General features: G+C 44.1%; 49 protein-coding genes, 1 tRNA gene and 1 pseudogene (2 of these 51 running past the window's edge). 20 read left to right on the top strand and 31 right to left on the bottom strand.

Going from position 1 to position 57,671, the window contains the following annotated elements:
* A protein-coding gene (locus VOA_RS06995) for a LysR substrate-binding domain-containing protein (RefSeq protein ID WP_000950826.1) crosses the window boundary here: on the top strand, positions 1 to 124 show its 3' end. It extends 764 nt beyond the left edge of the window; 124 of the gene's 888 nt are visible here — the last part of the coding sequence; its start codon lies off the left edge, out of view; the stop codon is at positions 122 to 124.
* A 51-nt stretch (positions 125 to 175) separates the two neighbouring features.
* Here the strand turns inward: VOA_RS06995 and VOA_RS07000 are convergent, their stop codons facing one another.
* On the bottom strand, positions 176 to 2,857 hold the full coding sequence (locus VOA_RS07000; RefSeq protein ID WP_001016196.1) for a bifunctional acetate--CoA ligase family protein/GNAT family N-acetyltransferase: 2,682 nt from the start codon (positions 2,855 to 2,857) through the stop codon (positions 176 to 178).
* Between the two features lie 214 nt (positions 2,858 to 3,071).
* On the opposite strand from VOA_RS07000, the gene VOA_RS07005 reads away from it, so the two are divergent.
* The 4 genes from VOA_RS07005 to yciH all read left to right on the top strand — a co-directional run bounded on the left by VOA_RS07005 (position 3,072) and on the right by yciH (position 5,701).
* The gene (locus VOA_RS07005; protein ID WP_000724565.1) at positions 3,072 to 3,650 is read left to right on the top strand and encodes an SPOR domain-containing protein; all 579 of its coding nucleotides are present in this window, start codon (positions 3,072 to 3,074) and stop codon (positions 3,648 to 3,650) included.
* A 149-nt stretch (positions 3,651 to 3,799) separates the two neighbouring features.
* On the top strand, positions 3,800 to 4,804 hold the full coding sequence (locus VOA_RS07010; protein ID WP_000169441.1) for a D-alanine--D-alanine ligase: 1,005 nt from the start codon (positions 3,800 to 3,802) through the stop codon (positions 4,802 to 4,804).
* Positions 4,805 to 4,996: 192 nt separating this feature from the next.
* Positions 4,997 to 5,380 carry a DUF3319 domain-containing protein gene (locus tag VOA_RS07015; RefSeq protein ID WP_000257352.1) on the top strand — a complete coding sequence of 128 codons (384 nt, stop codon included), beginning with the start codon at positions 4,997 to 4,999 and terminating at the stop codon, positions 5,378 to 5,380.
* 9 nt (positions 5,381 to 5,389) lie between these two features.
* Complete coding sequence (gene yciH, locus VOA_RS07020) at positions 5,390 to 5,701, top strand: stress response translation initiation inhibitor YciH (protein WP_000177183.1); 312 nt, start codon at positions 5,390 to 5,392, stop codon at positions 5,699 to 5,701.
* Between the two features lie 243 nt (positions 5,702 to 5,944).
* Here the strand turns inward: yciH and VOA_RS07025 are convergent, their stop codons facing one another.
* The 12 genes from VOA_RS07025 to VOA_RS07075 all read right to left on the bottom strand — a co-directional run bounded on the left by VOA_RS07025 (position 5,945) and on the right by VOA_RS07075 (position 18,249).
* Positions 5,945 to 7,372, bottom strand: coding sequence for a zonular occludens toxin domain-containing protein (locus tag VOA_RS07025; RefSeq protein WP_000190971.1), 1,428 nt, complete (start codon positions 7,370 to 7,372; stop codon positions 5,945 to 5,947).
* A complete protein-coding gene (locus VOA_RS07030) occupies positions 7,373 to 7,777 on the bottom strand; it encodes a DUF2523 family protein (RefSeq protein WP_001269657.1) in 405 nt (134 codons plus the stop codon). It abuts the gene before it with no gap.
* A 5-nt stretch (positions 7,778 to 7,782) separates the two neighbouring features.
* The gene (locus VOA_RS07035) at positions 7,783 to 8,934 is read right to left on the bottom strand and encodes a hypothetical protein (protein WP_000505719.1); all 1,152 of its coding nucleotides are present in this window, start codon (positions 8,932 to 8,934) and stop codon (positions 7,783 to 7,785) included.
* Between the two features lie 888 nt (positions 8,935 to 9,822).
* Entirely contained in the window at positions 9,823 to 9,984 is a 162-nt protein-coding gene (locus tag VOA_RS07040) for a YoaH family protein (RefSeq protein ID WP_000459077.1), read from the bottom strand.
* Between the two features lie 42 nt (positions 9,985 to 10,026).
* Positions 10,027 to 11,190 carry a conjugal transfer protein TraF gene (locus VOA_RS07045; protein WP_001033314.1) on the bottom strand — a complete coding sequence of 388 codons (1,164 nt, stop codon included), beginning with the start codon at positions 11,188 to 11,190 and terminating at the stop codon, positions 10,027 to 10,029.
* Between the two features lie 60 nt (positions 11,191 to 11,250).
* Complete coding sequence (locus VOA_RS07050) at positions 11,251 to 12,135, bottom strand: DUF2861 family protein (protein WP_001118302.1); 885 nt, start codon at positions 12,133 to 12,135, stop codon at positions 11,251 to 11,253.
* A 2-nt stretch (positions 12,136 to 12,137) separates the two neighbouring features.
* Positions 12,138 to 12,794 carry a response regulator transcription factor VxrB gene (gene vxrB / locus VOA_RS07055; protein WP_000815045.1) on the bottom strand — a complete coding sequence of 219 codons (657 nt, stop codon included), beginning with the start codon at positions 12,792 to 12,794 and terminating at the stop codon, positions 12,138 to 12,140.
* Positions 12,769 to 14,250, bottom strand: a complete 1,482-nt coding sequence (vxrA, locus tag VOA_RS07060; RefSeq protein WP_032468315.1) for a sensor histidine kinase VxrA — start codon at positions 14,248 to 14,250, stop codon at positions 12,769 to 12,771. Before vxrA ends, vxrB begins: the two co-directional genes overlap by 26 nt.
* Before the next feature lie 119 nt (positions 14,251 to 14,369).
* On the bottom strand, positions 14,370 to 15,746 hold the full coding sequence (pntB, locus tag VOA_RS07065; protein WP_001272514.1) for a Re/Si-specific NAD(P)(+) transhydrogenase subunit beta: 1,377 nt from the start codon (positions 15,744 to 15,746) through the stop codon (positions 14,370 to 14,372).
* A 9-nt stretch (positions 15,747 to 15,755) separates the two neighbouring features.
* On the bottom strand, positions 15,756 to 17,294 hold the full coding sequence (pntA, locus tag VOA_RS07070; RefSeq protein ID WP_001165538.1) for a Re/Si-specific NAD(P)(+) transhydrogenase subunit alpha: 1,539 nt from the start codon (positions 17,292 to 17,294) through the stop codon (positions 15,756 to 15,758).
* A 345-nt stretch (positions 17,295 to 17,639) separates the two neighbouring features.
* Positions 17,640 to 17,861 carry an HlyU family transcriptional regulator gene (locus VOA_RS0118370; RefSeq protein ID WP_000522487.1) on the bottom strand — a complete coding sequence of 74 codons (222 nt, stop codon included), beginning with the start codon at positions 17,859 to 17,861 and terminating at the stop codon, positions 17,640 to 17,642.
* A gap of 16 nt (positions 17,862 to 17,877) precedes the next feature.
* Complete coding sequence (locus tag VOA_RS07075; protein WP_001177158.1) at positions 17,878 to 18,249, bottom strand: late competence development ComFB family protein; 372 nt, start codon at positions 18,247 to 18,249, stop codon at positions 17,878 to 17,880.
* 277 nt (positions 18,250 to 18,526) lie between these two features.
* Between VOA_RS07075 and VOA_RS07080 the strand changes: the two genes are divergently transcribed.
* On the top strand, positions 18,527 to 19,765 hold the full coding sequence (locus VOA_RS07080; protein WP_000098962.1) for a GGDEF domain-containing protein: 1,239 nt from the start codon (positions 18,527 to 18,529) through the stop codon (positions 19,763 to 19,765).
* On the opposite strand, the gene VOA_RS07085 is transcribed toward VOA_RS07080, so the two are convergent.
* The 4 genes from VOA_RS07085 to VOA_RS07100 all read right to left on the bottom strand — a co-directional run bounded on the left by VOA_RS07085 (position 19,762) and on the right by VOA_RS07100 (position 23,349).
* Positions 19,762 to 20,748, bottom strand: coding sequence for a Solitary outer membrane autotransporter beta-barrel domain (locus VOA_RS07085; protein WP_000777181.1), 987 nt, complete (start codon positions 20,746 to 20,748; stop codon positions 19,762 to 19,764). The two genes, VOA_RS07080 and VOA_RS07085, sit on opposite strands and share 4 nt — an antisense overlap.
* 75 nt (positions 20,749 to 20,823) lie before the next feature.
* Positions 20,824 to 22,392 (bottom strand): gamma-glutamyltransferase family protein, encoded by a 1,569-nt coding sequence (locus tag VOA_RS07090; RefSeq protein WP_000079498.1) that lies wholly within the window; start codon positions 22,390 to 22,392, stop codon positions 20,824 to 20,826.
* 96 nt (positions 22,393 to 22,488) lie between these two features.
* Positions 22,489 to 22,563: transfer RNA gene (locus VOA_RS07095), tRNA-Gly, on the bottom strand.
* Positions 22,564 to 22,806: 243 nt separating this feature from the next.
* Positions 22,807 to 23,349: a DUF3332 domain-containing protein gene (locus tag VOA_RS07100; protein WP_009356030.1), complete on the bottom strand. Its 543-nt coding sequence runs from the start codon at positions 23,347 to 23,349 to the stop codon at positions 22,807 to 22,809.
* Positions 23,350 to 23,820: 471 nt separating this feature from the next.
* On the opposite strand from VOA_RS07100, the gene VOA_RS07105 reads away from it, so the two are divergent.
* Together VOA_RS07105 and VOA_RS07110 are read left to right on the top strand one after the other, a co-directional pair.
* Positions 23,821 to 25,053 carry an L-lactate MFS transporter gene (locus tag VOA_RS07105; protein ID WP_000034186.1) on the top strand — a complete coding sequence of 411 codons (1,233 nt, stop codon included), beginning with the start codon at positions 23,821 to 23,823 and terminating at the stop codon, positions 25,051 to 25,053.
* A 235-nt stretch (positions 25,054 to 25,288) separates the two neighbouring features.
* Positions 25,289 to 27,646 (top strand): fatty acid cis/trans isomerase, encoded by a 2,358-nt coding sequence (locus tag VOA_RS07110; protein WP_032468314.1) that lies wholly within the window; start codon positions 25,289 to 25,291, stop codon positions 27,644 to 27,646.
* 56 nt (positions 27,647 to 27,702) lie between these two features.
* On the opposite strand, the gene VOA_RS07115 is transcribed toward VOA_RS07110, so the two are convergent.
* Positions 27,703 to 28,038 (bottom strand): hypothetical protein, encoded by a 336-nt coding sequence (locus VOA_RS07115; protein WP_000583167.1) that lies wholly within the window; start codon positions 28,036 to 28,038, stop codon positions 27,703 to 27,705.
* 246 nt (positions 28,039 to 28,284) lie between these two features.
* Here VOA_RS07115 and VOA_RS07120 point away from each other — a divergent pair, with 246 nt between their 5' ends.
* A complete protein-coding gene (locus VOA_RS07120; RefSeq protein ID WP_000857202.1) occupies positions 28,285 to 28,470 on the top strand; it encodes a hypothetical protein in 186 nt (61 codons plus the stop codon).
* 64 nt (positions 28,471 to 28,534) lie between these two features.
* On the opposite strand, the gene VOA_RS07125 is transcribed toward VOA_RS07120, so the two are convergent.
* Entirely contained in the window at positions 28,535 to 29,617 is a 1,083-nt protein-coding gene (locus VOA_RS07125; protein ID WP_009356029.1) for a site-2 protease family protein, read from the bottom strand.
* 192 nt (positions 29,618 to 29,809) lie between these two features.
* Between VOA_RS07125 and VOA_RS07130 the strand changes: the two genes are divergently transcribed.
* Positions 29,810 to 30,376, top strand: coding sequence for a PhnA domain-containing protein (locus VOA_RS07130; protein ID WP_000102403.1), 567 nt, complete (start codon positions 29,810 to 29,812; stop codon positions 30,374 to 30,376).
* Between the two features lie 156 nt (positions 30,377 to 30,532).
* Here VOA_RS07130 and VOA_RS07135 read toward each other — a convergent pair whose 3' ends face one another.
* The 3 genes from VOA_RS07135 to VOA_RS07145 all read right to left on the bottom strand — a co-directional run bounded on the left by VOA_RS07135 (position 30,533) and on the right by VOA_RS07145 (position 34,228).
* Positions 30,533 to 30,721 carry a hypothetical protein gene (locus VOA_RS07135; RefSeq protein ID WP_000929607.1) on the bottom strand — a complete coding sequence of 63 codons (189 nt, stop codon included), beginning with the start codon at positions 30,719 to 30,721 and terminating at the stop codon, positions 30,533 to 30,535.
* Positions 30,722 to 31,011: 290 nt separating this feature from the next.
* On the bottom strand, positions 31,012 to 31,968 hold the full coding sequence (locus VOA_RS07140; RefSeq protein ID WP_000074620.1) for a TerC/Alx family metal homeostasis membrane protein: 957 nt from the start codon (positions 31,966 to 31,968) through the stop codon (positions 31,012 to 31,014).
* 517 nt (positions 31,969 to 32,485) lie between these two features.
* Positions 32,486 to 34,228: a bifunctional metallophosphatase/5'-nucleotidase gene (locus tag VOA_RS07145; protein WP_001132202.1), complete on the bottom strand. Its 1,743-nt coding sequence runs from the start codon at positions 34,226 to 34,228 to the stop codon at positions 32,486 to 32,488.
* A 248-nt stretch (positions 34,229 to 34,476) separates the two neighbouring features.
* Between VOA_RS07145 and VOA_RS07150 the strand changes: the two genes are divergently transcribed.
* Positions 34,477 to 36,108 carry an ATP-dependent endonuclease gene (locus VOA_RS07150; RefSeq protein ID WP_000549952.1) on the top strand — a complete coding sequence of 544 codons (1,632 nt, stop codon included), beginning with the start codon at positions 34,477 to 34,479 and terminating at the stop codon, positions 36,106 to 36,108.
* 152 nt (positions 36,109 to 36,260) lie between these two features.
* Here the strand turns inward: VOA_RS07150 and VOA_RS0118360 are convergent.
* Together VOA_RS0118360 and VOA_RS07155 are read right to left on the bottom strand one after the other, a co-directional pair.
* Positions 36,261 to 36,755, bottom strand: a pseudogene (locus VOA_RS0118360) (DUF1097 domain-containing protein).
* 174 nt (positions 36,756 to 36,929) lie between these two features.
* Positions 36,930 to 37,835 (bottom strand): LysR substrate-binding domain-containing protein, encoded by a 906-nt coding sequence (locus tag VOA_RS07155; RefSeq protein ID WP_001270753.1) that lies wholly within the window; start codon positions 37,833 to 37,835, stop codon positions 36,930 to 36,932.
* Between the two features lie 216 nt (positions 37,836 to 38,051).
* On the opposite strand from VOA_RS07155, the gene focA reads away from it, so the two are divergent.
* Entirely contained in the window at positions 38,052 to 39,503 is a 1,452-nt protein-coding gene (focA, locus tag VOA_RS07160) for a formate transporter FocA (protein WP_001271441.1), read from the top strand.
* A gap of 125 nt (positions 39,504 to 39,628) precedes the next feature.
* On the opposite strand, the gene VOA_RS07165 is transcribed toward focA, so the two are convergent.
* On the bottom strand, positions 39,629 to 40,198 hold the full coding sequence (locus VOA_RS07165) for a YceI family protein (RefSeq protein ID WP_000753201.1): 570 nt from the start codon (positions 40,196 to 40,198) through the stop codon (positions 39,629 to 39,631).
* Entirely contained in the window at positions 40,195 to 40,740 is a 546-nt protein-coding gene (locus VOA_RS07170; RefSeq protein WP_001065867.1) for a cytochrome b, read from the bottom strand. The genes VOA_RS07165 and VOA_RS07170 overlap by 4 nt, the downstream gene beginning before the upstream one ends.
* A gap of 389 nt (positions 40,741 to 41,129) precedes the next feature.
* Here VOA_RS07170 and VOA_RS07175 point away from each other — a divergent pair, with 389 nt between their 5' ends.
* From VOA_RS07175 to VOA_RS07190, 4 genes are all read left to right on the top strand, one after another.
* A complete protein-coding gene (locus VOA_RS07175; protein ID WP_000923236.1) occupies positions 41,130 to 41,765 on the top strand; it encodes a hypothetical protein in 636 nt (211 codons plus the stop codon).
* 394 nt (positions 41,766 to 42,159) lie between these two features.
* On the top strand, positions 42,160 to 42,957 hold the full coding sequence (locus VOA_RS07180; RefSeq protein ID WP_000244535.1) for an EAL domain-containing protein: 798 nt from the start codon (positions 42,160 to 42,162) through the stop codon (positions 42,955 to 42,957).
* Between the two features lie 356 nt (positions 42,958 to 43,313).
* The gene (locus tag VOA_RS07185) at positions 43,314 to 43,859 is read left to right on the top strand and encodes a hypothetical protein (protein ID WP_198006592.1); all 546 of its coding nucleotides are present in this window, start codon (positions 43,314 to 43,316) and stop codon (positions 43,857 to 43,859) included.
* Between the two features lie 125 nt (positions 43,860 to 43,984).
* Positions 43,985 to 44,659, top strand: a complete 675-nt coding sequence (locus tag VOA_RS07190) for a DedA family protein (RefSeq protein ID WP_000377285.1) — start codon at positions 43,985 to 43,987, stop codon at positions 44,657 to 44,659.
* Between the two features lie 655 nt (positions 44,660 to 45,314).
* Here the strand turns inward: VOA_RS07190 and tatA are convergent.
* The 3 genes from tatA to VOA_RS07205 all read right to left on the bottom strand — a co-directional run bounded on the left by tatA (position 45,315) and on the right by VOA_RS07205 (position 47,925).
* Positions 45,315 to 45,551 carry a twin-arginine translocase TatA/TatE family subunit gene (gene tatA / locus VOA_RS07195; protein ID WP_000508977.1) on the bottom strand — a complete coding sequence of 79 codons (237 nt, stop codon included), beginning with the start codon at positions 45,549 to 45,551 and terminating at the stop codon, positions 45,315 to 45,317.
* Between the two features lie 198 nt (positions 45,552 to 45,749).
* The gene (locus tag VOA_RS07200; RefSeq protein ID WP_001083603.1) at positions 45,750 to 46,442 is read right to left on the bottom strand and encodes a response regulator; all 693 of its coding nucleotides are present in this window, start codon (positions 46,440 to 46,442) and stop codon (positions 45,750 to 45,752) included.
* On the bottom strand, positions 46,432 to 47,925 hold the full coding sequence (locus tag VOA_RS07205; protein ID WP_000258670.1) for an ATP-binding protein: 1,494 nt from the start codon (positions 47,923 to 47,925) through the stop codon (positions 46,432 to 46,434). The genes VOA_RS07200 and VOA_RS07205 overlap by 11 nt, the downstream gene beginning before the upstream one ends.
* Positions 47,926 to 48,027: 102 nt before the next feature.
* Between VOA_RS07205 and nifJ the strand changes: the two genes are divergently transcribed.
* Positions 48,028 to 51,267, top strand: coding sequence for a pyruvate:ferredoxin (flavodoxin) oxidoreductase (nifJ, locus tag VOA_RS07210; RefSeq protein ID WP_000219879.1), 3,240 nt, complete (start codon positions 48,028 to 48,030; stop codon positions 51,265 to 51,267).
* Between the two features lie 96 nt (positions 51,268 to 51,363).
* On the opposite strand, the gene VOA_RS07215 is transcribed toward nifJ, so the two are convergent.
* Complete coding sequence (locus tag VOA_RS07215; RefSeq protein WP_000801204.1) at positions 51,364 to 53,226, bottom strand: potassium transporter Kup; 1,863 nt, start codon at positions 53,224 to 53,226, stop codon at positions 51,364 to 51,366.
* A 324-nt stretch (positions 53,227 to 53,550) separates the two neighbouring features.
* Here VOA_RS07215 and ylqF point away from each other — a divergent pair, with 324 nt between their 5' ends.
* Positions 53,551 to 54,495, top strand: coding sequence for a ribosome biogenesis GTPase YlqF (gene ylqF / locus VOA_RS07220; RefSeq protein WP_000247909.1), 945 nt, complete (start codon positions 53,551 to 53,553; stop codon positions 54,493 to 54,495).
* A gap of 76 nt (positions 54,496 to 54,571) precedes the next feature.
* Here the strand turns inward: ylqF and VOA_RS07225 are convergent, their stop codons facing one another.
* Positions 54,572 to 55,561, bottom strand: coding sequence for a CobW family GTP-binding protein (locus VOA_RS07225; RefSeq protein WP_001065405.1), 990 nt, complete (start codon positions 55,559 to 55,561; stop codon positions 54,572 to 54,574).
* 469 nt (positions 55,562 to 56,030) lie between these two features.
* Here VOA_RS07225 and clcA point away from each other — a divergent pair, with 469 nt between their 5' ends.
* A complete protein-coding gene (clcA, locus tag VOA_RS07230) occupies positions 56,031 to 57,437 on the top strand; it encodes a H(+)/Cl(-) exchange transporter ClcA (RefSeq protein WP_009356026.1) in 1,407 nt (468 codons plus the stop codon).
* 100 nt (positions 57,438 to 57,537) lie between these two features.
* Positions 57,538 to 57,671: the beginning of a TDT family transporter gene (locus VOA_RS07235; protein WP_032468311.1), read on the top strand. 829 nt of this gene lie beyond the right edge of the window; the window shows 134 of its 963 coding nt (coding positions 1–134); its start codon is at positions 57,538 to 57,540; its stop codon lies beyond the right edge, outside the window.

Raw genomic sequence — 57,671 nt, 5'->3', positions numbered from 1 at the left:
GCAATACATTAACGGCTCAGAAGACGCGGAGATGGAAATCGTACTGGCTTGGCGACGCAATCAAATGGGGGAAGCGAAGTCTTGGTGTATTCAGTATCTGAAAAAGAACTGGCGTTGGGTGTAGATCTTTAAAAGTGACAGAGGATCTCGCGGATCTTCTGTCACTTTACTTAGGTTAAAGCAGCGGGAGTACCATATCAGCAGTACCATCTTCAAAATGAATCTCTACTTCAAACCCCATCTTTTGTGCGAGAGTGAGCATTCCGCGATTCGTGGGCATCGTCATACCTGACATCTGTAGTGTTCCTTTGGAACGACAATAATCAATGATTTTTCGCATCAATATCCTCCCTAAACCTTTACCTTTTAAATCGGACCGGATCAGTATGGCAAATTCTGCATCGGTGTTTTCATGGTTAATCAACGCTCTAGAGACCCCAATAATTTCAGAGTTTTCTCCATCACCACTGACAGCCACAAATGCCATTTCTCGGTCAAAATCAATTTGAGTCAAGTTCGCTAACGCTTCATGATTAAACTCTCCGACATCAGAGAAAAAGCGTTTGTACAAATCTTCTTTTGACACTTTTTTGATAAAGGAGGCATGTTTCGGTTCGTCCTCCGGCAATATGGGCCGAACAGTGAGCCACTCTCCGTCTCGAGCCTGACAACGTTCTTCCAACTCCGTAGGGTAAGGGCGAATGGCTAGTCGGTTCTGGGCGTCACCACTAAATTGGCGCAGTACTAAATTGGCATCAAGGATAGTGAACTGGCTACCATTAACCAATAAAGGATGGATATCTAACTCATGGACCTCAGGGCACTCAATTACCATTTGCGAGATGCGAACTAAAAACTCAGACAAACCTTCGATATCAATCGGGACGGGCAGTTTTTGCAGACGAATTTTACCATTACGAATAGCGCGCACAATCAAGTAGCGGGCGAGTGTGATATTGAGGGGTGGCAAAGCCGCTGCAGCATCGAGCGATTCATCCCATTCAGACCCGCCCTGACCCAACAAGATAACAGGACCAAAGGTAGCATCTGTTTTCACCTTAATCCTTAATTCTTCTCCTCCCGCCAGTTTAGCCATTCCTTGTACCAACAAGCCATGAATGTTTGCCGACGGGAAAGAGAGCTGCGTTCGATCAAGGATGGCCTGCGCTGCATTAGCTACTTCAACGCGGTTACGCAAATTAAGCATCACTCCCTGCACATCTGATTTATGGATAATATCGGGAGAGCGCAATTTGACAGCAACAGGGTAACCAATAGTTTCTGCAATATGTACTGCTTCGGTACTGTCGGAGGCGATCCATGTGGGCAACACGCTAAAATTAAAGCATTTAAGCAAGGTTCCAATATGGTGAGTATCTAAATTTACATCTTCATGCTCACCCAGTTGATCTTTTATCCATTGTTTGGCCGCTTGCATTTCTGAGGCATGCACGACCTCAGTCGTGGTTGGAGTTTCCATCAGATGCTTTTGATTTCTTCGGTACTCCACCAAATGCATAAAAGCGGTAACAGCACTTTCCGGTGTACGATAAGTGGGGATTCCTGCTCGGTTAAAAATAGTACGGGCTGGTTTGGCAGAAAGCTCACCAGACCAATTGGTTAAGATATTAAAACGCTTTGCACGAGAGTGTTTTTGAATCGCATCGACCAGAGCTTGCGCGGTCTGCTCTGAGTGGGCAATAGCTGACGGACTGTGCATGATCAAAATAGCATCAATATTCTCACTTTCTAGCAGAATATTGAGTGTTGCGACGTAGCGTTGATGATCTGCATCCCCAACAATATCGATGGGATTACTGTGAGACCAACTTTGAGGCAGGGTTTGATTCAATTTTTCATAAATCAAGTCCTCAAGTTGTGCAAGTTTGCCACCTCGTTCGAGTAGGGCATCCACCGCCATAATCGCAGGGCCACCGCCATTGGTAATGATGGCGAGTCGTTCACCTCTTAATGGAACAGAATGTGTTAAGGTTTCCACTGCAGCAAAGAGTTCATGGGTATTGTTTACCCTTAGCATTCCAGTGCGACGAATAGCCGAATCATAAATGATATCTAAGGTATCATCTCCTCCGGTGTGCATTTGCGCGGCTTTACGTCCGGCTTTAGTTCGGCCGCCTTTTAGCACTAAGATCCTTCTGTTACGTGATGCAGCCCTAGCGGCAGACATGAAGCGTCGAGCATCTCGAATCGTGTCTACATAAAGCAAGATAGCATCGGTGTACTTGTCGGTACTCAAGGTATCGAGCAAATCGGCAAAATCCACATCACTCGCATTGCCTAAAGAGATAAAGGCTGAAAAACCAATTCCCTTATCATTAGCCCAATCCAGAATTGTGGTACACACGGCAGCTGATTGAGAAATAAAGGCAATATTCCCTTTTAAGGCAGAAACGGGGGAAAACGAACCATTGAACTGGATCCAAGGTAAGATCAAACCAAGGCTATTGGGACCCAAAATTCTCATATTAGAGGCTTTCGCAATCATCATGCACTGACGCTGAATTTCCTCTCCCTGTGCATCTAAGGAATACATGTCAGAAGATAATACAATAACCTGCTTTACCCCTTTTTCTGCTAGTTGTTTAAAGAGACTTACATTTCGGGAGGCGTGAGTGCAAAGAATGGCAATATCTGGTGTGATGGGCAGATCAGAGATCGTTTTGTAGGCCAAAACACCGCAAACCGCAGGGTAATAGGGCGTAACAGGCATAGTTGCACCATCAAACCCGCCTTGAAGCAAGTTTTTCATCACAATATTACCTGCGCGAAAAGGGCGAATAGATGCGCCAATGACTGCTACAGATTTGGGTTTAAGCAGTTGATTCAAGTGATTCATATTCTGCCTGCCTTATTAAATATCTATAGGGTAACCAATTCTTGTGAACTCTGTTGGGCCGAAAAAGACCTCTGTGATCGAGTTTACAGTTCCCTTTGATTACTTTGTGTCACAAATCACAGGATAGGTGCATATATTGATGCGGTATGCTTGATTCTATCGGTTTCAATGTGCATGATTTAAAGCACTTTGTACCTAAGGCATGACTAAATCCATGAAAAAAATCACAGTTATTGGGCTATCCATTCTTCTCACCGCTTGCGCATCTGGTAGTTATACCACGGACGTGAAGACAGAAAGTCATCGCGAAGAGTTCGCTGTTGCAGCAGTTGAGCAACCTATCATCTCTGAAAACGGTGCAGCAGAAGGCATTTCTGAACAAAACGTTGAACAAAATGTTGTCAAGATGACACCTGCCGAAACCGAGAAAAAAGTCGTTAAAATGAGTCCGCAGGCAAAACCTGCAGTTTCCATCACTCCACCAACAGCGAAACAGGTAGCGATGAACCCTCGCTATGGATTTACGATTCAAGTTGTAGCCGTAGGTGCACAAAGCAAAGTTGATCAATTTGCCTCTAAACTACCTAAAAATGGGCAACCGATCTGGGAAAACTACAAGATGGTTAACGGTACCAAATGGTATACCGTTCTTTTCGGCGACTATGCCACTCGACAAGAAGCCACGGAAGCCATTTCCATGCTACCCAGCGACTTACGCTCTATGAAACCTTTCGTAAAAAGCATTGATTCAATTAAGAACTCCGAGTTTCCAACGCTCAATAAACTAAATTAACACTTCCTAAAGGGGCTAAGGCCCCTTTATTGTTTGTTCTATGAACAGTTAAATGAAGTTTTCGTGAGAAACGATAACATTGACTGTAAGTTCATTTTGAATGAACTATCATAGCCATCAATTACTACTTCGGTGTCACGGAAAGATTAATGACTAAGACAACTATTCTACTTTTGTGTGGTGGCGGCTCCTCTGAGCACGAAATTTCTCTTGTTTCAGCAAACTACATCCAACAACAACTCGCTCTTACACCTCAATTCAATGTTATTCGTGTTGAGATGAAAAAAGATGGATGGTTTTCTGAGCAAGGTGAGTTGGTTTATCTCGACACCAACAGCGCTACATTGAATGGTGACAAGATTAGCCAACCCATTGACTTTGTTGTTCCTTGTATTCATGGTTTTCCTGGTGAAACCGGTGATATCCAATCAATGCTAGAGTTAGCGGGTATTCCTTATTTAGGCTGTGGACCAGAGGCTAGTGCAAATAGCTTCAATAAAATCACATCAAAGCTATGGTATGACGCGTTAGATATTCCTAATACGCCATATCTCTTTCTAACTCAAAATACCACTGATTCAATAGAAAAAGCTCAGCAAGCCTTCCGCAATTGGGGCAGCATTTTTGTTAAGGCTGCTCGGCAAGGATCTTCGGTTGGATGTTACAAAGTCACTCGAGAAGAACAAATAGCTCCAGCGATAGAAGCTGCATTTGGATTTTCTGAGCAAGTATTAGTCGAAAAAGCGGTCAAACCAAGAGAGCTTGAAGTTGCTGCATACGAAATGAATGGGCAACTACATATCTCCAAACCGGGGGAAGTCATTGCCCCAGAAGATGCCTTTTATTCTTATGAAGAAAAATACAGTGCAAGCAGTCATTCTCGTACCGTTATTGAAGCTGAACACTTAACTGAGGCACAACATAACCTTATTCAGCAATGTGCAGCACGTGTTTTCATCCACATGAAATTACGTCATTTATCTCGTATTGATTTTTTCCTAACACAAGATGGGCAAATCTATTTGAATGAAGTTAATACATTCCCGGGAATGACACCCATTTCAATGTTCCCGAAAATGTTGGAGCACAACGGTCATCAATTCAGCGAATTTCTCGCTTTATGTGTTACCAATACCTTGGCAAAAACTAAGTAAGGTCTCTCGCCTAAGTTGCGTTGTCACTTTTCAATATCTACCACTTACCATTGAAAAGTGATAACAGACTGGGAAAAGTCCTAAAAGATATGAGATAACTCTCTGTAAGCTAACGAATTAGCGATATTAAACTTGATAACCTGAGATATAGAATTATTATTTAGGTAGTATCAACAAAAAAGCAGAGTGTATATGGCTGTTGCAATTTACCGAGGTTTTAATCTCCAATCGGCTGATAACCCAGCCGAAATATGGCAAGTCAGGATCAAAAATCATGTACTTAGTGGCAATTTAGCGGCAGTAAAAAAAAGTATTGATTGGTTTTGTGATACCGCTTCGATCATTGACCCCAAAGAGTTCGAGTCAATAGGTCAGAAACGGGAAGTTTCAGCGGGAGCTCAAGAGCAATTCAATGGATTTACCATAAAAAATGACACTGGTGAGTCTAATGCGTGGTATTGCTTTTTTAATGGCCGTTTGATTAAAGGTTCTAAAATCGCCATTCAAAAACATATCGAAGCTTATGTCTTAGCGAGACAGAAAGCGATACAACAACAGACACAACAAAAAAGATAGAAACAACCTATGACATTGGTGTACTCAACAGAAACTGGGCGCATTAAGCCTGAAGAAGTAAAAATTGAGCGTCCGAAAGGTGATGGTATTGTCCGGATATTTCGAGAAACTAAAGGGCGAAAAGGTAAAGGAGTTACCATTATTAAGGGATTAGATGTCGATGACACTGCTTTGAAATTGCTTGCGGCTGAGTTTAAGAAAAAATGTGGCTGCGGGGGTGCAGTTAAAGATGGTGAGATTGAAATTCAAGGTGATGTTAGAGATCTCTTGAAAACGCTAATCGAAGCCAGAGGTTATAAAGTGAAACTAGCGGGTGGTTAAAACCCGCTTTTTTACATCTACCGAAACTCAAATCTAATCGAAAATCCTTTGACCCATACCATTTTTGTTGTAAGTACAACCAATGATCATAGTTAACATTGCAAATGGTAATTATGATTATTAGGTATTTTATGGTAAATACAGTTATGTTCAATTCTTGGCAGAAGGAGGGGTAAGCTGAATATATCGGATGGTTCCGACATCACCATTTAACATAAGACCGATAATACGCACTAAGCGTTATTAGAAAATCTTAATGTCTTGCTCAAGGTCTTGCGGTGTTTTTCTAGCTACTTGAACGTCATCTTCATCACGAACCGGTTCGCGTTCGATGTGAGAGCGACAAGTAACATAATCCTTTGCGTCAGAGTATGAAATGACCACCAAACAAGGGTCAACGACTTGAAAGTTGAAACCCATCTTATAGAGCAGCTCGCTATCAAAATAGTGGGACTTGTTGTCTAGGCCGACTATCTCAAGATTAACGAAGTGCTTCTTGAATCCGGCGTTCCCGATGTGCTGAGTGACGACCGAGGAAACAAAAACCTCTTTGGCCTGAACTGGCAAAGGCATTACTAAAAGATCATTAGACTTAAACGAAACACCCACCGAATGCAGAACGCTATCAGCAGATACTTTAAGAGAATCAAAGACCCTTTCTTTAGGAACTGGAGAAGCTTGGCCAGAAGTCTGAGAAAGTGAGGTTTGAGGAACTTGGCCACCGTCAGAACTGGACGAAGAATTGGGTTGAGCCGTTTGCTGACTCGATACTGAATACTGAGTAGAAGTGTTATCACTGTTAAGCCCCATTAAGCCGTTAATCATTACTGAAAAGCCGATAATTAGTGCAAGAGCCGCGCTCATAAGTTTTGGCTCTTTGTACAACGGACGTCCCCTATTCTGTCGGGTCGTCTTTCCGGTCGCTGTAGACAGATAAAGCAAGTGAACAGCACGAGGTACTTTCTCTTTGTCTACACGATCATCCTTGGTTGGGTGGATACTGGTTGAACGTGGGTCATGAAAAAACATGCGCGTTTGGCGTTTCTTCCAAGGAAGTATTCCATCGAGTGAACTGTGATTGATGGCCGTCTCTGAAACAGATTTAATTTCAGAGCCAAGTTTAGAGATGTTCGGAGTACATAGAACAATGTCCCAGTTGTATTTGCGGTGACGTTGAAAAGCTTCTTCAAAGTTTTCAGGCATGATAATCAAGCCGTTTTCATCGACAATACGCTCGCCAATGTCATCCACATAATCTTCAGGCGGTTTATAAGACTTCTTAATGCGGTTGTAAAAATCGATGTAATCGGCAGGAAGATATTCAGAAAAGGAATCAATACCAAGAAAGGTATTTTTTGCCATATCAAAGCCAGTTGTTTTATTAAATATATCTTGGGCTTCATCGATGAGTATTAACGCGCCAAGATGGCACCAGTTATACCAGTTTTGCCAGAGTGCTTTGCCTTTCTTGTTCTGTGAAGAGATACGGTACAAGCGTGCAGAATTGGGGAATCTCTCCCCAATTAGCTTCTCGATTTCTTCTAAGGTTCGCATCCCTTCCACGTTAGTAATAACGATGCGACCTTGGCGAAGTGCCGGAAGAACTTCATACCAAACAGAGTAAGAGCTTTTATAAGAACCTGCGGGGCCATGTCGAATAATAGTAGCCATTTACCACCCCATAAAATTCATGACAAAGCGAACCATCCAAGCCTCGCAAAGCATAGTTATCGATTTTAAAAGTCCCATAGCTTGAAATGTTCCGCGATATTCAGCAGGTAAACGAGATACCGCATCAGATATAAGTGAGTCTAAGCCGATATTAATTATTAATGACTGAGCAACGCCGTAAGCAAAATCAAGCGTTTCAAGCATGAATAAGAACTTCAAGTAAACAGCGAATTCGATGAAATAAGCAAAAGAGCGCTCAATAAAACTAGGCGTACCCTCCACTACTTCATAAATATCATTAAAGAAAGTAACAAACCAATCAAAAGCCTCTTGATTTTGATTAGGAACGGTTTCAGCCAATGAACCAAAAGAAATCAAAACTAATAATATAGCCAAATAACGCATTGTTATTATCTCCTTGCTGCAACGATACCAAAGCAAATAACCGCAACAACCAAAGTTATGATATTAGCAATATCAGGACTAATACGAGATAGAGCATCATTTTTAACTTGGATGTTAGAGTTACCATGTTGAAGACTGAACTCAACGGCAGGAACAGAGCCGCCAGTTTCATATTTAGGGACTGAGATTAAGTTTTTAATTTCGTTAATCTTAGACTTTAAAGAGGTTTTAATATCAGTCGTCTTTGCCTGAACTTCCGCTATGTCGGAAGCATCAAGAATATTTTCAAAGGGATCCTTTACTTCAGGACGGCCAAAGTTAAGTCCAGACTCACATTGTTCTTTTTCAGGGTCACAACCAGAGCCGGAATCACCATCACCATTACCACCGCCACCGCCAGAACCGGAAGCACCAGACACAGATTTATCAATCGAGTTGATAGCACCAAGGATGCCAGAGTTATAACGCTCTTGAGTTGCTGCGTTTTCGTTCTGGTCTTTACGTGTTTGAGTGAGAATGGCCTCGATGTTCTGCAAAGACTTATTAGCGGAGTTAAGCTCATTAACAACACCTGCGTTACCCTCAGCACCAAGGTTAGAGTTGTCAGTATCGGGTGAGGTATCAGGGTTAGGTGGTGTGAAGTTATCTTCAATGCCTGCGTCAGGGTCATAACCACTATTACCGCCGCCAGAATCAGGAAGCGGTAAATCAGGTTGGTCAGGAACGGGTAAATCTGGTTTGGGGACTTCAGGCCATTCGTGACCAGGAGGATTCCAAGTCGTGTTATCAGGGTTATAGGTACATGCTTGGCCTGTATAGTAAGTTGTGTAAGCACATTGTTCGTCAGCAGTGCCGCCACCAGTACAAAGAGAAAGGCCGTCAGTGGTTCCGACTTGGATAATGCAGTTGTTAGCAGTACAAGCAGAAAAACCAAGGAGATTTGGAGGGCCATAACTAGACTTGTCTTTAGTTCCTGCTTCTGGACAAGTAGGAGCCGGAACACAAGTATTAGTTGATGGATTTAGGACTTCGTCAGAATTACAAGTGGGAGGTGGTGTATATTTTGTTTTGCTGTAAAGAACAACAAGGATATTAACAAAAGAATAATTAAAAGTAACAGTTAGGTTATATTTATGCTCACGATTATGGAAGCCCACATATTCAAGATATGAAACTTTATAAGAAAGGTCAGGTTTTGAAGGTGAATATAATTGTAGTTGGGAATTAATAATAGAATTTGACGCAGTAAAAGATCTAATAGATAAAAAAACAGGCTTAAAGCGCTAACGAAATGGTACTGGAGGGAATTAGAGTAAAACTCGCTAGCGCTCAAACACTGGCGCGCTACGCTTGCGAATACAAGGTGAATGCCGATAGTTCTGTGGAATTTACCCCCGTAATACTAGACGGGGGATTACCATCTTATCTCGCGTCCTCCTCCGCTCAGCGCCGCTGCGTCCGGCGCGAGAGAAGATGGCAAAATTAGCCTCACAGCGACCGCTGTCTAGATGGACATTGTAGAAATTCCGTCTCCTCGCATCAGCGAAGCTGATGACTGCGGCGGACGGCTGAAATTAGACAAAAATCGATTTATGTCATTTTTGACATACTGAGATGACATACCACTTAATGCGTATTATACGCCATTATGTTACGGGCTCACTCTTGCAGAACGATGCAGCAAGCTGCCCACCTTCTGCTGCAAGTGAGGCCGTCAGTGCTGGCGCAATGGTACTGACGACTACCCCTCAACATAACGCCGAACCACATAATGCGCATTAAGGTGTTTTGGTTTTTTTGGTGGGTGTTACAACGAAATCCGACTTGTAACGTGACGTTGTTACTTATTTAGTGATTTATCCTGTCAAATACTCCCTCAACCCAACCGTCTGTAATTAAATTACAAGACCTAGCTCTTGCATTGATTCGGCACATGTTCTTTGGAAGAAAAAACCAACACAAAACATTGTTATAAAAGAAAAATATTAAAATCACAAAGATATCTCGGTGGTTTTACATTCAGATTCTTGATAAGAAAAAAGCACTCAATGAGTGCCTTGGCTTTGTTCCATTTTTTCTTGTCGGATTTGTTGGGCTATGATTTTTATTGCTTCTGCAGTGCTAATACCTTCTGCCATCAGCTTCTGAATTTGTTCGACCGCCGCTTGCTGTTCAGCGTGAGTCAATGTAGGTAGATCATCAAACATAAAAAAGGCTCCTTTGAAAGGAGCCATACTATAGAGAGATGCTTAGTAACTCGCAAGGAAGTTGACATACGCCCCCATCGCATTGTCATTGGTATAGCTTGCACCGATATCCAATTGGAAAAGATTAAGTGGGGAAAGACCGATGCCACCGGTAATGGTTCCCTCTGTGTTATCGTAAGCAAGATTTTTATTGTACCCTGCCCTCAACTTTAGCTGACGCATTATGTCAATCTCACCACCGACACGAATCATCTGGGTGTTATCGTTGAAATCCTTGTAACGCTCTTCTTCATTTAAGTCATAATCCACACTAAAAGTGAAGTAATCTGCGACAATGCCTGCACCTATCGTGAACTGGGGTTTCATATCATAGGAGTATGAAACCGGACTTCCTGAGATCGAGCTGATGGTCTTAGTTTTTATTTCGCGTGAAATTAAATTGGTTGCTGCAAAACCAATGCGTATAGGGCCATAAAACCATAGAGCCCCTGCATCCATATTGAAAATGGTTTCTCCAGTACCGTTGTCACGCAAATCTTTAATATCGTAGCTATTTAAGTTTGCTTCATAAACATACGTATACACCCGCTGTAGCTTTGGAGTTATACCAAAAGCGATATGCTGACCTAAGAACGTTTGATATTTAGCCAGAGTAATTCCAAGTTCCGTTACCCCAACGGATACAGCATTAACTGAACTGGCTTTCGCTCGTTCAAGCTCACAGAGATCATCGGAACATACTCGGCTATCAATATTAGGTGAAACAAAAGATTCAGTATAGGCTTTCCCAAACACGTTGGCAGAAATAAACTGGTTCGGAATAGCAAAAGCGATCACTCCGCCTAACTCAGCATTGAGTACATCTCCCTGCATGGCGTTCAGGTTTTTATTAAGCTGATCTATATTGCTGAAATCGCCTTTTGAAGTCTGCTCTATGATTGACGAAACATTATCTAAATCAGAAATTAAATCATTAGGGTCATTATAAGATAAGCCTATGCTTGGTAAGATCATTCCCGCATCATCATTACGACGATAGATTGCGACGAGTGCAGGGTTATAAAATGGGCCTGTTAGAAAGTTTCCTGAGACAACTCCAACTCCCCCCATTGCATCGCCACGTGCTTCAATTGCATAGTTGGCACTTAGTGCGAGTGGGGATGTGAGAATTAATGAACAACCAACGGAAAGAAAGATTTTATTCATAGTGATGTTAAGCCTATTCGTCCTTTTTATTTATAGCGGCATATTGTCCAATATCTTCAGTTATTCCTCCACATTAACGTCATAGGTTTTGCTAATAACCTGAGATTGCTCAATTGCCAGTGGTCCCTGCCAACGCTGATGAATCATAGATACAGTGACAATGTAACGATCTGACGGTAGTGAAATATTCTCCAAGTTGGTTGGATAATCGGATTCATAGCTTTCATTCCAAATCTGTTTATAGTTGCCATCAATATGATCGAAAACAGAGATGGATAGCTTAGGTAGCGGGCAATGTGGATTTAGCAACTGAGTTTTCTGAATCTGCCACTCATCCTTGGAAGTCCATCGAACGACTTGCTTGGCAATAGTGTCTCCAAATACGACCCATGCGCTCCATGACTCTTGGTCAGTCGCCGTAATATCAATTCGATATAGACCAGCACTAAGAGGATTGGTTAAGTTATAGCGTTGCGCATAGCTATAAATCCCAGATGCGATAACGTCACCTCGATTTGTGAGTGCGCTATCCGTAGAGACAATTTTATCGATCCACTTCGTTAGTCGAATGTCCGCAATTGGAACCTTAGTTTTTGTGTCAATCGCAACCTGATAAGCATCACGACCAGGGCTTTGTACATCCACTCGTCTTATAGTGACTGCCTGTATCCATTCAGGAAAAGGTTTGTTATCTAGCCCTTTACCGCAATCCACTATTAACGACTGAATTAAAAGATCATTTAGATGTGTTTTCAGATTTTTATTTTTTTCTAGTTGCCACACTTCAACCAATGAACTGAACATATTTTCCAGATCATTATTTAGTAGATGTTGATGCGCTTGAGTTAGCGGTGTGTTTTTTTCAAACCACCCTGTAGCATCCGAAAATGCAGGTGTACTAAGTAGTACACCTGATAACAACATAAGTGCATTAGGCTTTGCCATAATCACGCTTTCATTTTATAACCAACACCGCGAAGTGTTTCTATTTCCAAGCCTGGTAGTTTTTGACGTAGCTGTAATACATGGGTATCGACGGTACGAGTTGTTGGAAAATGGTTATATCCCCAAACATGATCGAGAAGCTCATCTCGGGTAAAAACTCGGCCAAGATTGCTAGCCAAAAATAGTAGCAGATCAAACTCTGTACGAGTCAGTGTGATTGATTCACCATTAAAAAACACTTCGCGAGTTGCCTTATCAATGGTCAAGTTCGCGGTGACTACTTTACTATCATCTTGGCCATTATCCGGAGAACGAAGCTGAGCGCGGATTCGAGCAAATAATTCCGCCTCGGCAAAAGGTTTAGTTAGATAATCGTTGGCACCAGCATCCAACCCCGTGACTTTATCTTTTACGGTCACTAAAGCGGTTAGAAGGATAACAGGGATATCTTTGATGTTTTTCCAATCTACTAAATGCTGAACGGAATCACCGTCAGGTAGCTGGCGATCAAGAATGACGAGATCCGCCTTGTCCCAATGTTGTTTAACATCTGCAATGGTTTCTGCATGTAAACAGTCATAACCAGCTTGTTCTAAACTGACCAATAGGCCATCAGCGAGGTTTTTGTCATCTTCAACGAGAAGCAGTGTCTGTTTCACAAGGTATCTCCAAAATAAAGGTAGTCGGTGGTCCTTCGAGCGACATTTTGCCACCCATACGTGCCACCATAGATTCGACAATAGTCAAACCAAGGCCTAAACCGCTTTTACTCACAAATGGTTTGCGTAAATGGCGCCAATCACGATGAGTTAATAAACCTTGGTCTGTCACTTTAAAAGTGACTAGGTTAGTTTGAGTTATCACTTCAAGAGTGACAGGTGCTACGCCATATTTGACAGCATTGCGCAATAAATTATCCACGCAAGTTCCTAGCCAATACACATTTAGCTTGGCTGCGACATCTTGATTGAGTTTAAGAGTGATGGCTCCACTGAACTCTTCTTCAACTTTGTATTGTAACCACTCTTCCACAGAAGGAACCCAGTCTGAGGCTAGTGGTTTACTATCAGACTGTAAATAATCTTTGCTGGCCTCTGCGAGTTGACGTAAACGTCGTGAGTCTTCACATAGACGTCGAAACTCATCGTACAGAGATTCTGGCAAATGCTCAAACTCTCGGCGAAACCCTTCGACAGTTAAAGATAAACTCGCAATAGGAGTGCGTAGCTCATGCGTAAGGATTTGCAGAATTAACATTCGGCTACGCATTTCTTGCCGTTTGGAATTCCAACGATACGCAGACCATCCCAAAACAAGGAAAATATTGGCCATGACTAGAATGATCATGCTGGTGCGCAAAAGATCGGAATGATCCTCTACATCCCAGCAAATGTTGCCACGTTGAATAAAACAGGTGTTATCTGATGATAAAAGGCTATAGCTCAGCCCTGCCTTATTGGCATTGGTTAACCAGTTTTCTTCATTGAAAAGGTAATAAATATCCCCTTTTCTCAGCCATAATTCATTGCCAGAACCAAACATAGATGCCCCAGAGATCAAGGCTGTAATTGAATCCTCAGTCATATTTTGTAACCGATACAACAAGGTTCCATTAGCTGCATTGGGGCGCTCTTGTATATGCATATACGGGAGCAGTTTTTCAAATTGAGCTGGATATTTTTCCGCATAACGGAACGCATAGGTTCCCCCTCCTGGATGGATAAGACCACTACGAGCAAACCAGCGAGGCGATAGGCTGGAACCTTTGCACAAGGTCCGCGTGAAAACCAATGGCTCGGTAATTAATGGGCTAAGGGGAAGCTTTCCTGTACAAGTTTGTGAGAGTTTGTACAGCAATTGAATATCTTTCAGTGGATAAACGGATGTTTGTGGCAACATGCTGTCTGGAGTCAACAAACGTGTTGGGAAATCATTCTGTATAGTTCGGATATCGTAAGAGGTCTTCGCAGAATTGGAGTCAAAGAGCGAAACAAACAGATCGATACGCTCAGGAAGCGAATCTGCATAAACTGGGTTGGATATGATGACAAAGTACAAACTTGCCAACGTTAAATTGAGCGCTCTTCTCAAGGGATTATTTGGTTTAACTAGCATGCAAAAACTATAACGCATTATCCGGTAAAGAGATATTCCAGTGTTATATTGATGTCAATAATGACACTTCACAAAGTAAAGAAGCCAGCATTATGCTGGCTTCTTGTTAGACGATAATTTTAGAGCGCTTTAGCAATGGCATCGACACTCTCTTTTGCATCACCAAATAACATCATCGTATTGTCTTTGAAGAACAGCGGATTCTGAACGCCAGCATAACCCGTATTCATGGAACGTTTGAATACGATTACGTTTTTCGCATTCCATACTTCAAGAACTGGCATACCTGCAATCGGGCTGTTGGGATCTTCCAATGCAGCTGGATTTACGGTGTCGTTTGCTCCGATGACTAATACCGTATCGGTTTCATTGAAATCATCATTGATTTCATCCATTTCCAATACGATGTCGTAAGGCACTTTCGCTTCAGCTAACAATACGTTCATATGGCCAGGCAAACGTCCCGCTACTGGGTGAATACCAAATCGAACGGTTACACCTTGCGCACGCAGTTTCTCTGTAATTTCGTAAACAGGATACTGTGCCTGAGCGACGGCCATGCCATATCCCGGAGTGATGATAACTGACTTAGAGTTTTTCAGCATGTCAGCGACTTCTTCCGCCGTAGTTTCACGGTGTTCACCCTGCTCTTCATCACTGCTAATCACAACTTCTTGGCCAAAACCACCTGCGATTACACTGATAAACGAACGATTCATGGCTTTACACATGATGTAAGACAGAATCGCACCTGATGAACCAACAAGTGCACCAGTCACAATCAGTAGATCGTTAGCTAACATGAAACCTGCCGCTGCCGCTGCCCATCCAGAATAAGAGTTGAGCATTGAAACAACAACTGGCATATCAGCACCACCAATTGAAGCTACCAGGTGGTAACCAAAGGCAAAAGCGATCAAGGTCATCACGATCAGTGCAAATAAACTACCATCCACGTTGACAAAATGAATGAGCAGTAGACCTGAAACAACCAAAGCGGCCAAATTCAGTTTGTGCTTGTGAGGTAGATTTAGTGGTGTTGACTTGATGATGCCACGCAGCTTTCCAAACGCGACAATCGACCCAGTAAAGGTTACGGCACCGATAAAGATACCCAAGAATACTTCGACCAAGTGAATTACGTGTTCAGCATGGGTTGCAGCTTCTGGCGCATCGATGTAGCTGTTAAAGCCAACCAATACCGCTGCCATACCCACGAAGCTGTGTAACACCGCAACCAGTTCTGGCATTTCGGTCATTTCCACTTTCTTTGCGTAGTGGATACCAATACCACCACCGATCACCATAGCCAATAGCACCCATGCAATACCCTGTGCACTTGGGCTAAAAATGGTGGCCAGTAAGGCAATTGCCATACCAGCAATACCATAGTAGTTACCAAATCGAGCTGATTCTTGTTTAGACAAACCAGCCAAGCTCATGATGAAAAACACAGCAGCAACAATGTACGCTGCTTGTACCAATCCTGCAGACATTGTGTACTCCTAGTTTTTACGGAACATTTCAAGCATACGTTTGGTGACAGTAAAACCACCAAAAATGTTAATGCTTGCAATCAAAATAGCGATAAAGGACAAGAAGGTCACAATGCCACTGCCCTGACCAATTTGTAACAGTGCACCTACAACAATAATACCTGAGATTGCGTTAGTTACAGACATTAAAGGTGTATGTAGTGCATGTGTCACGTTCCAAACTACGTAGTAACCGACTACACAAGCGAGTACAAATACGGTGAAGTGACCAAGGAAAGCAGCAGGTGCAACAGAGGCAACCCACGCAAACAGACCTACACCAACCGCTAAACCCGCCAGTTTTTTGATTGGCGATGTGGGTTCGGCTTCTTTTTTCTGCGCTTTTACTGGCTGTGCTTTCGGTTTTTGTTGAGGTTGCGCTGAAACCTGAATAGGTGGCGCTGGCCAAGTGACTTCACCTTCTTTAATGACAGTAACACCACGAAGCACTACATCTTCAAAGTTAATGTCGATATTGCCATCTTTTTCTTTGCACAGAAGTTTGAGTAGGTTCACCAAGTTAGTGGCATAAAGTTGTGAAGATTGCGTTGGTAGACGCCCCACCATATCGGAATAGCCGATCACTTTTACGCCATTAGCCGTAGTAATCACCTGATCTTTTACTGTGTATTCACAGTTACCACCGTTCGCAGCGGCAAGATCGACAATCACACTGCCTGCTTTCATGCTGTCCACCATTTCTTTGGTGATCAGTTTTGGCGCAGGTTTGCCTGGGATCAGTGCGGTAGTAATTATGATGTCTACATCTTTCGCTTGGGCAGCATAAAGTTCAGCAGCTTTACGATTGAAATCATCAGACATCTCTTTGGCATAGCCATCACCTGAGCCAGCGGTTTCTTGGAAGTTAACTTCCAAAAACTCGGCCCCCATCGATTGCACTTGCTCTTTAACTTCTGGACGAACGTCAAAAGCACGAACAATCGCGCCTAAACTGCCTGCAGCACCGATTGCCGCTAAGCCAGCAACACCAGCCCCAGCAACAAACACTTTTGCTGGAGGTACTTTACCTGCTGCGGTGATTTGACCTGTGAAGAAGCGTCCAAATTCATGGGCAGCTTCAACCACGGCGCGATAACCGGCAATATTTGCCATCGATGACAGTGCATCAAGTGCTTGTGCACGAGAGATACGAGGAACCGCATCCATTGCTAAAACGTTGATGTTTTTGCTCGCCAGCTTTTCCATCAAGGCAGGGTTTTGCGCTGGCCAGATAAAGCTGACTAATGTTGTACCCTCTTTAAGTAGAGAGATTTCTTCATCGAGTGGGGCGTTAACTTTCAGGATAAGCGGACAAGCCCAAACGTCTTCACTTGAGCCCAAAGTTGCTCCAGCAACGACATAAGCTGCATCATCGAAACTCGCAAGCGCTCCGGCTTTTGTTTCGATACAGACCCCAAAACCTAATTTAATTAGCTGTTCTACCGAAGACGGTGAAGCAGCCACTCGCGTTTCACCTACGAGTTGTTCTCTTGGTACACCAATTTGCATAGCGGTTCCTTGACTATTGGCACAATGATTAACTGTTTTTATCGGACGATGACATCAACTGCAAGCTGTTTGTAATTCGATTACGAACTTAGGTTACTTTTAATATCAAGTTGAGGCTGATTGTGTGAAGTCTGTTAGATAATTACAACGATTTTCACACAAAGCAGAGGTCGAACCAGTGTTGGCGTTCTTCCTTGAAAACAGAGGCTTGCCTTGCGCCAGCATTGAAAAGTGACTTAGCATAGCCTCTGAGGAGTGGGGTATTCATGATTTCTATCAAAATCTAGGTCAGTTAAAAATTTGGCCTGACATTTGATCTATAAAAAGCTGAGCTTTTTTAAGCATTTATTCTTCTGCATCTGCTTTACTTGAAACTAAATCAGAGCGAATAAAACGATGCGTCTGAAGCTCTCCATCGATCTCTTTAGTGATTCGACCTGCTACACGAAACTGGCCGTTTTCGGCAATTGGCTCTTGGTAGATGAGAAAATCTTTGTACTCAACTGGCTCTACTTGAGGAATTACTTGTTGTTTGGGTTTTCCAAAAAGTCGCGAAAATAATCCCACGTTTATTTTTCCTTATTTAATGGTGCTCAATTTGATTCACTATTGGAGTTTCAAACCACTCTAATTCTGCATCATCATCAAAACGTGCATGAGTGAAGATCACTGGTACATCATTGTTTCGATTTTGACGTCGGTCATTAACTATCATGGATACGGCGGCTTGAACAGCTATCAGTGCATGATCTTTAAGAATAACGAGTTTATTTTCTGGTAAGGCCGCGAGGAAATCGATGTCATGACGTATGTAGATGGGTCTTAGCTGACATAAAGCTAAACAAGCTAAATCAGCCAATTGTTCTTGATCGTAAACCTCTGAATATTCAGGTTGCCCAAGCACCTGACCTACCAGTGTCTCCATGTAATTATGAACGTCTTCACTCAATTGCATCTTGCCTCTCCCATTAAGACAATCGAAAATTAGCGCTAATCATTGGTCGATTACTCTTTCAAAAATAATTCTAAGCACTGAAATTACTGTAGTCGAAAATGTAGCGGTTTATATTTAATCAATCATATGCTTATCACAATTCGCGTTCTTCATAAGTATTGATACCATCACTTAACTTGAGTAATAAAGCTTGGAAAATCACGAAATCAAAGTATGCTTATGCGCAGCTTTTTAATCGTAGAATTGTCATTAATTCGATACAAAACCTTAGGAATCCATGTCTTCTAGCTTTGTTACTTCACCTTGGTTCCGATTTAGTCTGCCTTTGTTGCTTTTAGCCGCACTGTGGTTGGGCATGGACAATGTGGTGTTAGTAATAAACGCTAACTTAGGTATGGCGGTTAGTCTCCCTTATATACTGCTTTTTGTTTCTTTAACTGTGGCTCACCTTTTTAAGCAAAGCCGTATCGCAATGGTAGCGATGGCGATGCTAATTTCCTATTGGTTCATTCAAACTCGCTTACAAACCCCGCTAACGGAAAGCTCAACGATGTTGGAGCTGATCATGCTCTGCCTACTGCTACCCGTTGCGTGTTTTTTGCCTTACGCCTATAAAAATGCAGGCCTATTGAGTAAATCATTTCTCAGCTACATCGCCTTTCTGCTGTTGTGTACGTTTTGGGCTTGGTTAACCCGCTTACACATCGGTGAAACAGAACATTCTGAGCTGACTCAAAACATCTTTTTTGTCGTACCACAGCTCTCTCGGCTACCTCTGATTATCGTTGCTTATTTGGTTGCTTTAGTTGGTATAGCTGGCATTTCCGTTTTGACTCGTAATCAGATCATCGATGTCGTGGTTTATAGTGCTACATTACTGGGCATGAATGCTTTCGTACTCTTCCACATTCCTTATGTTTCTACCACTATGTTTTCTCTTTCTGGATTGCTTATTTTGGTTTACCTAATCTCAGCAGGGTATGAAATGGCATTTAATGATCCACTGACTCAGATTCCGGGCCGCCAAGCCTTAGATCAGGACCTTAAACATATAGGCAGAAAATTTACTCTTGCCATGCTCGATGTTGATCACTTTAAGAAGTTCAACGATACCTATGGCCATGATACGGGTGATGACGTACTCAAGTTGGTTGCATCACGCTTACGTCAGATTGAAGGGAAGGCGCGGGTTTACCGCTATGGAGGAGAAGAGTTTTCAATCATCTATCGTGGAAAATTAGCAAATGACGTACTTCCTTTTATTGAAGATTTACGTCAAGACATTGCATCTTATGAGCTGGTTATCCGAAACTCAAATAAGCGACCCAAAAATGATCTTGAAGGAGCAAAGAAGAGAACGTGCAAGACCAATAGTGACATTGTCACTATAACTGTGAGCATAGGTGTATGTGATTCCGAATTACATCGTAAACCTAATGAAGCTTTAAAAGCAGCAGATGCAGCGCTATACAAAGCCAAGCAAGCTGGGAGAAATTGCGTCAAGCTAGCCAGTTAATCTTGATTAAAAAAGAGTACAATGCTGCCACCTTTAAAAGCGCTTCCGTAGTTGAATGTCAACCCGAGGCCAATGTTGTCCACGAGTTCAATTTCAAAAGGTGGAGTCATCAACCAACCAATACTTGCCTCGTAATAATTTGAGGTACCAAGCGGTTTCTGGGTAGTGCTCCCGACATCGACCCGTTTGATACTGCCATAAATAGACTGCACCGAACGACCAAATTGAGTAAAGTCATAAACGCCAGTCAAGGTATTGGCGACATACCATCCTTCCGGATTACCAATTTGTCCATCATTGGCTTTACCCCAGCCATATCCACCAAAATAATGCCACATTGAAGAAGCTCGCCAGTGTCCCCAGTTCTTCTCTTCATCGTATTGGATTTTTAGGTTGGTTTCAAACAAATTTGCCCACGCATAAGTGTTCACCAGAACCCCAGCGAAAGGTGACAAAATCTCTTTAAATAGCGGATTTGTTAACGTCACACTATTTCTGTAATAGAGCAGATGTGTACCAACCGCTGGAGTCAGAGTCCAGTGTTCAGTCAATTGATGTTGGTAACGATAAAAAACCGCACTCCCCAATACTGATTGTCGATAGCGCTCTGTTGCTGTTGAGTTGAAAAACTCAGGTAGGCTTAGTTCGTCATCAATCACCGTAGCAGATAAACGAAAAAAAAGTTGGTGTTGATGCACTGCCTCATCATCACTTAGCGAAAGCGTGATGGGCAACGTACTTGACTTGTATTTTTGGCGATTTTCAATTGATTCGGCGGTACCCAAATTTTCGTTATCGGTATGAAACCAATCATTTGGATCAAAATTATTAAACCCTGCGGTAAAAACATCGCTATCGGCAAGAATGACGCTGGAAGAAAACGCCTGTTCAAGGTGCTCTTCAATGAAGGCATAACTTTGTGCAAATGCAGGGCTTGATACCAGAAAAAAAGCACAGCAGCCCAAGCCGAAAGATAACTTCATAAACTCTGATACCTGTTTGATGTTGAGAGCGTAATAATAATCGACTTGATACAGTTAAGGTACTGTAAAGTAGAATTATTCTATATAAGTAGAGAGTGCCGCACCATCGCTTCGAGGATCACTTGCTACATCGACAACTCCTGAACTATCGAGAACAATTGCTCCCGCATGTCCCATCATTTCACTACGATCAGGAACCGAATAAACGCGATGCCCTCGAGCGACTAAAATAGGCTTGATTTGGTCAACTAATGAGTTCTCCATGCGCAGTTGTGCGGAGGTGTCTCCCCATGTCCTTCCTAAGAGCCAGCGAGGGTTGGCAATTGCTTGTTGAAGTGACTCTGATTGATAAAGATATCGGCTGATGAGACAAGCTTGCGTTTGAGGTTGCCCATCTCCGCCCATTGTTCCGTATACAATTCTTCGCCCATCGTTGAGCTCAGCATACGCAGGATTGAGTGTATGAAATGGTTTTTTGTTGGGCGCGAGGCAATTGATATGGTTAGGATCCAATGAAAAACTTTGACTACGAATACTCCAAAGCACTCCACTCGAGGGGAGCACTACTCCGCTGCCAAATTCCCAATAAATGCTCTGAATAAAACTGACCATAGTACCGTGTTGATCTACCGCCCCCATCCATATGGTATCCCCGAGCTGAGTTTCCTTAGGCCAAGTGGCAGCTTGGTGCAATTGAATATTTTTCGCCATGGCATCCACCCGCTCTGCAGTCAGATAATCTTGCAGAGCAATAGGAATGACGTTTTCATCTGCAATCGCTTGGTTACGGATGTCAAACGCCACTTTGGTTGCTTCGATAAGTATATGAATATGATCGGCAGCCGATTTGGCCTGATGTACCCATCGATCGTAAATACCCAAAATAAGCAATGATGCCAACCCTTGTGTGGGGGCTCCCAAATTATAAAACTGCCCTCGTGATAATTCATGATTTAACGGGCTATTCAAGCGTGCTTTATGCTGATTAAAATCGTTTAATCGTAGTGGGCTACCTGCCAGTTCTAGCTCTTTGCCCATTTGTTTAGCTAAATGACCACGATAAAAACAGTTAAGTCCGCAGTCAGCAAGGGTAGAGAGGGTTTCCGCTAAGGAGCCTTGTGTGACAATGTCACCAATATCTAACGGTTGTCGATTTTTCTTTAAGTAAACGTCAGCAAAATGATCGAGAGACGCCAGTCTTGACCATGTCTTATGACTTGCAGCCGCCAAACTTGCAGTGGTGAAAATCCCCTGCTCTGCCGCTCGAATGGCGGGGTCTAAAATCGAATGAAGACTCAAGCCAGATGAAAAAAGCTGCAACGCTGCTTCCCAACCAGAAATTGTACCAGCCATAGTCAGTGCTGCAGCACCACCTTGCTGTGCGATACCTTGTGCCAACTTATAACGACTGACTTGGAGTTCTAACGCAGAAGCACCACAAGCATCTATCGTTACTGGCGGCTTATCTTTAGCGGCAATTAGCCAAAAACCATCCCCACCAATACTGTTCATATGGGGGTACTGGACAGCAATCATCGCTGCAGCTGCAACCATAGCTTCACATGCAGTGCCACCTTGGCGAAGAATCGTTAAACCAACTTCACTCGCTTTATGGTGTGGGGCTGTAAACGCAACTTGTGCCATGAATCACCTCGTAAAATAAAATACGAGAACAACTTAAGGGTTTTACTCAGAACAAGCTATTGAACATTGGTAGAAATGTTGGGGAGTATGGAGATTTGGAGCGGGCAGCGGGAATCGAACCCGCATCATCAGCTTGGAAGGCTGAGGTAATAGCCATTATACGATGCCCGCGCATCGAAGAGACGTCGCTAATATGCCACACTATTGAGAAAAGAAAACCCCTTTTTAATCACTTGCATGCTGATTGCTTACGAGTTGAGCAGATGATTATGTTTTGCGTGTAAAAAACACTCAACCTTGCTTAATACTTGAAGTTGCCACAACAATACACCGCATTCTAAATGGTCGATATACCAATTGAGAAGGAATGATGATTGATTCACGGCAACTTCAAGTCGTTTAGAAATCAAATAATTAAATTTGGCTTGCTTCAATATAAGCATTCAGCTCTTGGTTGCTCACAACGGTCAGCAGTTCGCCATCGAGATAAAAAGAGACATCATTTTGCCCTTTTTCGCCACGCAAAGTTTTGTGAGAACCATCCACGTAGGTCACTTCCATTTGAAGAGTTTGTGAATCCAACTGCTGCATAGTCGCTTTTTCGATTGGCAGTAGATTGGTTTGCAAAGGGGCTTCTGTCAGCGCACGATCCAATTGTCCATTCACTTTAATGATCGAATTCGCTGGCATATCAACCACTGCTGGTGATTTCCCTGAAATCGGGTTTTTGCCTGTCCAAAATTCAATTGAGTTGAAAATAAACAGGTCAGCAGCACTAGTTAAGCCATAAACAGGAGAAAGTAACAGGAAGAGGCCTTCACGAGCATAACGGTTATCAACAACCTCTAGATTGAATTTGTTGACGAGTCCTGTTGTTGCCATTTGTCCCATACAACCAGTCAAGGATGTTGCACCTAACCCAACAATAAGTGCCATTTTTAATGCTTGCTTATTCATATTGATATCATCTCCACACAATTTAAAAGGTGGGCGATGGTAAAGTTTTTTCATTGTTAAGGAAGAGTTGAAAAAAGGAATTAACCATTTTCTGACTAAGCCATTTATGTTGCTCACCATTAATATGGAATGATGATGGTTCAAAACAAGGCAGTAACATTAATTTCAATGATAAAAACCATCAATTTCAGAGCATGGAATATGCGCTTTAACCTTTTTTCCACTGAAGCGGACTCCACGCTTTACCCCGAACCCAGATAAAAAAGACACCGAATTTACTTACATGTGCAACAAGATTGAAACAAGCAAAAATTATTTTTTATTAGCCTGAAAAAAGTGATTCCAATCACAAGGGTATTGGTTATAATCCGCGCGCCTTGCCAAAATAGTTGAATTTTGCAAAGTAATTTTGAACAAATACCCCAGTCTATGGGGTTGCCTATCCTAATTTTTAATTGAGTATCACAAACAATGAGCAAGATTGATAAAGCTATGCGCATTCTGCTGGCGGGTTTCTGTATCAACCTTTGTCTTGGCATCCTTTATGCCTGGAGCGTATTTAACAAAGCCCTCGTAACTGACTTTGGCTGGAGTGCTGCCGATGCATCTTCTCCTTATGCTATTGCAACCATCGCTTTTTCTGTCTGCCTTTTAGTTGCTGGCATTTTGCAAGACCGTATGGGTCCTCGTAACATCCTAATTCTGGGTACAACTCTAACAGGCCTTGGCATGATTGCCTCTGGTTTTGCATCTTCAGTCTTGATGCTCAATATCACTTTCGGTGTGATCACTGGTGCTGGTATCGGTTTTGGCTACGCATGCCTTTCACCATCAGCGATGAAATGGTTCCACCCAAGCAAAAAAGGTATGGTTAACGGCCTAATTGCTGCTGGTTTTGGCTTGGCTGCGATTTATCTTGCACCTCTAACCTCAACACTAATTACTCATCTTGGCATCCAAACCAGTTTCATGATTCTTGGGGCTGGTGTGTTGGCGATTGCTGTACCTTTGGCTTGCACCATCAACAACCCACCTACCGGCTATGTACCCGCAGAACCAAAACTGAAAGCAGGCCAAGAAGCAAAAGCGATTGTTAAAGCTGCAAACTTAAGCTGGAAAGCAATGCTAAAAACCCCACAGTTTTATGCTCTGTGGTTAATGTATGCCTTAGCCGCTTCTGTTGGTTTAATGATCATCGGAAACATCACTAACATCGCAAGTGTTCAGGCAAATCTGCCTAATGCGGTTTACCTTGCTTCAATCCTAGCTATCTTCAACTCTGGTGGCCGTATTGCAGCTGGCATCCTGTCCGATAAGATCGGTGGTGTGCGCACTCTGCTTCTTGCTTTCCTGCTGCAAGGCGCGAATATGGTGTTGTTTGCCTCATTTGATTCTGAGTTCACATTGATCATTGGTACTGCTATTGCGGCAGTTGGTTACGGCACTTTGCTGGCTGTATTCCCATCGATCACCGCTGAATTTTACGGCTTGAAAAACTACGGCACTAACTACGGCGTACTCTATACCTCATGGGGTATTGGTGGCGCAATTGGTGCCGCTGTAGTGGGTTATTCTATGACGCACGGTGGCGGTTATAATTTAGCCTACACAATCTCAGCGGCCATGATGGCCGTGTGTATTGTTCTGGCTCTTATTACGAAGCCAATTTCAGCAGAAAAAGTGGCGCAGCTGCAAACTGCATAATAAGCCAATATACGCATATAAAGAGCCTGGTAGTGTCAGGCTCTTTATTTTCCCCTTCTTTCGACCAGATACCGCCACGATGTTGGCAATCCCATTGGGATTATTACAGCATCTTTTAAATCTCAGCCTGTAGCTCTCATCATTGAGGGATACATTAACTAAATGTATCCCAAGTTGGACATCTCCCCTCATCCTTTGCTTTAATTCACCCATTCTCATTTTTCATTTTGTGATTATGAATTTTAAATTCTCAATTCTTCTACTGATGGTGACGATTTTCTCTGGTTGTGCCATGTATGCAGGTATCAATTATGATCAGCTATTTGGCGTGGAGCATGTCCGCGACAGGCAGATGCCATTGCAATCAAATCAAGCGCAGTATTTCTTAAATGAAGTAAAACCGATTTTGGATAATCGATGTGTCGTTTGCCACGCTTGTTACGATGCTCCTTGTCAGTTAAAAATGACGTCAAGCGAAGGGATTGATCGCGGAGCAAGCAAGGCTCTTGTCTATCAAGGAACTCGTCTTACTGCTGCCGCACCGACTCGCCTCTATGAAGATGCGCAGTTCACTCAAGAATGGCGAGAGGCTGGTTTTCATCCGATTTTGAATGAGCGCGATCAAACCGCGCAAGCCAATGTTGATGCCGGAGTAATGGCTCGTCTATTAATGCAGAAAGAGCATCATCCGCTTCCCCAACAAGATCAATTAGAAGGTTTTGATTTCTCCCTCGATCGGAAACAAACTTGCCCAACGATCAATGAGATGGATCATTTCGAGCAAGCTAACCCGAATTGGGGAATGCCTTTTGGCATGCCCAATTTATCTTCCAAAGAATATGCAACGCTGATGACTTGGCTAAAAGAGGGAGCTGTGATGAATCAGCACCTCCCTCTCACGCAGCAAGAGCAAGCCTTCATCGCGGAATACGAGACACTATTTAACTACGGCGCACGTAAAAACCAGCTTGCTGCTCGTTATATCTATGAGCATTTATTTCTCTCGCACCTGTTCTTTTCTGAAATTACAGTGGAGCGTCCACGTTTCTTTAAATTGGTTCGCTCTGCCACCCCACCCGGTGAACCAGTGAAGTTAATTGCCACTCGCCGTCCTTACGATGACCCTAAGGTTGAACGAGTGTACTACCGTCTGATCCCTGAACAAGAAACGATTGTTGATAAAACACATATGCCGTTTGCACTCAATCAACAGCGGATCACTAATTGGAAAACCTGGTTCATTGAAGCTGACTACAACGTGGCTGAATTGCCGAGTTATAACCCAGAAATTGCGGCTAACCCAATGTCAGCGTTTATCGATTTACCTGTGAAAGCACGGTTTAAATTTTTGCTCGATAACGCACAAAATACCGTTATGGCCTTTATTAAAGGCCCAGTTTGCCGCGGCCAATTAGCGTTGAATGTGATTAACGATAGATTCTGGATCTTCTTCCTCGATCCGGATAAAGCGGACTTACCTGAGGTGAATGAATTCTATCGCTCACAGGTCGAAAATTTAAAACTGCCTGCAGAACAAGAAAACACCGCCCTTCCTCTGAGCAACTGGGTGCGCTATTCACTACAACAAAGCCGATATTTAGAGGCAAAGTCTGAATTTATTAACCAATGGTTTAAAAATGGAACTCATCTAACCACAGATATCATTTGGGATGGAGCTGGCACTAACTCTAATGCCGCTTTAACCATTTTCCGCCATTTCGACAGTGCTTCCGTGGTGCAAGGGTTAATCGGTGAGCCACCAAAAACTGCGTGGGTACTCGATTACGCGCTGTTAGAGCGGATCCACTATTTATTAGTTGCAGGGTTTGATGTCTATGGTAATTTCGGGCACCAGCTCATTACTCGCATGTTTATGGATTTCCTACGAATGGAAGGCGAAAGTAACTTCGTGGCTTTGTTACCACGCGATATGCGACATCAAGAGCTCTCTAGTTGGTACCAAGACCAAAGCGTGCAATTCTCTGCTTTCTTGCAACGTAACGTAAAACCGTTTGACCAACCAACGAGCGTAAAATACACCACAGACGATCCTAAGCAGGAGCTGTTTGCTAAATTACGAGCTCAAGTGAAACCCGTGCTAAATAACCGATATGCGATTACTCAAACAGGCTTAAAAGTAGAAAACGAATTTGCTTTACGACAAATAGACCACTTGCGTGGCGAAGGTTTGCTTCCAATCCCACAACTTATGATGTTAATGGTGGAAAGTGACCGTGGAATATCGCAATTATTTACGTTAATCCACAATAACGCACACACCAATATCTCTAGCTTGTTTGATGAGCATAATAACCGTGCCCCCCAAAATGATGATCTGACCTTGGTACGAGGCGTAGTGGGAAGTTATCCTTCTGCTTATCTAAAGCTCAAAGAAAACCAGATCCCAGAGCTATATCAACGCCTCTCTACCATGAAATCCGAACAGGACTACGTAGCATTACTTGATCGCTTTGCTGTACGTCGCAGTTCTCCCGATTTTTGGGCATTCAGTGATCAAGTGCATCAATGGTATCGTCAAGATCAACCGATTGAATATGGATTACTCGACTACAACCGTTTCGAAAATCGTTAGTTCCAGTGATGCCCCACTTCGAGATGGGGCATTTACTTTCGCTAATTTCCGGTTATTTAAAACATATATTCATTCACTTCAGCATGTACCCAAGCTGCCACTTCATCTTCTAACTCTTGGCTTGTAAATTGAGTAACGGCATTGTCGTAAAATTCAATGGTTGAGTCGCGTATACTTAATCTCAATTCAGCATCAGCGAACAGAAGCTTATATCCTGATAGTACATTCATGAACATACCGCTTACATCGAAGTCCTCATAGATCCTTTCTACATTCAGTACCAGTCTCTTTCTTTGGCGATCATCAAAATAAACGTTACCGTTCAAATGAATCTTATGACTATCTAAAAACTGAGCGATGTAGAGAACTGATGCCGCATCAAAAATGATCATGAATAACCTCATTAGCAATAAATTATTTGCGCACAATATCACAAATATCAATGCAAACTGGTCTAACGATACATTTGATGATTGCTAACTATAAGAAACCATCAACCTTTCATCTCCCCATCCCTTGTGAAGGGAGATGGCGCATTTCACCAATGGCTAGACTACACTTAGTCAAAAATAAGGTTACATAATGCGTCAGCTATATTGGCATCACTAATACCAACCAAGCTACACAGGAGGTATGAGATGAAAACTCGAGACCACATCGAAGCCATAGAGCAAGAAATCTATATCGCTTTTTCTGAAGGAGATTTGGACACTGTTAACCTACTCGAGCAGCAATTAGAACAGTTAAAAGGTAAAGCATTAAATAGGTTTGATGAGCCTTATGCACCTGAAGGACGAGATTACTGGGATAGTGATTGGCGTTAAGAAAATTTGCTGTGTTATACCCAGAAGCCGAACCATTATGATTCGGCTTCTTTTTATTGTTGAACTAAGTAGCCAAGATGAGCAATGGTAAACTCAGCAAGGTATCCCCCGTTGAAGCGAAACCAATAATAATCCCGATCAGACCACTAACTAAAGCGAGGTACCAAACAGTAGAGACAATCTGCGCATAGCGATTGAGTGGTAACAAATGGCTATGATGGCGTTGACGCCATTCAAAAATAATATCCAACGTGCCCATTAGCAGCAGAAAACCAAACAAGGTTAAGCCTAAACTGTAACTCAGTACGATCCCTCCAAGGATCGATAGCGCACACACAAACACGCCCGCTTTACTGTTCATCGAAAAGCTCACGCTTTTAAGTATATGACCCCCATCAAGTGGTAAGACAGGCAATAAATTAAACAGATTGAGAAAAGCATTGAATACCGCAAGCGCTGCCCAAAAAGGTGAATCTGTCACCCAATACACACCCACTAAACACAAAGAAAGGAACAAACCAAAGCAAGGCCCCATAATGGAGATCACCACATCTTGCCAGCGGGTATTAATTTTCTCGTCACTGAGCGCAAGACCACCGAGAAATGGAACGAGGTAAATCCCCTTGGTTTTCATGCCAAAGTATTTCATAGCTCTCACATGGCCATATTCATGGAAAATCAAGCAACCAATCAGAGCGAGAGCAAATTGAAATGAAAATAACCATGAATAAGCGGCAAGACTGGCTGATGCCATCACGACTTTGATCATCTTCGCGCTCTTGAGCGCTTTCATGGCTAAAGAGGCTAAGCCGACAACACTGAACTTCCGCTCTACTTTTGGTGCTTCATAGGGTGTCTGGCGTTCAATATCTTTTTCACTACGCACCCCTTGTGTGATAATCTCATCATTAATTTTGGCTTGATACTTTAACTCAAACGGCTGCCAAGAAAGCTCCAAATCTAAGCAACAATCCAACACTGTTTCGCCTTGAGTCAGTTGAAAATGGTGCTGAATATCACCTTGATAATTCTCTTGAGCTGGACGCTGAGCAACCAAAATGTTGTTCCAAAACAGTTGCTGCCAACCAGCCATCGACCCTTCGAGTCGTAAAGGCTTTCCTAAGTAATCAATACGAAGCAGTTCCAAATTTCAATCCAGTGGTCAACAAATGATGCGGCATTATACCGAAAGCCTTGAAAGGAGGCAGAAATTTCCCTTATATCATCGTTAAGAATGACAAAGAAAAGCAGCGATTTGCATGAAATTACCGAATATCCCTTTAATTTTTGAGCTTAAAATGGATAATACGCGCTTACATTTATTTACAAGGTGGGTACTATGTCTACTGAAGCAACTTTACTTGAACGCTGTCAATCACAATGCGAGCTTTGCGCTGCCTCTGCTCCTCTTTCTCCTTTTGTGGTTGCACCGCATGCTCTTGTCACTGTCGATCACGCTGTGATGATCTGTGACACCTGTAAAGGACAAATCGAAAACCCAGAAACCATGGATATGAACCACTGGCGTTGTCTTAACGATAGCATGTGGAGCCAAGTTCAACCGGTTCAGGTTCAAGCATGGCGCCAACTGAAACGTATTTCTGAAACAGAAAGCTGGGCTCGTGATCTGCTAGATATGATGTATCTTGATGAAGAGACCGCTAAATGGGCAGAAATCGGTATGGATGACGATGCTGAAAAGCCACGTGACGTGAATGGTGTCGAGCTGAAAAAAGGTGATGATGTCACTGTAATCAAAGATCTGCCAGTGAAAGGCTCAAGCATGGTGATCAAACAAGGTACTGCAGTGCGCGGTATTACTCTGACCGAAGATCCACAGCACATTCAAGGCAAAGTCAACGGCCAAACTATGTACATCATTGCCGAGTACTGTCGTAAGAAATGATCGCTGATGAAGCCTGCAAAGGTTGAATTCAGTTCGAAAGAAAAAGCGCTTTAGGCGCTTTTTCTTTATCTGTAATTTATACCGCTCAAGCTAGAGCATTTAAAATGTAAAAAAGTCGGCAAAGTGCCGACTTTTTAATATCTATTGCTGTTTCGCTTAACGGTATAAACCCACATCTTTTTGGATGTGTGCTGACAATTCAGCAGCGTAGTAATGACGTGGAGCATTATCTACGAACAGAATGTCGAGCAGATGAGCAATCAATCCTTTGAAGTTAACCGTATAGGTTTTTTTATCCTTGGAGGTTGGGACTGTCATTGTTCCCATTTGCATTGCATGAGCCATGATTGCCTCTCTTGAATCGGTCACTTACTGTGTTGATGTGAATACTAGTCAATCACTTAGCGATTAGAAAATGACTAATTTTACCTTTTCGAATTAGAAAAAATAATGAAACAACGCATTAACAAACACCTAATCGAGTTATGCGAGACTTGATAGAAAAGCCTAAACATTAGTCACATTTACCGCATAATTATTAAGATAAAATTTTACCCACAATAGAATTTAACAACTCATTTACGAGTTAATTTTTATCTCCCTGAGATAAATCTCAAGGAGATAACTTGCCATATTTAAACCGTTTTTTCTGTGATATTCTTGCTCTGCGAGCGTTCTCGGAAAATCGAAGCAACCACGGCAAGCGTCATGGTAGCCAGTAGCACACATAAAGAAATCGGAGTTGGGATCGCCCAAGTCGTTCCAACTAACATCATCTTTACGCCGATGAACATCATGATGAAAGCCAATGCAGGTTTTAGATAGAAAAATTTATCCATCATTCCCTGCAACACAAAGTACAGAGATCGCAGACCCAATAGGGCGAACACGTTAGCCGCTAATACCAAAAATGGCTCTTGTGTTACGGCAAAAATGGCAGGAATAGAATCCAGCGCAAACATCACATCCATAAAGGCGATCACACCAATCACAATAAACATCGGTGTTACCCACCACTGCCCTTGCTGTTTAGTGATCAGTGCATTGCCTTGATAGTTGTCTGTCACTTTAAACCAGCGGCGAATTAATCGCTCTGGCAGCGGGTTGATGGCATCGTCACCTTTATCGCGAGCAAGCTGGATACCAGTCCAGATCAGGAATAGAGCAAACACATACAAAATCCAATGATACTGGCTTAACAGTTGGGCTCCGACCGCAATCATTATCGCTCGTAGCACCAATGCCCCAATCACGCCCCACAGTAACGCACGTGGGCGTAAGTGTTCTGGTACCGTGTATTGATGAAAAATAATTGCAAAGACAAATAAGTTATCCACACTCAACGATTTTTCGAGCAAGTAACCAGTAATAAAAGCGAGTGTGGCTTTCTCCGCACTGTAGCTGCTCTCTGGGGCATACCATTGCCAACCGTAGTACAGACTAATTGCGAAAACAAAAGCAAGAAGAAACCAGAAAAGACTCCAGATGGCGGCCTTTTTGATCGTGACCTTACCACCGCGAGTTTGCCATAGATCGACAGCCACAAGAGCTAACGTGAGTAGGCCAAAGCCCAAATAAGTAATTGGGGACATATTTCCTCCGAAAACGGAAGATCTTGGTAAGTCACATCATCTCAAGACCTTCCGCATACCAATAACCACTGCAACGAATGCAGTATGGAATGCGTTGGTCTCGTCGAAGCGTTGAACTTGAATTCAGAGCTTATATTTGCCGGTTGAGTGAATCTCAACGTGATGACGACAAATAAACCGAAGGCGACTACTCCCCAAAACGCCGCCATTCTATTCCTGTACCTATACCGTGTCCAGTTCAATAAAAAGGAGCGGGTGAGTCGCTCCTCTTATGCTCGAATTTCATCGGTATCACAGACTACTCGGTGCTTTTTTACTGCTACACGCCTGCGAAAGGTAACAGATAGATGAGCGCTGACCATACACCAACCCAAGCCACCACCACGAATGTATCGAACCAATCCTGATTTAACATGCTCTCCCCCTTTGCTGCTCATTGTTGAGCAGAAACCAAGCAGAACATAGCAAGCTGCATGCCAATCTCTTTTAGATCAGGCGGAGTTAATCAATATCAGTTTTAATGATGAGTGCATTCACAAGCAGTCTGAGCTTCATAGGTTAATAAGCCAGGGCAATCGGAAAGCAGCTCGATGAATGCATCCGCCATCGAGATTTGTGTCACAATCCCTTCACCTTCCATATCCAACAAAGCATCATAACCTTCTTTGCCTTTCATAGTGTATGCCGATGAGGTTCCCCAATACATAGCTTCAAAATCAACAGGTTGCCATTTTCCTTCTTGTTGAATCTGCAATTGGATAATGCGTTGCCCAATAGGTTTATCAGCTAGGTATTGGTACCGCAGTTGATGGCAATACGGGTAGCTGCCCGACCCTGTTCCTTCGACACCATTACTTAAAGCATTATTGATTGCCCCTTCCAGTGCGCGAGCAATGACACGTCCAGAGACTTGATAGACCCCAATAGGTACGGCAAAAGGCAAAAGTTTTCCTGCCACATCGGCAACAGAAATCGTTCCAGGCAAAACGGAGGTACGAACGCCCCCCGCATTGTGGATAGCGAATTGAACATCTAACCCTCGTTTATTTAGGGCATGCACAAAAGCTTTAGCGACCAATGGTGCGATTTCACTGCCCCCTTCCAGATCTGGAATACGGATATGGCGCAACATTCGGTCAGCATGGGCAATGATTTGCTGCTGCAATTGACGAACTTTGGGGATGTATTTTTCCTGCAACAACTTTTGCAGTGCAGGATCTTTTTTGCATACCACAACATTGGGATGATTATCCACCTCATCCCGAGCCTGGCTATAACGTTCACTGATTTGTTCTTGGCTCATACTGGCATCGACAAACATGCGTCTACCCAGTAGTAACTCATTACGCCCTTCAAATTTTGTCACTTGTCCATCAGCGGCGAAATCGATCTGACAATGACCCAGAGTCAGGGCATATAAACCCGCCTGAACAATATAGGTATCTTTGATACGCAGGCCATATTCATCACGGCTAGCAATGCCTAGCGCTGAGAAATCGCCCTGCAATACATGGCTATGCCCCCCTACAATGATACTGATACCATAAACTTGCTGGGCGAGAGCAATATCACCTTCGTAGCCCAAGTGACTCAACAGGATAATTTTATTGATACCCGATTGATGAATCGCTGATACGCTGGCTTTCGCAGTTGCAATGGCATTGACGAAAGGGGTGTCGCTGTCTGGGTTGGCTATATCCGCCATTTTATCGATCGACAGACCAAAGATAGCAATTTTCTCACCATTGACATCCTTTTCTATCCAGCGCGCGTGGCCTTGCTCAGCGTTATAGCTGTAAACCTTGGGATTACTTGCTAAGCGCAGTGATTTACTTTCACGCTCCTGAGATAAATCCCAGTTACCGGCTAATAATGGAAACTGAATTCGTTGAGCAAATTGAGCGACAGGTAAGTTACCCATATCTAATTCATGATTGCCTACCGCCATCGCATCGAGCTTAAGCGCGTTAAGCATGTCTGCATTGGCTTTGCCTTTGAACAACGAAAAATACAGAGTGCCTTGGAAGCAATCCCCAGCATGCAGAAACAGAAACTCACGCTGCATGCGCTGAGCATCATCACGTAGCTGCGCAACACGGGTAGCAATACGAGCAAAACCACCTGCACTCACAAATGGTTTCAGCGTATCCGATCCGTGTTCTAGGGTCAGTTGTAGTGAGGTAGGCTCAAAGTAGGAATGGGTGTCATTAATGTGCGCCAACGTGATCGAAGCTGGCTGATTTTTTTTTCTCATAGGCATACGTCTTCTCTTTTATCCACACCTATCCTAGCCTGCCGATCATGACAGAATCGTGACTTTTATGAAACCTCTCTGAAATTTTAGTGACGTTAAATAATTTGTGTCACATTTTTTGCGGTTAGCTCATCACAAAAGTGTGAGCTCTCATCGGAAAACCCAAGCTTAACACCCTGCTTATACTGGTTTTTTCCTATATTCTTAAAAAAACCTCATAGGATAGATCTTTTGAGGCATATAAGGAGCAGCCTATGCATTTAGAGCGAATTGAAATCGCTGGTTTCCGTGGCATTCGCCGACTCTCACTGACTTTTGATGAGATCACCACCCTAATTGGGGAAAATACATGGGGGAAATCGTCTCTGTTAGATGCCTTATCGGTAGCACTTCCAGCGGATGGTTCTTTGTATCCGTTCACCTTACAAGATTTCCATGTGGATTATTCTATTGCTGATCCACAGACCCAAAACTTGCAAATCATCCTTGTTTTTCGTTCTGTGGATTCTTTTGAACCGAAAGCTGGCCGCTATCGTAAACTTAAGCCTCTGTGGCAAATCGATGAGCAAGGCTCGCAGACAATCATTTATCGAATCAGTGCTACGCGAGTTAAATATGATATCAGCACCCAATACGCGTTTTTAGATTTAGAGGGGAATCCACTCACACTCCACCACTCCGTAAAACTGGCTCAAGAGCTGATGAGTTTACATCCGGTGATCCGTTTAAAGGATTCAAGACGTTTTGAAAAAACGCAATCAAATGGTAATGGCAAGAATGCCCGTGTTGAAAAGCGGATCAGCAATACTTGGCGGCGCCTAATGGCGACACCCGGTCATGTAAATAAAGGCGAAATCCGTAGCAGCCTCAGTGCAATGAACTCACTGATTGAGCACTACTTTTCTTTCAAAAGCCAAACCCGAAAAAATCCACGCCGTGAACGTGACAGCTTACTGTATTCCGCATCTCCTAGCGAAAAGACGGTCAGCCAAATCATTAATGAAACCAAAAACAAACAGACTAAGCTTCTACTGCTCGGATTATTAAATGCTTATTTACAAGGAAAAGGACCACAGGAGCTACGCCGCTGCGCTCGTCCAATTTTGATCATCGAAGATCCTGAGGGACGCTTGCATCCTACTCACTTGGCGCGGGCTTGGAGCTTCTTAGATTTGCTGCCAATGCAGAAAATTCTGACCACCAACAGTAGCGACCTACTGGGTGCTGTACCTTTGCATTCCATTCGCCGATTAGTAAGAAAATCGGATCGCACGATTGCCACCCATGTTTCTCAGCGCAGTTTAAGCCGCGATGAATTACGCCGAATTGGTTTTCATATCCGTTTTCATCGATCCGGCGCCCTTTTTGCTCGCTGTTGGCTGCTGGTAGAAGGTGAAACAGAAGTTTGGCTGTTTAATGAACTAGCCCATCAATGCGGTTACAACTTGGCAGCAGAAGGGGTACAAATAATCGAGTTTGCGCAATCTGGTCTCAAGTCCCTAATCAAAGTCGCGCGCGCTTTTGGAATTGACTGGCATGTGGTGACAGATGGGGATCCTGCCGGTAAAAAATACTCAGCGACTGTACGTGGCATGCTCGGACATGACCAAGAGCGGCATAGGCTCACAGAACTGCCCGATCGAGATATTGAACACTTTCTTTACGCGCACGGTTTTGAGTTTTTCTTTAAAGAGCTTGCCAAAATACCGCACGATCACCCTATTCCTGCCAAAAAAGTAGTCTCTAAAGTCTTGAAAAAACATGCGAAGCCAGATTTGGCTTTGGCTATCGTTTCGCATTGTGAAGCCAATGGGATGGAGTGCATACCTGTACTTTTACGCTGGACATTAAAACGAGTGATCACCATGGCAAACGGTAATACTTAGTCTTGCCCACTAGCGATGAACTCTATAGCAAGCGACTTGGAGTAACAGATCGGTGGCAAGTAGACAAAACAATTACCACCACTAAAAGTGGTGGTTTAGGGATGACAATAAAAAAGGTGATACGAAGTTCGGGGTAATTCTAAATTTATCGCTTAACGAGAAGCCACTTCAGGTCTTTTGGCTGAAACGGTTGGTTGTTGATTGATTTTTTGATGTAACCAAAGGCCACTGGCTTTCATTAGATAGCCAAACACACCACCAAGCATCTAAGAAGGAATAACCAATTGCCAGTTACCTGCAGCCGCAAACGTTGCACAGCAGCCAATAAAGGTTCCGGGGATGTAAGCCAGCCAAGATTTTTGAGCTTGAATACACATGACAAAAGCCACTATAGCCGTCACAACGTAACCGATAATCTCAATGCTCACCCATTGACTAGTATGAATAATCACCATAGCCCAGAAAACGCCACTAAGATTGGTCAATAAACTTTGCCCTAGCCCTTTCAATCCATCTCTGGGCGAAGCAAAGTAGCTAGTACAGCCTAAAAATCCAGCCCAAGAAAGCAAGCCAAGTGAGACGGCAATCCAACCCCAGATGCCAGAAAGAATACCGGTGGTCAGTGCAATCGCAAACAGTGTGCTCATATCCGCCTCATGATGCTGATGTTATTCAGCGTGCGTGAATCAAGGCGACATGCTAACGGAATACAACCTATCAACAAGTGATTGAAGTCACATAAAAGTTAGCAATAATTATTTCATTGCATTCATTTGGTGACGCAACCGATAAATCAACAGATTCAGGAAATATGATATTACTCATAAGATGCTCGGTTTTCCCTTCATCATGCGCAATCCTTCACGTTTGATGCACTCAGCCAGAGGATTTTCCTCCATATCGGCACGCCAAATAAACGAAAGTGTACGCTCCATATTGAGTTCGGGCACATTCAACGCCACCAGCAGTCCGCTTTCGATAAAGCGCTCTACATCCAAGTAAGGTAAACAGGTCAGATAGGGACCATTGGCGACCAGAGTACGCAGTACAGGGACATGTTCATATTCACGCCATACGTCTAAGTCCGCAATTAATGGATGAATAACACTATCAAAAATATTGCGAGTACCAGCACCTTGTTCACGCAGAACCCATTTGGCTTGTTCAAGCTGGGCGAGACTGACCGATTCTCGTTTAGCGAATGGATGATGAGCTGAAGCAACAATAGTTAAGTGATCACGACACCACACTTCTTGATAAATACGATTGTCATCACACCGGCCTTCGATGATGCCAAGGTCATATTTATAATCAAGAACGCCCTCAATGACACCTTTGGTACTCTTTACGCCCAGTGAAATTCGGATCTCCGGAAAGTCGCTATCAATAATGCTGATGAGATCAGGCACTAAATGCTCTGCAGGGGTTTGGCTTGCTCCCAAACGTATTTCACCACTGAGTAAATGCTGATCGTAAAAGCCCATTTCAATCTGCTGAGCATCTTGCAACAAGCGTTTTGCCTTAGGGCGCAACCACATGCCCCAATGGGTTAATGCCATCTGTTTACCTTGCCTTTCAAACAGAGGACGACCTAACATTTTTTCCAACTGAGCTAAAGACATGCTAGTCGCTGACTGGGTGAGCGCCAGTTTATCCGCAGCCTGACTCACGCTGCCACAATCGGCTACAGCATCAAATACTGCTAATTGTTTTAATGAATACCGCACTACCTATCCTATTCTTTTCTTTAATTGTTTTGCTCTACATGAGCAAGTGGTTTCATTTTACGCCTCCAACTTGCCTTATCAACATAATTGATGAGGTTTTTAAAAATTATCAATTTTACGTTTACTCGCTTTGCCCCCTAATCTGATGTCGAAGCAACGCATCAGGCGTTGTTGATTAAACGGAGGTAAACATGAAATTGAGTTTGGGGAGCGAATATGTCTGCAGCCTACTCTAAAAACCAAAACTGCTTTTCACCTACAGAAATGATGGCGGAAGCAGAAAAGTTTGCACTGAGCAAAGCCAAAAAAACCAGCGGTATGATTTTAGGTCTTTCCGTTATGGCGGGAGCTTTTATCGGCTTGGCTTTTCTGTTCTACATCACAGTCACCACGGGCAGCGCTTCCGCTGGTTGGGGACTAAGCCGCCTTGCAGGTGGCGTTGCATTCAGTATGGGGCTGATTTTGATCGTCATCTGTGGTGGCGAGTTGTTCACGAGCTCTGTGTTGTCCAGCATTTCATGGGCAAACCGCGAAATCAGCTTCGGAAAAATGTTGTCAATCTGGGGAAAAGTTTACATCGGCAATTTTATCGGTGCCATTTTTCTACTGCTACTCGTTACCGCAGCAGGGCTCTACCAGCTCGATAACGGTCAATGGGGATTGAACGCGCTGAATATTGCACAGCACAAACTTCACCACACCGTCATTCAAGCTTTTGCGTTAGGTATTTTGTGTAACTTACTGGTGTGTTTGGCTATTTGGCTCACTTTCAGTTCAGCCAATGCTATGACTAAAGCAGCAATGACCATCATGCCCGTTGCGATGTTTGTCTCAAGTGGCTTTGAACACTGTGTTGCAAACATGTTTATGGTGCCACTGGGCATTGTTATTCAAAACTTTGCACCGGATAGCTTTTGGCAACAAGTTGGCGTTTCCGCTAGCCAATATAGCGATTTAAATGTCACTCAATTTGTTACGGCCAATTTAATTCCGGTCACCCTCGGCAACATAGTTGGGGGGGCTGTATTAGTGGGGTTAGCCAATTGGAGTATCTACCGCCGCCCACAACTGAAAGCCGCCAATATTGCCACTATTACGGAAACTCAAGCACTTACGTCAGTCAAGGAAACTATTATGAAAAGCACCATTACAGTAAAAGATATGATGAACACTCAACCTGTCACTCTCAGCGTTGATATGACAACTCCAGCCGCGATCGACACTCTACTCGACCACCATTTATCTGCAGCGCCGGTTGTCGATGTTCAAGGTCGTTTGGTTGGCGTACTCTCTACCCATGACATCATGATTGACCTGTGGTGCCAAGATTACCTACCAAGTAAAGACCAAAAAGTGGTTGACCTCATGTCGCGCGATGTTATTGCAATTGATATCAATGACAAATTAGTTGATGTCACAGAGTTCTTCTGCATCGATAAAGAACAACTTTTCCCAACCACTAGCATGGGGATCGCCACTCGCTTCAGTGCACTCTCACTGGAAGAGCGCGCAAAAAGCATGAAAGTAAACAAGCCACAGATGCTGCCTGTACTACAAAATGGTCAGTTTGTCGGTGTTTTAGAACGCAATCATGTGCTTGAAGCGTTACGCCCTATTTACGGCGAGCGAGTTCATATGATTAAAGAGAAAGAATTGGCACGAGCCTAATCTCTCCCTCATTTTGGTTAGGAAATAAGTCGCTTAACCAAAAACAAGCCCCCTAGCATACTAGGGGGCTTTTTTGATCAACTCACCTGAGCCAGTCAATGAGTTGGGATTTAGAATGGAAAAGATTACTTTTGAACGCCTTCAACATGAAGTTCCATATCGACATAGCTTGAAGCACCCATCACTTGGATACCAAAATCTTTCAGTTCTATGCGAGTCGTTCCCATAAAGCCAGCGCGTTGACCACCCCATGGGTCCTGTCCTGCACCAATAAATTCCGCATTAATCACGATAGGCTTGGTTTGACCATGCAGAGTTAAATCGCCTTTCACTTCTAGCTGACCATTGCCTTTATCAGCCACTTCCGTACTCTTGAACGTAGCTGTTGAATATTTAGAGGCATCAATAAAATCTGAACTACGAATGTGCTTATCACGCTCAGCATGGTTTGAATCCAAGCTGCGAGTGTCGACATTTACCATCACGCTCGAAGCAGCAATGTTGGCAGGGTCAAAAGAAAATTCACCATCAAATTTATTGAATCGTCCTTTGATATAGCTGTAACCCAAATGGTTTACTTTGAAGTTGATTGAAGCATGCGCGCCCTTAGTATCAATTACATAATCAGCCGCATTGGCTGCGAATGGAATTGACATGACCGCAGCAAGACCCACTGCCATTAGTGTTTTTTTCATTTTGATGCTCCTGTCAGCATTTTACGTAGTGTGTTATCGCGATGAATAAAGTGATGTTTGAGTGCAGCGGCAGCATGCAGTGCCGCCAGTAAAATTAATCCCCAAGCCGTATAGAAATGAACTTCCCCCGCTATATCCGCTTGGTTTTCAAAAAACGCGCCCATCCCCGGAACAGTAAACCAGTTAAACACGTCAATGCCTCGGCCATCTTCTGTTGAAATAAGATAACCAGAGACAAAAAGTACAAAGAGCCCCAAATACATCAAATGATGAACGCTCTTCGCCGTTAATATTTCCCAACGAGCGCCTTCAATCTTCGGTGATGTGGTCAGTAACTTCCACACAAGACGAAAAGCCGTAAGTGCAATCAATAAGATCCCTACAGACTTATGCCAATGGGGAGCGGTACGATACCATTCACTGTAATAAGAGAGATCGACCATCCAAGTCCCGACAGCAAACATGCCAATCACGGCCAAGGCTGATACCCAATGGATGCTGCGTGCGACTAAGTTATAGTGTTGGTTGTTTGAATTATTCATTACATTCTTGCTCATATAGAAATTTAGTTACGCACCTGTAGCCTATTCGTTAATACCTATTCGTTAAAGAGTATTTCTCAATTTTTACACCGCGCATAGACAAGTAGCCTGAAGAACTACATCAAAAATTTCGAATGAACTTTTTCTTAATGACCGTTGTGGCTTACCTGCTCTAGCCTCATCAACAAATAGATATGTGTTATTTGGCATATCTAAAACCTTTACTACGTTGTAACAAAATATAAATGATAATGAGTAATTTGAAGTGTGCGATGCGAGTTAGCCATTTCAATAGAAAGGCGCTAGAGATCAAGAAGTCACCGTTAATTGGTAGTGACAAAATGTAACTGTGATAATCTTGCTTGGTTTTTGTAAGGGAGAACAACATCTTGCTACTGGATATCGTTACGCAAAGTGTCAATGAATTTCAGGTGGATTGCCTCAGATTGTGTGAGAAAAACTATCCTACCATCCATAACCAAGGAATGAGTGAACACCATTTAGGCTTAGCATTTGCGAGACGCCTTGCGCGCACCTTGAGCGAATTTGGCCACCCTTGCCAATACACACCAATTGAATCGATTTATCAGCGTGATCTCCCCCATCACTTTCGTGTAACCAGTGATGTTGGAACTGTTTGGATCTTAACTCACCATTTAATGAGTGCAGGCAAAGCATGCCGAGCAAAGTTAATGCGTGATATCAGTCAATGGAAACAAGAATACGCTTATGCTATTCAACCCAATGATTTGCTTTTATTGCTCAATGATCATTGGATGGGACGAAGCCAAAAAAGCCGAGAGTTACTGCATTGGTGGACAGGGCAATTGCCTGATGAAATGGATGAATACCATGCTCAGGGGATTGCCTTGCAAGAAAGTGACTCGCAACTCACCCAAACGTTAGAGCATTACTACCAAATTAGCCCTTGTTTTATTAAATATGGGCACCCCCTTAAACGCTCCAAAAATCAGCAACTAGTACGTAAATATATCCAGCTTTACGCTGTTCTACAGTGGAGTTAATCGTTTACTCATGCATTTTACTCGTACATACATGATTACCAGTCTTTCAAAATAGTGAAGCTGGTCGATTTTTATAAAACCTTTTTGCGCACAGCAAACAAACTCATTCATTGAGCACCGCAATATTACTGATTAACGCATTTTCACCGAATATTTATGTGATCCCTATCATCCACAACTAAGGGCATGTTATTTAAGGTGATGTTCAAGAATCAGTCCTTCTAATCAAGACTGTTTATTACTTAATTTAGCGCAAAAAACAACATCCATACTTCATGCTATCGTATGGCTTCCCATTTGACAGGCTGCACGTTTCACCAATAACATGGCGTACGTCAAAAGTAATATTTCTGGGAAACGTTGTGCTGTTTTCACCCTAGGATGCTTAATTTGTATGGTTCTGACTGATAAACAACAATTTCTCGACTGCATCCACTACGATGAGAATGGAGAATATTTTGCAAGATACAACAACCTTACGTTACGTAGTGTCTTTCAACCCATCTTCGATAAACAACACCAGATTGTTGGCGCTGAAGCTTTAGTTCGAATTTATACCCAGCAACATTCTCAAGTTAGACCTGACCTGTTTTTTCACTCAGATGCCTTTTCCGCTACCGATAAATTAAATGTCGAACGCCTAAGTCGAGCTATTCACATCCGCAATTTTAGCCTCTCCCCTTACCGTGAAACTCGCTTATTTCTCAATGTATTACCTGTCGCTGGCGAACAATTTGCTTATTGCGATATCAGCTCAACATTGCTTGCCACTCGGTTGGCAGAGCTCAACATTCCTCACCATCGAGTTGTCATGGAATTGGTTGAGGTTGAATCCGGTGATGAAGAAATGCTGCAAGTCGCCACCGAAAAACTTGTTGCTAATGGGTTTCAAATTGCTATTGATGACTTTGGCTGTAAAGCATCCACTCCCGCACGAGTGGCGATGCTACGTCCGAACATCATAAAATTGGATAGACAGTTGTTACTCGATTTCATGGCGGGCGATTGTTGCGGTTTACTTGCTGGTCTACAGCTAGCAAACAATACTGGGGCGTACACTGTTGTTGAAGGTATTGAAACAGCGGAACAACTGGCGGCGATGCAAAAACTGGATATCCATATGTATCAAGGTTACTACCTCGCACTGCCTGAAGGTATCGCTCAGTCCATTAAGGTCGTTAACGCTAATTGAAGCTCTGACTCATAAGAAATTCTATTTGGTGATGCGGATTAAGGGAGAACATAGTCTCCCTTTTAGCACTCAATACATCGTTAAACCTTAAAACGACCAACCAACTTATCAAGATGTTCACACTGTATATTTAAACTTTCACATGCCGTTTGTGCCTTACGAACCATATCGACCATCTGTTTTGAACTGTCTGCGTGATTGCGAAAAATTCACCAACGAAACCAAAAGAAAAGTAATTAAAATAGTTACAACGGGTAGAGTCAGTTTGAATTGAATCTTCATCATCATGTCCAACGTCAAAATGGAATGCTATTTTCTAAAACTAAATCTCATCATTCTTTGACGTGTAGGATAATTTGCACATTGCTTACGAATTATTTGAGCCTATTTTGACTCGAAAGCTCAATTTCTCAGCAACAAATCCTGTTAGACAATCTGATTCTTTACAGCATCATCGTTCAGACGCATACTCTTCCGGTAGAAAATGGGGTGTAGTTAGGTGGTGGCAGATGGTATTTAAAGCAGTAATGGCCTTTTGGTCTTTCATTGTGCTGATTACCTTATCGCTATCTCAAACTCTCCATGTGCAAGAGTTCAATACTCCTCTTCGTTTTACATCTAACAAAGTTGAGCACCAAGCACCTCACACCAAACATCCATTTGCAATTCTATCTACTCGTATTTCCCTTAACCGTTTTCTGAGTATTTCTTCTCAGGATGGTCAAGAACCGTTTAGTTCTGTGGAAAAAGTTCACACTTCGCTGAACATCAACCCAAGTTGGCTCGATACACCTCATGCCATAACAACACAACAGCTTGCATTTCTGAATCTCAGTGCAATGACGCATACGCGCAAATCTTGGTTATTCATCAATCTTTATTCTCGTTACGCTCACGCTTAACGGAGCCTCTTTCTATTCCTGTACTCATTTGACTGTTGTTGGCAAAAACCAATGTCAACGGAGTTCAATACACTCCCAAGTCATACTGAGAAACTCCATTTTTACGAACAAAAGAGGATCACGGTTTGGATTCAATACTCTCTATTTTTAGCGCATTGTGGAATCAAGATATTATTGCATTACAACAAGTTAACTTACTAATGTTGTATTTTTGCTTGGGCTTACTGATTTTTCTCGAAAGTGGTTTTTTACCTGCAGCACCTTTACCGTGCGATAGCGTGATCGTGTTAAGTGGTTCACTCGCTGCTGCCGGAGTTTTGCAGCTACATTTGGTGCTGATTACCCTATTTCTGGCAGGTTGGTTAGGAAGCCTTATTGCGTTTTACCAAGGTTATCAATTGAAACACTGGCGAGTTGTCAACCGTTGGTTGGCTAAAGTGCCTGAAAAACAACTGACCGCAACAGATAACTTACTGCATCGCTTCGGGTTGGTTGCTCTGTTCTTTGGACGTTTCTTCCCTGTCGTTCGTTCTTTATTGCCAATGGTGATGGGTTTACGTAATTGCGTTAAACCGCTGCAGTTCTTTTCAGCTTCTGCTATCAGTGCTCTATGTTGGATTTTATTCTTGGTCGGTGCAGGCTTCGGTATTTCTCTTTTACCAGCCAAACTCGAGCTTTTTGCCACCAAGCTACTGATGATCGCACCCGTATTTACTCTAGTGCTCGCCGCACTGACCTTACTAACGAGTGCCGTAATGAAGAAGCGCGATCGCAAAGTAAAAGTCATGGTAAAAGACTAAAAGAAACAGCCCAAGGATATGGGCTGTATTTATTTGAATGTTCACATTAACCCGTTGTGAACATTACCAATCGCTGAAGGTTAACGATCTCTACAGCCGAAAGTGATGGTTTGAGGAGGAGAACAAGAAAAGGGGTTCATATGAGCAATGTCACCCACTTAAGAGCGAGTGGCTTTTTTCTCTCTGGCTATCGCTGGATACTTTAAAGCTTTCTTCAATACTGCCCGAGGGTAAGCTTTCCTTTTTTTGTTGGGCAATATCAGCCGCTTTCCATTTTCTCAAAGCATTTCTAGCGCCTTTGGGATAGCACCAGGGCTTCTCCCGTCAGACCAGATAAATTCATCTTGAATGAAGTAAAGTGCGTTGATGAAGCTTATCCTCAACGACTCAACTTTATGCTCTGCGGCCGTAGCTCGTCCGGTCTGCTTGACGGCTTCTTCAACCCATTCCAGAGGATATGTTTAGAAAGCGCATTGATATGATGGTCTTGGCAAAACTCAGCCATGACATGTAACTCTTTGGAAAACTCAGACATAAAAAAATCGGCCTCAACAATGTTGAGACCGATTATGAAGCCCGCGTAGGATCGTTCAATTACTTAAAACGATCGGCATTACTCATATGAGCCCCGTAAGTGCGATGGTATTTGGGAACATTAAGAGTGACGATCAGTGCCATCGATTTGAGACATATCTTGCTCTAATGCGGTTGATTCAACAGACTCATCATTGGCTAGCGGAGAGCTCGGTACTGCGTCACCGCGTAACGCTTTTTGAAAAGAGCGAATCGCATAACCCGCATCTTCACCTATGGTTCGCAATTTCTTTGTGCCGAAAACCAGCGCAACAATACATCCCAAGATTAAGAGCTTACCCACACTGATTCCACCCATATTGTCCTCTTCTTTTTTAATGTGTGTTTACAACGTAGATTTCAGACCATGCAGAGTGCACGTAAACAATCCCACTAAAAGTTCACGCCTTACCTGTCCTTAACCTGTGAAGCAGTGTAGCGAACCCTGTATAAATCGGTTGTATGGATAAGGCATACATCTGTATAGATTTTATAAAGATAGTTTTATTTTACGTGCCTATTTATCCACTAAACGGTAACCGACCCCATTTTCTGTCAAGATGAAGCGCGGTTGCGCGGGATTGTCTTCCACTTTATGGCGTAACTGCGCGACATGGATGCGCACATAGTGATGATGCTCGACATAATTACCGCCCCACACTTCTTTTAAGATCTGCTTGTGTGTGAGCACCTTTCCCATATTTTTTGCTAACAATTTCAAAATGTTGTATTCGGTTTTGGTCAGTTTTACTGGCTCTCCGGCCTTAGTGACTTGCTTTAACACAAGATCCAACACCAGATCCCCCAATTCAAAACGAGTCTGCTCTACGCTTTCGATGCTCGGCGCTAAACGCAACGCCACCCGAATACGAGCCATCAGCTCTTCACTGCCAAAGGGTTTAGTCAAATAGTCGTTCGCGCCGGCATCTAGTGCTTGCACTTTATCCGCTTCTTTTTCTCGGGCAGAAATCACCATGATTGGGGTTTGCGTCCATGCTCGCAATTCTCTCGTCAAACTGATGCCGTCTTGATCTGGCAAGCCCAAGTCCAACAGGATCAGATGCGGGTTCCAATTCGCCACCAGATGCAGCCCTTGCTCTGCCGTGCTGGCCACTTTCACTTGATACTCATAACCAGAAATAAGCACAGTCAAAAACCGTTGAATTGGCGCTTCGTCTTCAATAATGAGGATCTTAATTTCACTGTTCATACAGTTCCTTTAAATTGTATTGGCGGCAAGGAATCGTCACCGTAAAACATGCGCCCCCAGACTCTCGATTATGTACCCGAATCGAACCTTGGTGAGCCGCAACAATCACTTGGCAAATCGCCAAGCCAAGCCCCGTTCCATCAGCATGATTGCCTTCCACACGATAAAACCGGTCAAAAATTCTAGGCAATGCCTCATTGGGGATGCCCGCGCCGTTATCCATCACCGCCAGCGTAAATTGCTGATCTTGATAAGCACAAGCGATCTCAATTTCGCTGCCTCTAGGTGTATATTTCACAGCATTTTCCACTAAGTTAATCAGCACCTGTTCAATCAGTAAGCTATCAAGCTCAACCAACATCGGTTGACTCTCAATCTGTACTTTGTGATGGGTTAATCGCGGCGCTAAGCGACTGAGCACCGTTCCAATCAACTCCTCTGGTTCAACCCAATCTAACTTAGGTACTAGCGCGGTTGCCGTATAGCGGGTGATATCAAGCAGTTTGGTCAAACTGCGATTTAACCGCTCGCCTTGCTCAGCAATTGACGTCAGCAGCTCTTGCTGGGTTTCCGTCGAGAGGTGAAGACTCGGATCGGTTAAAGTGGTAGCAGAGCCAATGATCGCGCCAAGCGGTGTTTTTAGATCGTGCGAGACAGACGCGAGTAACGTTGTCCGCGTACTTTCCAGCTGTTTCTCCGCTTCCACATGAGCCAAGGTGCGATGCGCATGAGCCCTTGCTAGAGAAAGAGTCAGAAGAGAGCGTACCCAAGGTGCAATTTTAGATTCACGCCGCAAAGCCTCTGGGGATGCGAAGCGCTCATGGGGATAACGTAGGAAATAAATGGCCCCAAGGATTGTCCCACGATCCACCAAGGTGAAGCCATTGACCTGCTCATCTTGCACCAAGGTTGATGTGCTATCAGTCGAAAGAGGCTGCGGTAGTTCAATTGCTGCAACGGGGAAATCAGGGTGCTGCGCCGCCCATTGCCACTGCGGCTGGTATAGCGCTATCGCACTGACTATCCCCTTCTCTTTACTTAAAAATTTGACGGTGGCTTGAGCAATGTCTTCACTGGCACTGAGTGCAGAAAGGTGGCAAGCAAGTTCATAGTACTTCTTGTGTTGCTGCTGCAGGCGCTTATTTTTCTCTATTTGCTTGCGCTGAGCCTGTGTTATATTCACCGCGAAAATCCCACTAAAAGCTAACACCGCATAGGTAATCACGTACTGCGCATTCTCAAATCGGAACGATTGATAGTCCGGTAGCAGAAAGTAGTGATAATCGATGATGCTTAATCCCATCATCAAGTAAGCGTTGCGCGGTTTGAGTACTGATGCGCTCAAGATATTGAGCAGCAAAAACAGCATAGCCACATCAGTCTCAATCATATCTTTGCGGTACATCACACCCACGACAGTGACCATGGCGTACAGCGCAACCAGAATCAGCGCTTTGTGTGCTTCATTAAGTCTTGTCACCACTGCTTCTTAATCCTGTTGGTTCGTGATCTCGTCACCTAGGTGGCCGGATCATACATCTTCCATCCTCCATCGCAAACGCTGCGATACCGACAGAGGTGAATTATGACTTGGATTACTGACGCAAATACGGCCGTTGCCCGCGTTGCTTATCAACTGAGTGAAGTGCTAGCCGTCTACCCTATTACACCGAGCACCAGCATGGCCGAAAGCTGTGAACAATGGGCAAGCCAGCAAAAGAGCAATCTGCTGGGTGATGTACCCAAACTTGTGGAAATGCAGTCGGAAGCAGGCAGTATTGCGGTTGTTCATGGCGCCGCTATGAGCGGTGCACTTGCCACCACCTTTACCTCATCGCAAGGTTTATTGCTCATGATCCCAAGCTTATACAAGCTTGCTGGTGAGCTGACGCCTTGTGTCATTCATGTGGCGGCTCGCACTGTTGCAACCCATGCGTTATCCATTTACTGCGATCATTCGGACGTGATGGCCATCCGCCAAACGGGCGTTGCAATGCTCTGCGCCAGTAATGCGCAAGAGGCGCAAGATCTGGCCGCCATTGCCACTTTCAGTGCTTTACAATGCCGCTTACCGTTTGTGCATTTCTTTGATGGATTCCTCACCTCACACGCCATTACCCAGATTGAACCGCTCTCCGAAGAGGCGTTATCTGCACTGCTACCCATGCCAGCCTTAGTTGATTTTCGTGCCCGAGCCTTAACGCCCGATCGGCCAACTCTACGCGGAGCCACTGCCGATCCCGACAGTTACTTTCAGTGTCGCGAGGCTCAAACGCCGTACCATCAAAGTACGCCTGAACAGGTGCAGAACATCATGAACTGTTTTGAAACACAGACCGGACGCCGCTACCAGTTGGTCGAGTATATCGGTCATCCGCAAGCACAATCTGTGATTGTCGCAATGGGATCTTCCGTCGACACCATCAAACAAGTCGTCCTTGCCGGCGTTCAACAAGGTGAGCGGATTGGCGTTATTCAGATCCGACTATATCGCCCTTTTCCAAGTCAAGCCTTACGGGATGCGCTTCCAGCCACGGTGACTCATATCAGCGTATTGGATCGCACCAAAGAACCGGGCAGTCACGGCGAACCGCTTTATCTTGACGTTTTAAGTGCCTTGTATACCCAGAGGGCAAACTCGATCCGACTCTCTCGCGGTCGCTATGGGTTATCAGGAAAAGCGTTTTTCCCAGAAGATGTCGAAGCGATTTTCACCATGATGCAAGCTCCCGAGCAGGAGCAAATGCACGAGTTTGTGGTGGGTATTGAAGATGACGTAAGCCAACTTACTCTACCGAAAACGATTTCAGCGACGAGAGATAAGCCCTATCAAAGTGTTCTGATGTATGGCTATGGCGGCGATGGGAGTGTCAGTGCGGGAAAAAATCTGATTAAAACCCTAGGCCAAAACCGGCATGTACAGGGTCAGTTTGAATACGACTCCAAAAAATCTGCCAATGTCACCACGACACATATCCGTTTCAGTCAGCAACCGATCACTGCTCCCTATCCGGTTCGTCACGCTTGGTTGGTTTCGCTCAGCAATCTGAAACTTCTCCATGAGCGTAATATTGCCAGCAAGCTGATCGCCAATGGCTATCTGTTGCTCAACACCGCACTGACGGGGCAAGCACTGTGGGCCGCTTTACCGCCCGCATTGCAAAGTCGCCTTCAGGCTTTATCGGTTCAAGTGGCCACCATCGATGCCGATGGCTTGGTTGAGCGCCATCAACTCGGCAATAAAACCAGTATTGTGATGCAAGCTGCGGCGGCTCGATTGTTAAGCCAGCATACCGAACAGGCGTTATTGACCCCACTGGAAGCGAGTCTAACCGAACAGCTCAAACACCGTTCAGCCCAGCAACTGATACAAAGCCTGCAATGCCTGAACCAAGCGTACCAGTCGGTGTGTGAGATGCCATTTGCGATCCCAAGTGAAACAACGGTGGCCATCCAAAGCCAGCCGAAGATTTGGGGCGCGAGCTTAGTTGAACAGTTGCTGGCGGGGAAAGGCGATGCGTTACCTGTCTCGGCTTATCCGGCCGATGGAGTATGGCCTACCAATACTTCGCAGTTAGAAAAGCGCAATCTTGCTGAACAGCTGCCGGTTTGGGAAACCGATCTTTGCACTCAATGCGGTTACTGCGTCGCGATTTGCCCGCATTCGGCGATTCGTGCCCGCATTGTGAGTGAAACCCATCCCACCTTGAGTGAGTTAAAAAGCCAGCCTTATCGCTCAAGGCAGCAACCCGATGCGCATTATGTACTGCAAGTGTCGCCGGATGACTGTACTGGCTGCCAGTTATGCACTCAGGTTTGCCCAGCAAAAGATCGACAAGAGCCAGAACGTAAGGCATTGAATATGGTTGAGAAGAACCTCAGTTATCAGTCAGAGCAACAAAGATTCACTTATTTCCAAGCCTTGCCGAAGCAGTCGGCTTATCAGCAGCAGCGAATTGATGTCAAAACATTGCAGCACGTTGAGCCCTATTTTGAATACCCGAATGCCTGTGCAGGATGCGGAGAAACGCCTTATATCCGTATTTTGACTCAGTTATTCGGCGATCGATTGATGATTGCAAACGCGACAGGCTGCTCCTCAATTTTTGGCGGTAATCTACCCACTACGCCTTACAGTCAGGATAGTGATGGACGAGGCCCTGCTTGGGCCAACAGCCTATTTGAAGATAATGCCGAATTTGGCTTGGGCATGAATATGGCACTGGAAGTCTTACAATCGCGAGCGCAGCGTTTGCTAGGCGGACATACCCCACAATCTCCGCTTCCCGATCTAAGATCGCAGATTGCTGAGCTGAAGCAGCGACTTCCTGCTCACTCTGAAGATCAACTGCTGGCCGATTATTTAAGCGAAAAAATGGTGTGGATGATAGGAGGTGACGGCTGGGCTTATGATATCGGCTTTGGCGGACTCGATCATGTGATGCGCAGCGGACGTAACATCAACATTCTGGTTCTGGATACGCAGTGTTACTCCAACACTGGTGGACAAAAATCCAAGTCCACCCCGCAAGGACAAACCGCGAAATTGTGCAGTTTACCCAATCCAAGTCCAGCCAAAGATCTGGTTAAACTTTACCAAGATCTGCCCGGTGCGTTTGTGGCGAGAATAGCCTTGGGTGCCAACATCAATCAGACCATAAAAGCGCTGCAAGCTGCAGGTGAACATTCTGGTCCATCATTGGTTGTCGCCTATTCGCCCTGCATCGAGCACCATTACGATTTGGCACACAGTGCACAAGTTACAAAAGAGGTGGTGAAATCTGGCACATGGCCGCTGTATGCAGGCATCGCGCAACAAGATTAGCCTCGCTCCCCTAGCGAAAAACTAGGGGAGCCTTGTAAAGGCTAAACCTCAGAGCTAAAAAACCGTTCAATCTTGAACGGTTTTTTCGTGCGAGCCTTACATCTCTCGATACACACCCATCTCAATTAGGCGATCAGGGGGAATATTCAATCTTTCCGACGTTCTCAGCGCATGTTTGCTCATCTGAATAAAGAACCAGACTTTCAGGTCATGCCACATCCCCAGTTTTTGTACTTTCAATCGCTCTGAAGAGAGCAAAAAGAGCGTTTCATTGGGATGCAAATACAAGCCTTTTAGACCGCAGCAATGCATCACTTGCGCCATATCTGGCTCCTCTTGATAACCGGTATGGATCACCACTTGCCAAAAACTGGCCGAGACCTGCTCTATCTCAGCTCTGCGACATGGGTGAACCCTTGGCAGCGCTTCATATTGAAAGGTCATCAAGATATTTCTTTCATGTAAGGTCTTGTTGTATTTGATATTGTGCAGCAGCGAGCGCGGCACATGATTCAGCGAGCGAGACAGATAAACGGCGGTTCCTGTGGCGCGTTGGAAAGACTCTTCCTCCAATGACTGAATCATCGCCGAAACTGAGAGCTCGTTACCGGCAATTTCCAACAAACGTTGGCGCTGCTGCTGCCAGATATACATGACTATAAACACCACGCATCCTAAAAGCAGTGGCAGCCAACCACCCTCCATCAATTTAGTTGAGGTCGACGCTAACAGCAGAGTATCCATGCCAATAAACACGATCCCAATCGTGACGACTCGCGGCCATCTCCACTGCCATTGATAACGCGCAACCAAAACCAACAGCAGTGAAGAGATCATCATGATCGCCGTGACCGCAATACCATAGGCAGCCGCTAAGTTGGCGGATGAGCGAAAACGCAACATCACAAAAATCACGGCCACAAACAACAACATGTTCGCCGCGGGCACATAAATCTGCCCTTGTGAATGCTCTGAAGTATGCGCAATTTTCATCGGCGGCAAATAGCCATAATTGATGGCCTGTCTCGCTAACGAAAAGATCCCAGAGATGACCGCTTGCGAAGCAATAACAGTGGCAAACGTCGCCAGCAAGATCAAAGGCCACAACCAAGCTTTAGGTGCAAGGCTAAAGAAAGTAGAACCTGTGGGCTCAGACAGGGTAAGCAGATACGCCCCTTGCCCAAAATAGTTGAGCAGCAAACTGGGCATCACCAGTGCAAACCACGCAATGCGGATCGGCTTAATCCCAAAGTGCCCCATATCGGCGTACAGTGCTTCAACCCCAGTCACTGAAAGTACGACTAAGCCCAAAATAAACAGGGTGTGCTGTCCATGAAGCAAGACAAAATGCACCGCATACGCTGGGTTGAGTGCACGTAATACTTGGGGCGCGTGCCAAATTGCATGGGCACCGAGTAAAGCCAGCACCAAAAACCACAGCAACATCACTGGCGCGAAAAAGCGCCCGATACGCTCGGTTCCCATCGCTTGCACCGCAAACAGCGCCACAATGATCATCATGGCAATGGGCAGTACATAAGGAGCCAAGTCAGGTTGCGCTACCGCAATCCCTTCCACCGCCGAAAGTACTGACATGGCGGGCGTTATCACCGCTTCACCAAAGAAAAAGCCCGTCGCCAAAATCCCAAGTAACATGGCAATCCGCCGCCAACGGTTGGGAGCATTTTGTTGAGCAATGGCGGATAAAGTCAGAATACCGCCTTCGCCATTTTGATCGGCGCGCGTCACCAGCAAAAGATATTTAATGGAAACGATCAGGACAAATGCCCAAAACACCAAAGATAAAATCCCCAACACATTGTCAGGGTTAATCGCGAGTGGATGATGACTGAAGAACACTTCTTTAAAAGCGTAAAGAGGACTGGTTCCGATATCGCCATAGACGATACCCATTGCCAGAAAAGCCAAACCAGTTGTCGTTTGTTTTGCAGGTTTCATCGTTATCAAGCACACATGTGCATCCTTAATTACATAACTCAAGGCATGGTAACGAGCCAAATTTAAAGAAGATGTATAAAAGCATCTGTCGGGTATAAAGAAAATATATAGAAATCCCCGTTCCCACGGCTCTCGCCTAGCGGTGTAATTCATTGTTCGGGTTTATGGCGATTCCCGCATTCTTCGTAAAGTGTTAGCATTGGCGCATTCCAATGACCATAGCGTCACGGAGTTGAGAGCGAGGTGGCTCCTGCTGACTCCATGTTAAGCATCATTCTTATCTCTCAACTCATTTAAGACTGTATTAAAAGGCTAATTTTTCAAATGGTTAACAACTCAATCCAATGGTTTCCGGGGCACATGCACAAAGCACGCAAGGAAATCGAAGAAGCGATTCCGCAAGTCGATGTGATTATCGAAGTGCTTGATGCGCGTATTCCTTTCAGTAGCGAAAACCCGCTGATTTCGCATATCCGTGGGGAAAAACCTTGTGTGAAGGTACTGAATAAGCGCGATCTTGCGGATCCTGAGTTAACCGAGCTGTGGATTGCCCATCTTGAGCAAGAGAAAGGGGTGAAAGCGATGGCGATCACCACATCCAATCCGCAGGAAGTACACAAGATCCTCGAACTGTGCCGCAAGCTCGCTCCACAGCGTGAAGAGATCGGCAAAAACATTCGCACCATGATCATGGGCATTCCGAACGTAGGGAAATCAACCATTATCAATACCTTAGCGGGTCGCGCAATTGCTCAAACCGGAAACCAACCCGCAGTGACTCGTCGTCAACAGCGCATCAATCTACAAAACGGAATTGTGCTTTCTGATACTCCGGGAATTTTGTGGCCAAAAGTGGAAAACCCTCATAGCGGTTTTCGTTTGGCGGCCACTGGCGCGGTGAAAGATACCGCGATGGAATACGATGAAGTGGCGTTTTACACCGTCGAGTATCTGGCTAAGCACTACCCAGAAAGATTGAAAGAGCGTTACCAAATCGATGAACTTCCAGAAACCGATGTTGAATTGATGGAAGAGATCGGTCGTAAGCGTGGCGCACTCCGTGCGGGCGCGCGAGTGGATCTGCATAAAGCCTCTGAAATCCTACTGCATGAGCTGCGTCAAGGTGTGCTTGGACAAATCACCTTGGAACGTCCAGAAATGATCACCGAAGAGTTACAACAAGTTGAAATTGATGAAGCGCTGAAAGCCGAAGAGAAAGCCAAACGCAAAGAAGAGCGCCGTAAGCGTTATCTGCGTAACAAGCGTTAATCGTTCCGCGCATAACAGAAAGGCGAGTATTACTCGCCTTTTTCACAAATCTTTTTCGCAAAGAAAGGCATGTGATTTACGCCTGTGGAATGCCTGCAATCTTGAGCAGTATGCTTTCTAACTCGCTCCAAGGCATCAGTTGTGAATCAATCACTTCTAAGCGTGATTCAAAACCTTCTAGACTCATTTCAGTCACAGAAACCACGCCATTCGCCACGTTGAAAGCGTAACAACCGCGATCGGTATTCAGTACCCCTTTCACTCGCTCGGCGGTTAAATCATTCAGCAGTTGAAACAACAGATCAAAGTTAAACTGGTACTCCGCACCAAATAGCCAACCACAACTAAAATAGCCTTGGCCGCGATTTTCTTTGCGCAAAAATGGCTGTTGAGGTGCAAGCTGAAATTGCGGCTCATCGGCTGCATGGTGGTGATGATGGGCGTCAATATGAGTGGATGCATGACCGGCCAAACGCGGCATATCCAGTAACTCTATAGGGAATTGCCCTTGCTTGATGAGCTGACTAAAGGTTTTGGCAGGTGTTTGGTCCGTAACCCAATCATTAAAGGCATCAATGTCACTACTGCTGCACTGATCGACTTTGTTCCCCAAAACAATATCCGCACTCGCCAGTTGGTCGTTGAAATTTTGGTTACTGCGGTATTTATCTATGCTCAAGTGGCGTGGATCCATCAACGCAATCGTGGCTTTTAAATCCACATAAGGCTGATACTGTTCAGAAATTAACGTGGCGACCACTTGCTTAGGATGCCCTAATCCTGTGGGTTCGATAATGAAACGATCGGGCTTTTGACGCAACAAGGCGTTAATGCCAACGGACATTGGAACCCCAGCCGTACAGCACAGACATCCACCCGGTACTTCTTTAATCATCGCACCCTGCTCGCTCATGATGGCACCATCAATACCAATCTCACCAAACTCATTAACAAGCACAGCCCATTTTTCATGCGCAGGTTTAGTGGCTAGCAGGTGCAAAATAGCGGTGGTTTTTCCAACACCTAGAAAACCCGTAATAATGTTAGTCGGAACTCGATTGTTCATGCTAATTCTCCTTTTGGCGGCAGTATATCCAAAAGCTTTTGAAGAAGCAGTTTCAAATTTTATGGCTGTGTAAAAATCCAAAATGCAAAAGGCGCACTGTAAAGAAAGCGCGCCTTTTTCCTCGTGTACTCAATCGTGAGTTTTTGCGAATTCGCTTGGCTCTGTTTGCAAGCGTCTCTTTAACGAGGTACTGATATGAACGTTTTGATTCCATCCAAATTGTCTGTAAGGTTCCATATCCTCCATAAGAAATGTTCTCACTAACCTTACGCTTTAACTATGGTACATAACGCTAGATTATCAAGGTGGCTATGCAATTTTCTGACGAAGATCTCACTATTTATGGAACTATCCAATAAATCAACCATATATGAAAATCAAAATTTCATGTTTATCGCTATAGTTGAACCAGTCAGGGCGTATAATTCTCGCACTCCCTCCCCTTTAGCAAGCATAAGGCACTAAAAATATGTCGAAAAGAGAGATACTTATCACTAGTCTGCTGGCAAAAATGCCGAAAGATTCGATCAATCAATTTCTCTCAAAAGACAAAACGCCACTCTCTGTGTTGTTTTTATCCTTGCTAGTGGGGATATTAGCGGGCCTCGTTGGAACCTATTTTGAGCAAGCGGTACATCTAGTTTCAGAAACACGTACTGACTGGCTAAAAAGTGAAATTGGGAGCTTTTTACCTCTGTGGCTTGCTGCATTTCTTATTAGCGCTCTTTTAGCGTTTATTGGCTATTTTTTAGTGCACCGCTTTGCACCTGAAGCGGCTGGCTCTGGCATTCCAGAAATTGAAGGGGCAATGGATGGTATGCGCCCTGTGCGTTGGTGGCGGGTTTTACCAGTGAAGTTCTTTGGAGGAATGGGAGCGCTAGGCTCTGGCATGGTACTTGGTAGAGAAGGTCCAACCGTACAAATGGGAGGTGCCGTTGGGCGGATGATCTCCGATATTTTCCGAGTAAAAAACGAAGATACACGACATTCATTACTGGCCGCGGGGGCTGCAGGAGGTCTTGCTGCCGCATTTAACGCGCCTCTTGCCGGTATTATGTTTGTGATCGAAGAGATGCGGCCACAATTTCGTTATACATTGATTTCTGTTCGGGCGGTGATTATCGCGGCGGTCGCAGCGAATGTGGTGTTCCGCTTCATCAACGGACAAGATGCCGTGATCACTATGCCGCAATACGACGCCCCTAATTTATCAACGTTAGGACTTTTCTTACTCCTCGGCGCTTTATTTGGGGTATTTGGAGTTCTGTTTAATTATTTGATCACCTTGGCTCAGGACTTGTTCGTCAAATTTCATCGCAATGACCGAAAGCGATATTTATTGACGGGATCATTATTAGGTGGCTGTTTTGGTTTACTCCTCCTCTATGTTCCCGAACTCACTGGGGGCGGTATTAGCTTAATTCCAACCATCACTAACGGTGGTTATGGTGCGGGCATTTTATTACTGCTGTTTCTCGGGCGAATTCTTACTACTTTGCTCTGTTTCGGGTCAGGTGCTCCCGGTGGAATTTTTGCACCTATGCTAGCACTTGGCACACTCTTTGGTTATGCGTTCGGTTTAATCGCTAAGGTGTGGTTTCCTGAACTAAATATTGAGCCTGGTATGTTTGCGATTGCTGGTATGGGGGCGTTATTCGCCGCAACCGTTCGGGCACCGATTACTGGGATTTTATTGGTCATTGAGATGACCAATAACTATCACCTTATTCTTCCGCTTATCATTACTAGCTTAGGGGCTGTGATTTTTGCTCAGATGCTCGGTGGACTACCGATTTACAGTCAGTTGCTACACCGTACTTTGAAAAACCAAAAGCTACAGCAGCAAGATCTTCCACCTCAAAATCCCGTTTCATAAAAGTCAATTTGCCTAACGCATAATGAAACCAGATAATAGCCGCTCGCAAAATGAGCGGCTTTTTTCATTAAATTCAGGACATTTCAGCAAGGAGAAGCAATTGAATTGGTATAGGTTTACCCAAGTGCAAAACGTGCCCCCTTCACAAGCAGCATTGGCATTAGGAATGATCGGGCTGGGCCACGCTTGGGTGCTCTATTATCCACCACTTGGGTTAATACTTCGTCCTTACTT

Source organism: Vibrio sp. RC586, from assembly GCF_000176715.1.
Taxonomy (GTDB): Bacteria; Pseudomonadota; Gammaproteobacteria; order Enterobacterales; family Vibrionaceae; genus Vibrio.
Note: the sequence above shows the minus strand (reverse complement) of the source record. Positions and strands in the feature narration are given on the sequence as shown.

Bases quoted from the DNA above. Each gene is read 5' to 3' on its own strand.
- VOA_RS07000 (WP_001016196.1), bottom strand. From the start codon at position 2,857: ATGAATCACTTGAATCAACTGCTTAAACCCAAATCTGTAGCAGTCATT.
- VOA_RS07005 (WP_000724565.1), top strand. From the start codon at position 3,072: ATGAAAAAAATCACAGTTATTGGGCTATCCATTCTTCTCACCGCTTGC.
- VOA_RS07010 (WP_000169441.1), top strand. From the start codon at position 3,800: ATGACTAAGACAACTATTCTACTTTTGTGTGGTGGCGGCTCCTCTGAG.
- VOA_RS07015 (WP_000257352.1), top strand. From the start codon at position 4,997: ATGGCTGTTGCAATTTACCGAGGTTTTAATCTCCAATCGGCTGATAAC.
- yciH (WP_000177183.1), top strand. From the start codon at position 5,390: ATGACATTGGTGTACTCAACAGAAACTGGGCGCATTAAGCCTGAAGAA.
- VOA_RS07025 (WP_000190971.1), bottom strand. From the start codon at position 7,372: ATGGCTACTATTATTCGACATGGCCCCGCAGGTTCTTATAAAAGCTCT.
- VOA_RS07030 (WP_001269657.1), bottom strand. From the start codon at position 7,777: ATGCGTTATTTGGCTATATTATTAGTTTTGATTTCTTTTGGTTCATTG.
- VOA_RS07040 (WP_000459077.1), bottom strand. From the start codon at position 9,984: ATGTTTGATGATCTACCTACATTGACTCACGCTGAACAGCAAGCGGCG.
- VOA_RS07045 (WP_001033314.1), bottom strand. From the start codon at position 11,190: ATGAATAAAATCTTTCTTTCCGTTGGTTGTTCATTAATTCTCACATCC.
- VOA_RS07050 (WP_001118302.1), bottom strand. From the start codon at position 12,135: ATGGCAAAGCCTAATGCACTTATGTTGTTATCAGGTGTACTACTTAGT.
- vxrA (WP_032468315.1), bottom strand. From the start codon at position 14,250: ATGCTAGTTAAACCAAATAATCCCTTGAGAAGAGCGCTCAATTTAACG.
- pntB (WP_001272514.1), bottom strand. From the start codon at position 15,746: ATGTCTGCAGGATTGGTACAAGCAGCGTACATTGTTGCTGCTGTGTTT.
- pntA (WP_001165538.1), bottom strand. From the start codon at position 17,294: ATGCAAATTGGTGTACCAAGAGAACAACTCGTAGGTGAAACGCGAGTG.
- VOA_RS07075 (WP_001177158.1), bottom strand. From the start codon at position 18,249: ATGCAATTGAGTGAAGACGTTCATAATTACATGGAGACACTGGTAGGT.
- VOA_RS07080 (WP_000098962.1), top strand. From the start codon at position 18,527: ATGTCTTCTAGCTTTGTTACTTCACCTTGGTTCCGATTTAGTCTGCCT.
- VOA_RS07085 (WP_000777181.1), bottom strand. From the start codon at position 20,748: ATGAAGTTATCTTTCGGCTTGGGCTGCTGTGCTTTTTTTCTGGTATCA.
- VOA_RS07090 (WP_000079498.1), bottom strand. From the start codon at position 22,392: ATGGCACAAGTTGCGTTTACAGCCCCACACCATAAAGCGAGTGAAGTT.
- VOA_RS07100 (WP_009356030.1), bottom strand. From the start codon at position 23,349: ATGAATAAGCAAGCATTAAAAATGGCACTTATTGTTGGGTTAGGTGCA.
- VOA_RS07105 (WP_000034186.1), top strand. From the start codon at position 23,821: ATGAGCAAGATTGATAAAGCTATGCGCATTCTGCTGGCGGGTTTCTGT.
- VOA_RS07110 (WP_032468314.1), top strand. From the start codon at position 25,289: ATGAATTTTAAATTCTCAATTCTTCTACTGATGGTGACGATTTTCTCT.
- VOA_RS07115 (WP_000583167.1), bottom strand. From the start codon at position 28,038: ATGATCATTTTTGATGCGGCATCAGTTCTCTACATCGCTCAGTTTTTA.
- VOA_RS07120 (WP_000857202.1), top strand. From the start codon at position 28,285: ATGAAAACTCGAGACCACATCGAAGCCATAGAGCAAGAAATCTATATC.
- VOA_RS07130 (WP_000102403.1), top strand. From the start codon at position 29,810: ATGTCTACTGAAGCAACTTTACTTGAACGCTGTCAATCACAATGCGAG.
- VOA_RS07135 (WP_000929607.1), bottom strand. From the start codon at position 30,721: ATGGCTCATGCAATGCAAATGGGAACAATGACAGTCCCAACCTCCAAG.
- VOA_RS07140 (WP_000074620.1), bottom strand. From the start codon at position 31,968: ATGTCCCCAATTACTTATTTGGGCTTTGGCCTACTCACGTTAGCTCTT.
- VOA_RS07145 (WP_001132202.1), bottom strand. From the start codon at position 34,228: ATGCCTATGAGAAAAAAAAATCAGCCAGCTTCGATCACGTTGGCGCAC.
- VOA_RS07150 (WP_000549952.1), top strand. From the start codon at position 34,477: ATGCATTTAGAGCGAATTGAAATCGCTGGTTTCCGTGGCATTCGCCGA.
- focA (WP_001271441.1), top strand. From the start codon at position 38,052: ATGTCTGCAGCCTACTCTAAAAACCAAAACTGCTTTTCACCTACAGAA.
- VOA_RS07165 (WP_000753201.1), bottom strand. From the start codon at position 40,198: ATGAAAAAAACACTAATGGCAGTGGGTCTTGCTGCGGTCATGTCAATT.
- VOA_RS07170 (WP_001065867.1), bottom strand. From the start codon at position 40,740: ATGAATAATTCAAACAACCAACACTATAACTTAGTCGCACGCAGCATC.
- VOA_RS07180 (WP_000244535.1), top strand. From the start codon at position 42,160: ATGGTTCTGACTGATAAACAACAATTTCTCGACTGCATCCACTACGAT.
- tatA (WP_000508977.1), bottom strand. From the start codon at position 45,551: ATGGGTGGAATCAGTGTGGGTAAGCTCTTAATCTTGGGATGTATTGTT.
- VOA_RS07200 (WP_001083603.1), bottom strand. From the start codon at position 46,442: ATGAACAGTGAAATTAAGATCCTCATTATTGAAGACGAAGCGCCAATT.
- nifJ (WP_000219879.1), top strand. From the start codon at position 48,028: ATGACTTGGATTACTGACGCAAATACGGCCGTTGCCCGCGTTGCTTAT.
- VOA_RS07215 (WP_000801204.1), bottom strand. From the start codon at position 53,226: ATGAAACCTGCAAAACAAACGACAACTGGTTTGGCTTTTCTGGCAATG.
- ylqF (WP_000247909.1), top strand. From the start codon at position 53,551: ATGGTTAACAACTCAATCCAATGGTTTCCGGGGCACATGCACAAAGCA.
- VOA_RS07225 (WP_001065405.1), bottom strand. From the start codon at position 55,561: ATGAACAATCGAGTTCCGACTAACATTATTACGGGTTTTCTAGGTGTT.
- clcA (WP_009356026.1), top strand. From the start codon at position 56,031: ATGTCGAAAAGAGAGATACTTATCACTAGTCTGCTGGCAAAAATGCCG.